54 protein-coding genes, 1 tRNA gene and 2 pseudogenes (2 of these 57 running past the window's edge) are annotated in these 55,585 nt (G+C 65.8%); 23 read left to right on the top strand and 34 right to left on the bottom strand.

Features of this window, described 5'->3' with window-relative positions; translation table 11 throughout:
* A protein-coding gene (locus Q7514_RS14055; protein WP_330133873.1) for a cytochrome P450 crosses the window boundary here: on the bottom strand, nt 1–897 show its 5' portion. The gene continues 315 nt to the left of window position 1, outside the view; the window shows 897 of its 1,212 coding nt (coding positions 1–897); the start codon lies at nt 895–897; its stop codon lies off the left edge, out of view.
* Nucleotides 898–1,059: 162 nt separating this feature from the next.
* On the opposite strand from Q7514_RS14055, the gene Q7514_RS14050 reads away from it, so the two are divergent.
* On the top strand, nt 1,060–1,986 hold the full coding sequence (locus Q7514_RS14050) for an AraC family transcriptional regulator (protein ID WP_330133872.1): 927 nt from the start codon (nt 1,060–1,062) through the stop codon (nt 1,984–1,986).
* A gap of 96 nt (nt 1,987–2,082) precedes the next feature.
* Here Q7514_RS14050 and Q7514_RS14045 read toward each other — a convergent pair whose 3' ends face one another.
* From Q7514_RS14045 to Q7514_RS14035, 3 genes are all read right to left on the bottom strand, one after another.
* Nucleotides 2,083–2,574, bottom strand: a complete 492-nt coding sequence (locus Q7514_RS14045; protein ID WP_330133871.1) for a hypothetical protein — start codon at nt 2,572–2,574, stop codon at nt 2,083–2,085.
* An 89-nt stretch (nt 2,575–2,663) separates the two neighbouring features.
* Nucleotides 2,664–4,277 (bottom strand): 4-hydroxyphenylacetate 3-hydroxylase family protein, encoded by a 1,614-nt coding sequence (locus tag Q7514_RS14040; protein WP_330133870.1) that lies wholly within the window; start codon nt 4,275–4,277, stop codon nt 2,664–2,666.
* A gap of 49 nt (nt 4,278–4,326) precedes the next feature.
* Nucleotides 4,327–4,890 (bottom strand): flavin reductase family protein, encoded by a 564-nt coding sequence (locus Q7514_RS14035; RefSeq protein WP_330133869.1) that lies wholly within the window; start codon nt 4,888–4,890, stop codon nt 4,327–4,329.
* 201 nt (nt 4,891–5,091) lie between these two features.
* On the opposite strand from Q7514_RS14035, the gene Q7514_RS14030 reads away from it, so the two are divergent.
* Nucleotides 5,092–6,027, top strand: a complete 936-nt coding sequence (locus Q7514_RS14030) for an AraC family transcriptional regulator (RefSeq protein WP_330133868.1) — start codon at nt 5,092–5,094, stop codon at nt 6,025–6,027.
* Nucleotides 6,028–6,061: 34 nt separating this feature from the next.
* Here the strand turns inward: Q7514_RS14030 and Q7514_RS14025 are convergent, their stop codons facing one another.
* The gene (locus Q7514_RS14025; RefSeq protein WP_330133867.1) at nt 6,062–6,859 is read right to left on the bottom strand and encodes an IclR family transcriptional regulator domain-containing protein; all 798 of its coding nucleotides are present in this window, start codon (nt 6,857–6,859) and stop codon (nt 6,062–6,064) included.
* A 206-nt stretch (nt 6,860–7,065) separates the two neighbouring features.
* Here Q7514_RS14025 and catA point away from each other — a divergent pair, with 206 nt between their 5' ends.
* From catA to Q7514_RS14000, 5 genes are all read left to right on the top strand, one after another.
* Nucleotides 7,066–7,917, top strand: coding sequence for a catechol 1,2-dioxygenase (gene catA, locus Q7514_RS14020; RefSeq protein WP_330133866.1), 852 nt, complete (start codon nt 7,066–7,068; stop codon nt 7,915–7,917).
* 111 nt (nt 7,918–8,028) lie between these two features.
* The gene (locus Q7514_RS14015) at nt 8,029–9,156 is read left to right on the top strand and encodes a muconate/chloromuconate family cycloisomerase (RefSeq protein ID WP_330133865.1); all 1,128 of its coding nucleotides are present in this window, start codon (nt 8,029–8,031) and stop codon (nt 9,154–9,156) included.
* A 40-nt stretch (nt 9,157–9,196) separates the two neighbouring features.
* Nucleotides 9,197–9,478 carry a muconolactone Delta-isomerase gene (gene catC, locus Q7514_RS14010; protein ID WP_054805083.1) on the top strand — a complete coding sequence of 94 codons (282 nt, stop codon included), beginning with the start codon at nt 9,197–9,199 and terminating at the stop codon, nt 9,476–9,478.
* 133 nt (nt 9,479–9,611) lie between these two features.
* On the top strand, nt 9,612–10,748 hold the full coding sequence (locus Q7514_RS14005) for an alkaline phosphatase family protein (RefSeq protein WP_330133864.1): 1,137 nt from the start codon (nt 9,612–9,614) through the stop codon (nt 10,746–10,748).
* 106 nt (nt 10,749–10,854) lie between these two features.
* Nucleotides 10,855–11,838 carry an alpha/beta hydrolase gene (locus Q7514_RS14000; protein ID WP_330133863.1) on the top strand — a complete coding sequence of 328 codons (984 nt, stop codon included), beginning with the start codon at nt 10,855–10,857 and terminating at the stop codon, nt 11,836–11,838.
* 4 nt (nt 11,839–11,842) lie between these two features.
* Here the strand turns inward: Q7514_RS14000 and ygiD are convergent, their stop codons facing one another.
* Both ygiD and Q7514_RS13990 read right to left on the bottom strand, forming a co-directional pair.
* Entirely contained in the window at nt 11,843–12,688 is an 846-nt protein-coding gene (gene ygiD / locus Q7514_RS13995; RefSeq protein ID WP_330133939.1) for a 4,5-DOPA-extradiol-dioxygenase, read from the bottom strand.
* 22 nt (nt 12,689–12,710) lie between these two features.
* Nucleotides 12,711–13,559 carry an alpha/beta hydrolase gene (locus tag Q7514_RS13990; protein WP_330133862.1) on the bottom strand — a complete coding sequence of 283 codons (849 nt, stop codon included), beginning with the start codon at nt 13,557–13,559 and terminating at the stop codon, nt 12,711–12,713.
* Nucleotides 13,560–13,687: 128 nt separating this feature from the next.
* On the opposite strand from Q7514_RS13990, the gene Q7514_RS13985 reads away from it, so the two are divergent.
* Both Q7514_RS13985 and Q7514_RS13980 read left to right on the top strand, forming a co-directional pair.
* A complete protein-coding gene (locus Q7514_RS13985; protein ID WP_330133861.1) occupies nt 13,688–14,437 on the top strand; it encodes an oxygen-binding di-iron domain-containing protein in 750 nt (249 codons plus the stop codon).
* A gap of 191 nt (nt 14,438–14,628) precedes the next feature.
* Nucleotides 14,629–16,266, top strand: coding sequence for an ABC-F family ATP-binding cassette domain-containing protein (locus Q7514_RS13980; RefSeq protein WP_330133860.1), 1,638 nt, complete (start codon nt 14,629–14,631; stop codon nt 16,264–16,266).
* 105 nt (nt 16,267–16,371) lie between these two features.
* On the opposite strand, the gene Q7514_RS13975 is transcribed toward Q7514_RS13980, so the two are convergent.
* Nucleotides 16,372–17,532, bottom strand: a complete 1,161-nt coding sequence (locus tag Q7514_RS13975; RefSeq protein ID WP_330133859.1) for an iron-containing alcohol dehydrogenase — start codon at nt 17,530–17,532, stop codon at nt 16,372–16,374.
* A 137-nt stretch (nt 17,533–17,669) separates the two neighbouring features.
* Between Q7514_RS13975 and Q7514_RS13970 the strand changes: the two genes are divergently transcribed.
* Nucleotides 17,670–18,269: a hypothetical protein gene (locus Q7514_RS13970; protein ID WP_330133858.1), complete on the top strand. Its 600-nt coding sequence runs from the start codon at nt 17,670–17,672 to the stop codon at nt 18,267–18,269.
* A gap of 73 nt (nt 18,270–18,342) precedes the next feature.
* Here the strand turns inward: Q7514_RS13970 and Q7514_RS13965 are convergent, their stop codons facing one another.
* Genes Q7514_RS13965 through Q7514_RS13955 form a run of 3 tightly spaced genes read right to left on the bottom strand, consistent with a single transcriptional unit; the run spans nt 18,343 to nt 21,810 of the window.
* The gene (locus tag Q7514_RS13965) at nt 18,343–19,686 is read right to left on the bottom strand and encodes an MFS transporter (RefSeq protein ID WP_330133857.1); all 1,344 of its coding nucleotides are present in this window, start codon (nt 19,684–19,686) and stop codon (nt 18,343–18,345) included.
* Nucleotides 19,687–19,703: 17 nt separating this feature from the next.
* A complete protein-coding gene (locus Q7514_RS13960; RefSeq protein WP_330133856.1) occupies nt 19,704–20,693 on the bottom strand; it encodes a PDR/VanB family oxidoreductase in 990 nt (329 codons plus the stop codon).
* 1 nt (nt 20,694) lies between these two features.
* Entirely contained in the window at nt 20,695–21,810 is a 1,116-nt protein-coding gene (locus tag Q7514_RS13955) for an aromatic ring-hydroxylating dioxygenase subunit alpha (protein ID WP_330133855.1), read from the bottom strand.
* Nucleotides 21,811–21,938: 128 nt separating this feature from the next.
* Here Q7514_RS13955 and Q7514_RS13950 point away from each other — a divergent pair, with 128 nt between their 5' ends.
* Nucleotides 21,939–22,529, top strand: coding sequence for a PadR family transcriptional regulator (locus Q7514_RS13950; RefSeq protein WP_330133854.1), 591 nt, complete (start codon nt 21,939–21,941; stop codon nt 22,527–22,529).
* Between the two features lie 21 nt (nt 22,530–22,550).
* Here Q7514_RS13950 and Q7514_RS13945 read toward each other — a convergent pair whose 3' ends face one another.
* Nucleotides 22,551–23,285: a TetR/AcrR family transcriptional regulator gene (locus Q7514_RS13945; RefSeq protein WP_330133853.1), complete on the bottom strand. Its 735-nt coding sequence runs from the start codon at nt 23,283–23,285 to the stop codon at nt 22,551–22,553.
* Here Q7514_RS13945 and Q7514_RS13940 point away from each other — a divergent pair.
* A pseudogene (locus tag Q7514_RS13940) lies at nt 23,198–26,671 on the top strand (ABC transporter ATP-binding protein); the annotation flags it as partial. The gene Q7514_RS13945 and the pseudogene Q7514_RS13940 overlap by 88 nt on opposite strands.
* A 30-nt stretch (nt 26,672–26,701) precedes the next feature.
* Here Q7514_RS13940 and Q7514_RS13935 read toward each other — a convergent pair.
* From Q7514_RS13935 to Q7514_RS13925, 3 genes are all read right to left on the bottom strand, one after another.
* A complete protein-coding gene (locus Q7514_RS13935; protein WP_330133852.1) occupies nt 26,702–27,760 on the bottom strand; it encodes a CPBP family intramembrane glutamic endopeptidase in 1,059 nt (352 codons plus the stop codon).
* An 89-nt stretch (nt 27,761–27,849) separates the two neighbouring features.
* Entirely contained in the window at nt 27,850–28,518 is a 669-nt protein-coding gene (locus Q7514_RS13930) for a response regulator (RefSeq protein WP_408016084.1), read from the bottom strand.
* 10 nt (nt 28,519–28,528) lie between these two features.
* On the bottom strand, nt 28,529–29,698 hold the full coding sequence (locus Q7514_RS13925; protein WP_330133851.1) for a sensor histidine kinase: 1,170 nt from the start codon (nt 29,696–29,698) through the stop codon (nt 28,529–28,531).
* A gap of 150 nt (nt 29,699–29,848) precedes the next feature.
* Between Q7514_RS13925 and Q7514_RS13920 the strand changes: the two genes are divergently transcribed.
* Nucleotides 29,849–29,977, top strand: a complete 129-nt coding sequence (locus tag Q7514_RS13920; protein ID WP_330133850.1) for a hypothetical protein — start codon at nt 29,849–29,851, stop codon at nt 29,975–29,977.
* Nucleotides 29,978–30,010: 33 nt separating this feature from the next.
* Here Q7514_RS13920 and Q7514_RS13915 read toward each other — a convergent pair whose 3' ends face one another.
* Nucleotides 30,011–30,895, bottom strand: coding sequence for an RNA-guided endonuclease TnpB family protein (locus Q7514_RS13915; protein ID WP_330133849.1), 885 nt, complete (start codon nt 30,893–30,895; stop codon nt 30,011–30,013).
* 226 nt (nt 30,896–31,121) lie between these two features.
* On the opposite strand from Q7514_RS13915, the gene Q7514_RS13910 reads away from it, so the two are divergent.
* Complete coding sequence (locus tag Q7514_RS13910) at nt 31,122–31,898, top strand: alpha/beta fold hydrolase (protein ID WP_330133848.1); 777 nt, start codon at nt 31,122–31,124, stop codon at nt 31,896–31,898.
* Between the two features lies 1 nt (nt 31,899).
* Here the strand turns inward: Q7514_RS13910 and Q7514_RS13905 are convergent, their stop codons facing one another.
* A complete protein-coding gene (locus Q7514_RS13905; RefSeq protein ID WP_330133937.1) occupies nt 31,900–32,817 on the bottom strand; it encodes a LysR family transcriptional regulator in 918 nt (305 codons plus the stop codon).
* A 124-nt stretch (nt 32,818–32,941) separates the two neighbouring features.
* Here Q7514_RS13905 and Q7514_RS13900 point away from each other — a divergent pair, with 124 nt between their 5' ends.
* From Q7514_RS13900 to Q7514_RS13885, 4 genes are all read left to right on the top strand, one after another.
* On the top strand, nt 32,942–34,393 hold the full coding sequence (locus tag Q7514_RS13900) for an NAD(P)/FAD-dependent oxidoreductase (protein WP_330133847.1): 1,452 nt from the start codon (nt 32,942–32,944) through the stop codon (nt 34,391–34,393).
* Between the two features lie 285 nt (nt 34,394–34,678).
* A complete protein-coding gene (locus tag Q7514_RS13895; protein WP_408016083.1) occupies nt 34,679–34,969 on the top strand; it encodes a type II toxin-antitoxin system Phd/YefM family antitoxin in 291 nt (96 codons plus the stop codon).
* 32 nt (nt 34,970–35,001) lie between these two features.
* Nucleotides 35,002–35,250, top strand: coding sequence for a type II toxin-antitoxin system RelE family toxin (locus Q7514_RS13890; RefSeq protein ID WP_330133845.1), 249 nt, complete (start codon nt 35,002–35,004; stop codon nt 35,248–35,250).
* 388 nt (nt 35,251–35,638) lie between these two features.
* Entirely contained in the window at nt 35,639–36,676 is a 1,038-nt protein-coding gene (locus tag Q7514_RS13885; RefSeq protein WP_330133844.1) for an NADP-dependent oxidoreductase, read from the top strand.
* A 4-nt stretch (nt 36,677–36,680) separates the two neighbouring features.
* Here the strand turns inward: Q7514_RS13885 and Q7514_RS13880 are convergent, their stop codons facing one another.
* From Q7514_RS13880 to pcaD, 4 genes and pseudogenes are all read right to left on the bottom strand, one after another.
* Complete coding sequence (locus Q7514_RS13880; RefSeq protein WP_330133843.1) at nt 36,681–37,097, bottom strand: DoxX family protein; 417 nt, start codon at nt 37,095–37,097, stop codon at nt 36,681–36,683.
* Nucleotides 37,098–37,171: 74 nt separating this feature from the next.
* Nucleotides 37,172–38,383, bottom strand: a complete 1,212-nt coding sequence (locus Q7514_RS13875; protein ID WP_330133842.1) for an acetyl-CoA C-acetyltransferase — start codon at nt 38,381–38,383, stop codon at nt 37,172–37,174.
* A gap of 13 nt (nt 38,384–38,396) precedes the next feature.
* Entirely contained in the window at nt 38,397–39,215 is an 819-nt protein-coding gene (locus Q7514_RS13870) for an IclR family transcriptional regulator (RefSeq protein ID WP_330133841.1), read from the bottom strand.
* A gap of 14 nt (nt 39,216–39,229) precedes the next feature.
* Nucleotides 39,230–39,985: pseudogene (gene pcaD, locus Q7514_RS13865) on the bottom strand (3-oxoadipate enol-lactonase); the annotation flags it as partial.
* Between the two features lie 151 nt (nt 39,986–40,136).
* Here pcaD and Q7514_RS13860 point away from each other — a divergent pair.
* Complete coding sequence (locus tag Q7514_RS13860; protein WP_330133840.1) at nt 40,137–40,883, top strand: CoA transferase subunit A; 747 nt, start codon at nt 40,137–40,139, stop codon at nt 40,881–40,883.
* A complete protein-coding gene (locus Q7514_RS13855; RefSeq protein ID WP_330133839.1) occupies nt 40,880–41,524 on the top strand; it encodes a CoA transferase subunit B in 645 nt (214 codons plus the stop codon). The genes Q7514_RS13860 and Q7514_RS13855 overlap by 4 nt, the downstream gene beginning before the upstream one ends.
* 71 nt (nt 41,525–41,595) lie before the next feature.
* Here the strand turns inward: Q7514_RS13855 and Q7514_RS13850 are convergent, their stop codons facing one another.
* From Q7514_RS13850 to Q7514_RS13820, 7 genes are all read right to left on the bottom strand, one after another.
* Nucleotides 41,596–42,720: an AI-2E family transporter gene (locus Q7514_RS13850; RefSeq protein ID WP_330133838.1), complete on the bottom strand. Its 1,125-nt coding sequence runs from the start codon at nt 42,718–42,720 to the stop codon at nt 41,596–41,598.
* A 35-nt stretch (nt 42,721–42,755) separates the two neighbouring features.
* Nucleotides 42,756–43,661 carry an alpha/beta fold hydrolase gene (locus tag Q7514_RS13845; RefSeq protein WP_330133837.1) on the bottom strand — a complete coding sequence of 302 codons (906 nt, stop codon included), beginning with the start codon at nt 43,659–43,661 and terminating at the stop codon, nt 42,756–42,758.
* 8 nt (nt 43,662–43,669) lie between these two features.
* Entirely contained in the window at nt 43,670–44,752 is a 1,083-nt protein-coding gene (locus Q7514_RS13840; protein ID WP_330133836.1) for a PDR/VanB family oxidoreductase, read from the bottom strand.
* Entirely contained in the window at nt 44,749–45,642 is an 894-nt protein-coding gene (locus Q7514_RS13835) for a metal-dependent hydrolase (RefSeq protein WP_330133835.1), read from the bottom strand. Before Q7514_RS13835 ends, Q7514_RS13840 begins: the two co-directional genes overlap by 4 nt.
* Before the next feature lie 191 nt (nt 45,643–45,833).
* A tRNA-Met gene (locus Q7514_RS13830) sits at nt 45,834–45,907 on the bottom strand.
* Between the two features lie 51 nt (nt 45,908–45,958).
* Nucleotides 45,959–46,672: a FadR/GntR family transcriptional regulator gene (locus tag Q7514_RS13825; protein WP_330133834.1), complete on the bottom strand. Its 714-nt coding sequence runs from the start codon at nt 46,670–46,672 to the stop codon at nt 45,959–45,961.
* A gap of 28 nt (nt 46,673–46,700) precedes the next feature.
* The gene (locus Q7514_RS13820; protein ID WP_330133833.1) at nt 46,701–48,368 is read right to left on the bottom strand and encodes an L-lactate permease; all 1,668 of its coding nucleotides are present in this window, start codon (nt 48,366–48,368) and stop codon (nt 46,701–46,703) included.
* Nucleotides 48,369–48,575: 207 nt separating this feature from the next.
* On the opposite strand from Q7514_RS13820, the gene Q7514_RS13815 reads away from it, so the two are divergent.
* The 3 genes from Q7514_RS13815 to Q7514_RS13805 are packed head-to-tail and all read left to right on the top strand — an operon-like array spanning nt 48,576 to nt 51,477.
* Nucleotides 48,576–49,328 (top strand): (Fe-S)-binding protein, encoded by a 753-nt coding sequence (locus Q7514_RS13815; protein WP_330133832.1) that lies wholly within the window; start codon nt 48,576–48,578, stop codon nt 49,326–49,328.
* Complete coding sequence (locus Q7514_RS13810) at nt 49,325–50,860, top strand: LutB/LldF family L-lactate oxidation iron-sulfur protein (RefSeq protein ID WP_330133831.1); 1,536 nt, start codon at nt 49,325–49,327, stop codon at nt 50,858–50,860. The genes Q7514_RS13815 and Q7514_RS13810 overlap by 4 nt, the downstream gene beginning before the upstream one ends.
* Entirely contained in the window at nt 50,857–51,477 is a 621-nt protein-coding gene (locus Q7514_RS13805) for a LutC/YkgG family protein (protein ID WP_330133830.1), read from the top strand. Before Q7514_RS13810 ends, Q7514_RS13805 begins: the two co-directional genes overlap by 4 nt.
* Before the next feature lie 97 nt (nt 51,478–51,574).
* Here the strand turns inward: Q7514_RS13805 and Q7514_RS13800 are convergent, their stop codons facing one another.
* From Q7514_RS13800 to Q7514_RS13775, 6 genes are all read right to left on the bottom strand, one after another.
* Entirely contained in the window at nt 51,575–52,192 is a 618-nt protein-coding gene (locus Q7514_RS13800; RefSeq protein WP_330133829.1) for an LON peptidase substrate-binding domain-containing protein, read from the bottom strand.
* Nucleotides 52,192–52,665: a DUF309 domain-containing protein gene (locus Q7514_RS13795; protein ID WP_330133828.1), complete on the bottom strand. Its 474-nt coding sequence runs from the start codon at nt 52,663–52,665 to the stop codon at nt 52,192–52,194. The genes Q7514_RS13800 and Q7514_RS13795 overlap by 1 nt, the downstream gene beginning before the upstream one ends.
* Nucleotides 52,666–52,752: 87 nt before the next feature.
* Nucleotides 52,753–53,733, bottom strand: coding sequence for an NAD(P)H-dependent flavin oxidoreductase (locus Q7514_RS13790; RefSeq protein ID WP_330133827.1), 981 nt, complete (start codon nt 53,731–53,733; stop codon nt 52,753–52,755).
* A 26-nt stretch (nt 53,734–53,759) separates the two neighbouring features.
* Nucleotides 53,760–54,104: a DUF202 domain-containing protein gene (locus tag Q7514_RS13785; RefSeq protein ID WP_330133826.1), complete on the bottom strand. Its 345-nt coding sequence runs from the start codon at nt 54,102–54,104 to the stop codon at nt 53,760–53,762.
* Nucleotides 54,101–54,505 carry a YidH family protein gene (locus Q7514_RS13780; protein WP_330133825.1) on the bottom strand — a complete coding sequence of 135 codons (405 nt, stop codon included), beginning with the start codon at nt 54,503–54,505 and terminating at the stop codon, nt 54,101–54,103. The genes Q7514_RS13785 and Q7514_RS13780 overlap by 4 nt, the downstream gene beginning before the upstream one ends.
* Nucleotides 54,502–55,585: the 3' portion of a thiolase family protein gene (locus Q7514_RS13775; protein WP_330133824.1), read on the bottom strand. Its footprint extends 80 nt past the window's final position; 1,084 of the gene's 1,164 nt are visible here — the last part of the coding sequence; its start codon lies off the right edge, out of view — the gene reads right to left on this strand; the stop codon is at nt 54,502–54,504. Before Q7514_RS13775 ends, Q7514_RS13780 begins: the two co-directional genes overlap by 4 nt.

Raw genomic sequence — 55,585 nt, 5'->3', positions numbered from 1 at the left:
GTCGCGCTTGGCGATTCGGGCGGTTCCCGACCAGATCGGCGAGGTCCAGCGCATTCCCTCGGCGATGGCACGGGGGATCAGATCGGGTTCGTCGACGACGGCCTCGAACTGCTCGGGGCGAGTGAACAGGCCGGCCAGTGTCGACGACATGGCGTGCCCAGGTTCCTGCATGGCGCCGAGGAGGAACACGTAGAGCGTCGGGTAGATGTAGTCGCGGTCGCGGGTTTTCCCCTCGGGCATGCCGTCGTGCAGCCAATGTGAGATGGCGCTGTCGTCCGGATGCTCGATCCAATGGTCGATCAGCGGATCGACGATCGACTGGATCTCGGCCTTGGCGGCGTCACCCTCGTCGAATCGTTTCTGGTCGGTGAAGTTGCCGTCGGCATCGACTGCGGCATTCGTGAACGAGTCGGACAGCTTGTGGAACCATTCGCGAAGTGTGTCCGAGCCGACGTCCTCGAGGCCGAGGAGGTCTCCGAGGGCCCGGACGCTCAGTGGCTCGCAGTACTGCGTGACCAGGTCGGCCCTACCGGTGGCGTCGAATGCTTCGAGGTAGCGGCGGGCGATCGGTCGGACGAGTTTCTCGACCCACCGGTCCACTTCGCTCGGCTGCAGCGCCGGTTCGACCATCGACCGCAGATCCTTGTGGATATCGCCGTTGACACCGATGATCGCCGGATGCCCGAATGTGCGGCCACCGGCCGGGGTGATGATCCCTTCGAAGTCGTCACTGTTCGCGATCGTGCGGCACGCTTCCGTTGTCGACGCGACGAATGCCCCCAGCACAGGCACGAATGCGATGGGTGCTTCGGTCCGCAGTCGCTCGTAGACCGGGTACGGGTTGCGTTCGAGTTCGGCCATGGTGACTTCGTCGATCCAGGAGAGAGTGCTCGTCATGGGATGCTCCTCGGGGTGGGTCGTGGGCCCTGTCTCGCGGGGCCTTCCGTACGCTGTGATGAGGACCATATGATCCAGGTCACTCGGAGTTCTACGCCGATTGCGCGGAGTCGATACGCATCGCGCGGAAATGTTGCCGAGCAGGAGCCGGGAGGTGCGCAGGTGGCAGAGTTCGAGGACTGGGAGGACGCCTCCCGGGTGGTCGCCGACGTGTACTTCCCGCACGAGTTGACCATCATGTCCGGTGCCGAGCGACCCGAATTGCAGTTGTCGTCGGTGGATTTCGGCCCGGTGATGATCGGCAGGCTCGCGTGGGGCGTCGATGTGGCGATCGAGTGCGAGTATCCCGGAGCGTACGAGATCAACATTCCGCTCACGGGCACCCTGGAATCCCGGGGCGACGGCGGTGAGGTCGTCTCCGGGCCGGGGCAGGCCACCGTGTTCAGTGCGGACACTCCGAATCGGATCACGCGTTGGGATGCAAAATGTTCCGTCCTGGGCGTCAAGTTCGATCGCGATCATCTCGAGCGAGAGGCCGACCGCATTCTGGGTGCCCCGTTGCGGTCCCGGCTCGTGCTGCCTGATCAGATCGATCTGACCGGCTCGGCCGGTGATTGGCGCCGCCTGGTTGCCTCATTGTCGGATCAGCTCTCCGAAGGCGCGGGTTCGCTTGCCAACCCCCTCGTGTCGCAGCAGCTTGCGGGTGCCGTCACGACCGCGTTCGTGTTGGCGGTGGCACCTCCGAGCGAAGATGCTGCCCCGGCGGCAAGACCGGGGATGGTCCGGCGCGTCCTCGATGCGTTGCACGACGATCCATCACGTCCGTGGACCGCGGCCGATATGGCCGAGATTGCAGGCACCAGCGTGCGACGGATGCAGGAGACGTTTGCAGATTACGTCGGAAACAGTCCTTCCGCAGTACTTCTCGATATCAGGCTGGATCGCGCCCGCACCGAACTCGCGGCAGGCGACTCCGGTCTCACGGTGGCCGAGGTCGCGTTCCGGTGGGGCTTCAGCAGCCCCGGCCGATTCGCGGCGGCGTTCAAGAAGCGGTATGGGACGATGCCCTCGAGAATGTTGCGGCATTGAATACGGAGCTTCAGCGACAAGAGAATTGGGCAGATGCACACCGTTTGACAACTTCCGTTTGACGGTGTGCATCTGCCCAATAGGTGTGTATCTCCGCTACCCGACCCACATGGCCGGGATCGGACGGTCGAAAGACAACTCGGGATAGTCGTCGTCGGCCACCGTTGTTCGCAGCCGCCGCTCGACGAAGTCGTGGCCGTGCGCACGCATGTACCCGATGCACGACACCGTGTAGCCGAGGGAATCGGTGCGATCGGTGCCGGCCGGGCGGAACAGGTTGGGGAATCCGTGCGCTGTCACGGAGGTGGGATCGATACCGCCCGTTTCGCGACCTTGCAGGTGGATCTTCCCGTCGTCGTCGATCACGAACTTCGTCCGGGCGATGACGATCCGACCTACGCGGATCTCCCAGCGATTGTTGATGTCGTCGTACGTGGCTGCCGTTGCGTCGACCATCTCGAGGACGGACAGATGCAGGTCGTCGCGGAGCCGGGTCGCTGCACGCTTCGAAGCGAAGGAGCACCCGAGAACGACGGCATCGAACTCCGGGATGGTGGCAGGGGCACCAGAATTCGACGCGGCAGACATTTCGGGTACTCCTTCGCGGGTGGGTGGATCAGGAACCGCGCGCGGGCGGGTAAGGGTGGGGGTCGTCCGCCCGCGCGCGGTGGCAGGTGTTATTTCTTGTAGAAGGCGCTCACGTCGGCGTTGCCGATGAGGTCGGGCACCGTCCAGCCGTCGAGGTCGTACTCGCTCATGAACTGCTCGGCGAAGCCCTTCATGGAGGCCACGTCACCGCGGGTCTCGGCTGCGAACAGCAGTTCGGCCTTGACGTTCTCGTGGTTGCCGGCGTAGTTCCGCTCGTACAGCTCGTGGCGGCCACCGAATTCGGATCCGATCGAATCCCACAGTGCCTTCATGACCTTGACACGGTCGACGGCCTGGATGCCGTCGGATCCGCGAACGTACTTGTCCAGGTAGGGGCGTACCTCGGGGTTCTTGAAGTCGGCGGCGGACGACGGCAGGTAGATCAGGCCCGAGGCGACGTCCTGCTCGATGATCTCCTTGATGCGTGGGTAGCCCTGCATCGCGAACATCCGGTACGTCAGGCCGTATTCGAGCTTCGGGATGACGGTGTCGCCGATCCACGGTTCGGGATTGTTGACCATGGAGTCGGTCAGCGACCAGAACAGGTTGCGCCAGCCGATGACCTCACCGACGCGGGTCTGTACTCCTCGGAATCCACCGGCGCCGGTGGCGTCGAGGGCCTTCATGAGCAGGCCGGCGATGAAGTCGAGCTTCACGGCGAGGCGGGTGCAGCCCTGCAACGTGAAGCGCTGCAGGAAACCGGAACCCGGCAGGAACTGGTTGATCTTGTCGACGTCCCCGTACATGAAGACGTTCTCCCACGGGACGAGGACCTTGTCGAAGATGAAGATGGCGTCGTTCTCGTCCATCCGGCTCGACAGCGGGTAGTCGAACGGTGAGCCGACGATGTTGGCGTTCTCCGAGTAGGAGGCGCGGGAGATCAGCTTGATGCCGGGTGCGTCCATCGGCACCGTGCAGATCAGCGCGAATTCCTTCTTCTTGATCGGCAGGCCGTAGTGAGCGATGAAGTTGTAGTTGGTGATGGCCGAGCCGGTCGCGACGACCTTCGCGCCGGAGACGATGAGGCCGGCGTCGGTCTCTTTCTCCACCTTCATGAACACGTCGCCGACCTGGTCCGGGGGCAGCTGGCGGTCGACAGGCGGGTTGATGATCGCGTGGTTCCAGTACAGGACCTTCTCCTGCGATTCCCGGTACCAGCGCTTCGCGTTGTCCTGGAACGGGTTGTAGAACTCGTCGTTTGCGCCGAGGGTGCCGAGGAAGGAGGCCTTGTAGTCGGGGGAGCGGCCCATCCAACCGTAGGTCAGGCGTGCCCAGGTGGCGATGGCATCGCGGTCCTTGACCAGGTCGGCCGAGGATTTCGGGGTGCGGAAGAACGGCATCGTGACGCCGCCGTTGCCGGTGTCGGTCGGTGTGGTGAGTGCGTCGACGTGCTCACCGGTGTGCAGCGCGTCGTAGAGGCGCGCGGTCATCCGGATGGAATTGCGGAACGCCGGGTGGTTCGTGAAATCCTTGACCTTCTCGCCGTGCAGGAAGATCTCGCGGCCGTCGTCGATCGAGGCGATGTACTCGTCGCCGGTCATGGGGCGGGTCGCGAAGTTCTTCGTCTGGTTCGCTTCGCACTCGGCGGCGACGTTGACCTTGGAGCGGTCGAGAGTGTCGGAGCGCGGTTCGGTGGTGGTCATGGAATTTCTCCTAGTCCGGTGGGGCAGGGATTCGCTGTGTCAGGGGTTGTCAGGCCGGGGATGTGGCCAGGTGAAGCGGGGTGAACTTGGTCTGGGCGTCGAACCATCCGCTGTGCGGATCGTCCAAGCTGCCGTTCCATGCCGCGGACGCGCTGGGGGCGCCGAGGTCGTGGAAGGTGCTGCGGAAGAAGAGGAGGGGATCCACCTCACGGCTCGAGGCATCGACGATCTCGCCGATGTAGATGACGTGGTCACCGCCGTCGTATTCGCGCCACGGGATGCACGAGATCGTCGCGGCGGTGCCGGCGAGGACCGGGGCGGTGGGGCCGTCCTCCCAGGTCGGCTCGGGCGACTGCGGCCTGCCCGCGAAGTGCATCGCTGTGTCGACCTGGTCGGAGGCGAGGACGTTCACGGCGAACGGTGCGCCCGACAGGAATCCGCACGCCTTCGAGGTGCGGGTCAAGGTGACCTGGCACAGTCGCGGTTCGAGCGACACTGCGGTGAACGCGGTGACGGTGGCGCCGTGCGGTTCGCCGTCCCGGTTGGCGCAGGTGATGACGGTAACGCCACTTGCGAACTGTCCGAAGATGTTTCGCAGGTCTCGCTGTTCCATGTCTGCGTCCTCCCTGTCCGGTTCGATCTGGTGTGACACAGACCATATGGACACCGGAAGAGATGTGCGATCCAGTGAGCGCGGTCACTATCCACCTAGCGCGGCGGGTAGGTATAAAGTCCTTGTTTGCCAGGGGACGTGTCCCTGATCACACTGGAATCAAGGTCCCCGGTATCCGAAAAGACGAGGGTGGATCACAGAATGGCAGAGGATTCGACTCGACACCCGTCCGACTGGGACGAGGTGGAAGAGGTGGTGTCGCATGCGTACTTCTCGCATGACCTCACTCCCCTCGAGAAGGTCGAACCTCGCCTGAACCTGCGCACATTGCCTTTGGGGCCGATCCGGTTGGCCCGGATCGGTTGGGGTGCCGAGGCGTCGGTGCACAGTTCGCACCCGGGAGCCTATGCCGTGAACATTCCCTTGTCGGGCACGATCGAGTCGATCGCCAGTGGCGTCGAGACCGAGTCCGGGGTGGGACAGGCAACCGTGTTCGAGCCGGACATCGACGCGACGATCCGTCGGTGGAGTGGCGACTGCGAGATCGTCGGGGTCAAGCTCGAACGTGATTACCTGCACCGGGAGATGGCCCGCATCCTCGGGCGCCCCGACCTGCACCTTCCCCCTCAGGTCGACCTGTCGACCGACGCGGGGCAGAGCTGGATGGCGTTACTGCGTTCGGTCATCGAGCAGCTCAAATCCGACGAATCCCTCTGGCACAACCCACTGGTTGCCGATCAGCTCTCCGGTGCCCTGACCTCGTCGTTCATTCTCGCGGTGATGCCCGACGACGCCGATCCGACGGGAGGCGCCCGGCCTCGGATCATCAAGCGGGTCCTCGACCGAGTGCACGACGATCCGTCGTTGCCCTGGACGTCGGCGGACATGGCCGAGGTGGCCGGGGTGAGCGTGCGTCGTCTGCAGGAGGGCTTCCGGGAGTATCTCGGTGTCTGCCCTCGCGACTACCTGCTGGACCTGCGGTTGTCGCGCATCCACGAGGAACTCTCTGCGGGATCCGGTAGGAATCTGTCGGTGACGGATGTGGCGTTGAAATGGGGAATCACACACACCGGGCGGTTCTCGGCGGCGTACAAGCGCAAGTACGGAGTAGCGCCCTCGGCCACGCTGCGTTCCTGAAAGCGATGGGCGCCTGATTCGGTATCGGTACTGGTCAGCGGTGGCGGTAGCCGAGTTCTGCGCTCAATGTCTCAGCGCAGTCCACCACGCGTTTGGCACATAGATCCCGGAACGAATCGAGGGTATGGCGTCCCGTCGACGTCGAACACGCGAGCACGCCCACCGCATGGCCGGCGGGGTCGAACACGGGTGCAGCGAGCGAGATCAATCCGTCTTCGAGCTCGGCGGATGCCATCGCGTAACCCTGGCTGCGGACCTCCGCAAGTTCGACGCGGAAGGCGTCGGCGTTGTCGATAGTGGTGGGGGTGAGTTTCTCGAACCGGGTCTCCGCGATCACGGTGTCGACCTGTTCGCGTGGTGACCAGGCGAGCAAGGCGCGACCCATCGACGTTGCGTACGCGGGTACGCGGGTGCCGACCGAGACGTTGATGCTCATGATCCGTCGCACCGGTACGCGGGCCGCGTACACGACCTCGGTCCCGTCGAGCACGCCGAGCGACGCCGATTCGTGGGTGTGGTCGGCGATCTCGACCAATTTGGGCAGAGCAGAATCCACCAGGGTGTGCGAGGCCGTGTAGTGCTGCCCTATGCTCAGGACTCGCGGAGTCAGTGACCAGCGCGTTCCCGTCGATGTAACGTAACCGAGCCGCTGCAGTGTCAGTAGGATTCGACGCACCGCCGGCCGCGACAGGTCGGTCTTGGTCGCAACTTCGGCCAGCGTCGGTTTCGGATCCTTGTCGTCGAAGGCATGCAATACCGCAAAACCGCGTTCGATGCTCTGAACGAAGTCGCGGTCGTTACTCCGGTTGTTGCCTAGGCCGGTGCTCGGCATCACATCTCCTACCTGCGGGACTTGTCGATGTTGCCTCATCCGGTGTTGACAAGCGATGTGACAACACGCACAGTATGTGGTGTACGCACTGCGATCCACAAGTACGCACAGCGTACTTCCGGTAAGTCCGCAGCCCCGGATCCGACCGGACCAGTGCTTTTGCCAGCCGCTTTCCACACCGTTCTCAGCCCCGACGAGGAGAGTCCATGACCACCACCGAGAACCCCACTGCTCACGGTTCCGGCAACGCCGCCACCGACAAGTTCAAGTCCGAGCGGGCCACCTCCGACACGTCCGTCGAGCGTGCGGCCGCGATCTACAAGGACATGCTCGAGGCTCTCGCCGGCATCGTCCACAAGCACGAGGTGACGTACGACGAGTACCGGGTGCTCAAGCAGTGGATGATCGACGTCGGCGAGTACGGCGAGTGGCCGCTGTGGCTGGACGTCTTCCTCGAGCACGAGATCGAGGAAGTGCACTACAACCGCAAGCACTTCACCGGCACCAAGGGGTCCATCGAAGGCCCCTACTACGTGCCGAACGCCCCGAAGCTGCCGTCGAAGTGCACAATGCCGATGCGCGAGAAGGACAAGGTCGCGCCTCCGCTGATCTTCAAGGGCAAGGTGACCGACCTCGAAGGCAACGGTATCCCCGGCGCCACCGTCGAACTGTGGCACGCGGACGAGGACGGCTTCTACTCGCAGTTCGCCCCCGGCATCCCCGAGTGGAACCTGCGCGGCACCATCGAGGTCGACGAGGACGGCAACTACGAGATCACCACGCTCAAGCCGGCTCCGTACCAGATCCCGAACGACGGCCCGACCGGTTGGTTCATCAAGTCCTACGGTGGACACCCGTGGCGCCCCGCCCACCTGCACCTGCTGGTGTCGGCCCCGGGCAAGCGCGCCGTCACCACTCAGCTCTACTTCAAGGGCGGCGAGTGGGTCGACGACGACGTCGCGACCGCGACCAAGCCGGAGCTGATCCTGGATCCGGAGACGAACTCCGACGGCATCGCAGAGGTGACGTACAACTTCGCTCTCGATCCCGAAGCGTGATCCACATCTGACCTCGAATGCCGGTGTCCCACAGGGGCGCCGGCATTCGCCACGAGTGCACCTGCACAGTATCGACCGTCACACCCAGAACTGATTGTGAGCTGACCGAAGATGTCCGACCCCGACCTGGCGATCGTCTCCGTCGAATCGACGATCGTCGACGTGCCCCTGATTCGTCCGCACAAGTTCGCGACCACGACATCGGAAGTGCAGCCGATCCTGTTCGTCGCCGTCACCACCGCCGGCGGAGTCACCGGCTACGGCGAAGGCGTCGTGCCCGGAGGCCCGTGGTGGGGAGGCGAATCCGTCGAGACGATGAAGCAGATCGTCGATCGGTACATCGGCCCGTACATCATCGGTCGCGGCGTCGACGAGATCAGCGGCGTCATGCTCGATATCGAACGGATCGTCGCGAACGCCCGTTTCGCGAAGGCCGCGGTCGACGTGGCCATGCACGACGCGTGGGGCCGCAGCCTCGGTCTCCCGGTCGCGTCGCTGCTCGGCGGCGCTTTCCGCACCGGAGTCGACGTGCGCTGGGCGCTCGGCGCGGCACCTCTCGAGGAGATCGTCGACGAGGTCACCCACAAGATGGAGCAGCGCCTCAACTTCTCCTTCAAACTCAAGATGGGTGCTCTCGATCCTGTCGTCGATACCGAGCGTGTCGTGAAGATCGTGGAGGCGTTCGACGGCAAGGTCGGTTTCAGCATCGACGTCAACGCCCGCTGGGATCGTTTCACCGCCCTGCGACACGTTCCGCAGCTCGTCGACGGCGGTGTCGAACTCATCGAGCAGCCCACCCCGGCCGACCAGCTCGATGTCCTCGCCGAGATCAACCGCCGCGTCTCCGCGCCGGTCATGGCCGACGAATCCGTCCAGACCCCGCACGACGCATACGAGGTCGCCAAGCTTGCCGCGGCCGACGTCATCGCCCTCAAGACCACCAAATGCGGTGGCCTGCAGCGGAGCAAGGAGGTCGTCGCGGTTGCGAAGGCCGCCGGTCTGCGTTGCCACGGCGCGACGTCCATCGAAGGTCCCATCGGAACCGCCGCGTCCATCCACTTCGCATGCGCCGAGCCCGGGATCAACTACGGCACCGAGCTGTTCGGCCCCCAGCTGTTCGCGGTCGAGTTGCTGAAGAAGCCGCTCGAATACTCCGAAGGACAGGTGCACCTGCCGGAGGGGCCCGGTCTGGGTGTCGAGCTCGACATGGATGTCGTGAAGAAGTACGCCCGCGACTGACGTCGTACCCCATTTTCCGCCACAGCCGAAGGAGAAACCCATGGCACTGTTCCATGTTCGGATGGATGTCAACATTCCGCGCGACCTCGACCCCGAGGTGCGCGCCGAGACCATCGCCAAGGAGAAGGCGTACAGCCAGGAACTCCAGCGGGCCGGAAAGTGGCCCGAGATCTGGCGTATCGTCGGCAAGTACAGCAACATCTCCATCTTCGACGTGGACTCGGCCGATGAGCTGCACGAGATCCTCTTCAACCTGCCGCTGTTCCCGTACATGGACATCGAGGTCATGGCGCTGACGAAGCACGGGTCGGACGTCAAGTAGCGGGCGCGGATTCTGTTCGAGTGTGCAGTTGTTGACGTGTTTCTCACTGGAACCGTCGGAAACTGCACACTCGATCGGGCAACTCGTTGGGCGGACGGGCACGGTCGGGCGCAGTCCGGGTCATACTCGAAGTATGAGCCTGCCGCTGCGCGACGTGTACGACGAACCCACCCTCGCCGACCTCCTGCCGTCGGTGCTCGCCTCTGCGGGTGTTGCCGGCGAGATGAACCGTCTCGGACTTGCAGAGTGCTCTCGGACCGTCGTCCTGCTCGTCGACGGTATGGGGTGGGAACTACTGCAACGGAACAAGAAGGCTGCACCGTTCCTCACCTCGGCCCCCGGACACTCGATCCGCGCCGGCTTCCCCACCACAACGGCGGTGAGCATCGCGTCGCTGGGCACCGGGCTCCCGTCGGGTCGCCACGGGATCACCGGCTACCAGTCGTACGTCGACGAGATCGAAGCACCCGTCAACTGGTTGCGATGGACACTCGCGGGCACCGCCATCGACAAGCGCGACGAACTGGTCCCGGAGGACGTTCAACCGCACCCGACGGCGTTCGAGCGTGGCACTGATGCGGGGATCGCCGTCACCACCGTCGTGCCGAGGCATTTCGACGGCAGTGGCCTGACCCGCGCTGTCCTGCGCGGTGGCACGTTCGTCGGTGTCTCCGCCTACGGTGATCTCCTCGCGCGCGTGGTATCGGCGATCGGAGCCGACGAACGCAGCCTCGTCTACTGCTACCTCGGCGAGGTCGACACGCTCGGCCACGTGTACGGGCCAGAATCGGATGCGTGGCTCGCGCAGCTCACCGTCGTCGACCGGTTCGTCGAGCAGCTCGCCGCGGCGCTGCCCCGCGACGCCCGACTGCTCGTCACCGCAGATCACGGCATGATCGACGCCTCCCGTGGGCGCCGCGTCGACTTCGACCACACTTCGGGACTGGGTGAGGACGTGAGCGTCATCGCCGGTGAACCTCGCTGCCGGCACGTCTACACCGACAGCGTCGACACGGTGCTCGAACGCTGGCGGAACGAACTCGGCGACGACATGTGGGTCGGCACCCGCGACGACGTGCTCGCCGCCGGCTTGTTCGGGCCCGAACCCACGCCGTCGCTCGTCGGACGCATCGGCGACATCGTCGCGATCGGGAGAGGGGAGTCGTCCGTCATCCGTACGGACGGTGAGCGAGTGATGTCGGAATTGCCCGGACAACACGGTGCACTCACCGACGACGAACTATTCGTGCCACTGCTACGTCTTCAGTGACCAGCGGGGGTCTTCAGTGGGAGCCGAGTGTGGTGAACCGCAAAACGGGTCGCGACGTGGGCAACGTCGCGTACCCGCAATCCGATTTGTCACATAGTGTGTGCACATGAGCTTCAGAGCTTCTGTGACCTGGCACGATCGGACGAGTCGGATCGCGCTGATCCTTCTATGGATCGTCCGGATCCTCGTCAAGCCGATTCTGAGCATCTGGCCGAGCAACGACTTCGGTATCGGCCTTCTCGGCAGGCTCTCGTGGGTGGTCGACAAGGTCACCCCCAGGCCGCGGTCGGTGCAGATCGTCGACGCCGATCTCGGTGGAGTGCCCGGCGAGTGCATCATCTCGCCCAAACCCGTCGATGACCCTCTCGAGGACGCCACCATCCTGTACTTCCACGGCGGCGGTTTCATCTTCTGTGGGCCTTCGACGCACCGGCAGCTGTGCGTGCAACTCGCGCTCGATTCGGGGGCGCCCGTGTACTCCATGGACTACCGGCAGGTCCCGGCGGTTCCCATTGCGGGGTCGGTCCACGACGCAATGAATGCGTACACCGCTCTGCTCGAGACTGCCGTCGATCCCACCCGGATCATCGTGGGCGGCGACTCGGCCGGTGGGTATCTCGCCGTAAAGGTCGCGGAGATCGCCGCTCGCCGCGGCCTCCAGCGACCGGCTGCCGTCATCGGCTACTCGCCGCTGTTGAGCCTGGATCTCGACGACTCCGGCCATGATCTCGAGTACATGAAGAAGGATGCCTACCTGCCGATCGAGGCGCTCGAAAAGCTGCGCCCGCGCTGGCTGGCGGGTCAGGAAGCGATCGAGGGTGAGATGAACCCTGTCGACGCCGACCCGGATCTCTTCCCGCCGATGTTCCTGTCTGCAGCCGAATTCGAGCTGACGCGACCCGACGTCGAGGACATGACCGAGCGACTCACCGACGCGGGAAAGACGGTGGAAACGCACCTGTGGCGCGAGCAGATCCACGCGTGGCCGGTCCTCGCGCGAGCACTGCCCGAGGCGATGGAACTCATCGGGCTGAGCACCCGGTTCGCGCGGCGTGCCGTGGTCGCAGTCGACGACGGTCGCGCCGCCTGATCCACTACAGGTTGGTGTTCGACGGATCGGTCGAATCCGAAAGTCCCGCACCGTGGCCGCCGTTCTCGGCACCCGGCGGGCACTGCGCACCCGCCGTATAAGAGGTCATCGACAACGATCCGTAGTCGACCCCGCCGACGAGGGTGTCGGGCTGCTCTCCGGATGCGGCGAGCAGTCCGGCGAAGTGCAGCATCGGCAGGAAATGGTCCGGCGTCGGTACGGCTTTCGCGAAATCGGGATGGTCCTGCAAGGCGGCTGCATCGCCGGGCCGGTCGCGCAGCACTTCGCCGGCTGCCTCGTCGAAACGCTGGGCCCAGTCGAACCCTTCGCTCGGCTTCGACGAATCCATACTGCGGAGATTGTGCACGATGTTGCCGCTGCCGACGATCAGCACACCGGCATCCCGCAGTGACGCGAGCGACGCCCCGAGTTCGACGTGATACTCGAGCGGCTTGTACGCGTTGAGGCTCAACTGCACGACCGGCACATTCGCGTCGGGAAACATGTGGGTGAGCACAGACCACGTGCCGTGGTCGATACCCCACGAATCGACGTCGCCACCCACCCATTTCGGTCGTGCGAGATCCGCGATCTCCTCCGTCAGCTCGGGGAGCCCGGGCGCCGGATACTCGACGTCGAACAACTCCTGCGGGAACCCGAAGAAGTCGTGGATCGTGCGCGGCGACGGCATCGCGGTCACTGCGGTGGCATTGATGAACCAATGCGCCGAGATGGACAGGATCGCGCGCGGTGTCGGCACCGACTCCCCGAACGCGGCCCACGCCTGCGTGTACCGGTTCGATTCGAGTGCATTGAGCGGGCTGCCGTGGCCGATGAATGCGACGGGCATACGTGTGGTCATCGAGCGATACTCACCTTTCCGGGGCGATGCGAGGGCGCAACCAGTCGACGAGATCGCCCAGAACCCTGTCGTTCTCGGGTTCGTTGAACACCTCGTGGAACAACCCGTCGTACAGCTTCAGGGTCAGATCCTCCGAGCCCGCGCGGCCGACGATCAGCTGAGCGCCCGCGGGATCGGCGAGAGCATCGGCGGTGCCGTGCTGCACCAGCACCGGCAGTGTGAGGGACGGCAAACGCCGCGCCAGGCTCTGCTCGTTGTCGATCATTACGCGTGCGATCCCAGCGGGAACCAGCCCGTGGTGGACCAATGGGTCGGCCTGGTACGCCGCGACGACCGCCGGATCTCGCGATACCGCGTTGCTGTCGAGTTTCTGTATCGGAAGGTCGGGCAGGAAACGGCCGATCACCTTGCCGATTTCCACAACCGGACCGGGCGTTCCGGAGGTGACCACCACTGCGGGCCCGGACAGTGCGAGCGCCGTCAGACGGTCCTGGTGGTCGAGCGCATACGCCAGCGCGATCGCGCCACCCATCGAATGCCCGAGCAGGAAGACCGGTAGACCCGGATAGGCCTGCGTCGCGATATCGAACAGCCGGTCGAGGTCGTCGGTGAACTCCGACATCTCGCGCGCGTGCAGGCGTTTGCCGCCGGAACGGCCGTGACCGTGATGGTCGAGCGCGAACACGACCAGGCCCAGTGAACCCAGGCGCTCAGCGACGTGGTCGTAGCGTCGCGCATGTTCGCCGAGTCCGTGCGCCAACACCACCACCCCGGTTACCTCACCGTTGTCGGGCGACCACACGTCGTACACGATTCGAGTGCTGTTGCCCCCGGTGAACGAGGACTCGGTGCGCTGCATGGGCATCTCCTACCGGGTGGTCACATGGCCGTCCTCCGCATCTTTCCACGGGGGCACCCTCCGAGCTTGTGGACTCGACGAGACCGGAGGAACCTCGGAAAGGGGACCTCATAGCGAGAGGGATCGTGATGGACACAGTGATCACCGAAATTGCTCCCGATGTCTACCGGCTGTCCACGTTCGTCGACGAGGCGAACCTGACGATGAACCAATTCCTGATAGGTGGCGACGAGCCGCTGTTGTTCCACACCGGGTATCGGTCGTTGTTCCCTTCCGTCTCCGACGCGGTCGCACGACTGATCCCGCTGAATCGGTTGCGGTGGATTACATTCGGTCACGTCGAGGCGGACGAATGCGGCTCGATGAACTCGTGGCTCGCCGTAGCGCCGGCTGCCGAAGTCGCGCACGGCGCAATGGCGTGCTTCGTTCAGGTCAACGACCTCGCCGACCGGCCGCCACGGCCCTTGCAGGACGGCGAAGTGCTGGACACAGGTCTGCGCCGAGTCCGCCACATCGACACGCCCCATGTGCCACACGGGTGGGACGCCGGACTGATGTTCGAGGAGACCACGTCGACGCTGCTGTGCGGCGACCTGTTCACAGCATTCGGCAGCTATCCGGCGCAGACGGACAGCGAGATAGTAGGCCCCGCATTGGCAGCGGAAGATATGGGACACGCGACGTGCCTGACACCGGAATTGGCCCCGACCATCCGTGCGCTCGCAGACTTACAGCCGCGCATGCTCGCACCGATGCATGCACCTGCGTACGAGGGTGACTGCCACGCGGCTCTCGGCGACCTCGCCGCGGCCTACGAAGAGCGATTCACCGCTGCACTCGAAAGTGTCCGCCCCGACGACGTGAACAAATGCGATTGACGTCGTCGCGGGGATCGGTATCCTGGACGACGTGATTCAAGCGCTTCTCTTCAACTGACGACACCGATCCGTACCTCGTGACGTAGCCGAGGCGACGGGTCGAGCTGTGTCCACCGGCCTGTTCTCATGGCCGTTCGTCAGAAGCGCATGCCCCATCTGTCGTGGGCCGAGTGCGCCTCCCCGGAGGAACAATGACCACCATTACCCTGCCCCAACGCGCTCGAGCCCAACTCGGTGCTCACGACGTACACATTGCTCGCGGCGGTCGTCCCGTCCTGCAGGGTGTCGATCTTGCGGTGACACCCGGTTCGCGTATCGGGGTCGTCGGGGACAACGGCCGCGGCAAGTCCACGCTGGTGGATGTCCTCGCCGGGCATCTCGAGCCCGATCGAGGCGAGGTGCGATGCTTAGGCTCGCTCGGTGTCGCCGAGCAGGAGATGGCCGTCACCGAAGGACGCACCGTCGGTGACCTCATCGATATCGAACTCGTCCATGTCCGTGAGGTGTTGCGCCTGCTCGATGAGACCGCGCAGGCCCTTGCAGACGACCGACCCGGCGCGGCGGACGCGTATGCCGAAGCCTTGGATGCTGCCGAACTACTCCACGCGTGGGATGCCGACCGGCGCGTCGATACCGCACTGGAAGCGCTGGGCGCGGTGACCGACCGGTCGCGTCTCCTTGCCGAGATGTCGGTGGGGCAGCGCTACCGCGTCCGATTGGCGGGTATCCTCGGCGCAGAGCACGATTTCCTGCTGCTCGACGAGCCGACCAACCACCTGGACGCGTCGGGGCTCGAATATCTGACCGAACGGCTGCAGCAGACGCGCAGCGGTGTCGTCCTCGTCAGCCACGATCGTGCGCTGCTCACCGATGTGGCGACGTCGATCCTCGATCTCGATCCCAGCGTGGACGGCCGCCCCCGCCTGTACGGCGGCGGCTACGCCGGATACCGCAAGGGACGTGTCGCGGAGTACGAGCGGTGGGTCGCCGAGTACGCACGCCAACAAGCAGAGCATGCGCGTCTTGCGGTGGACCTCGAGGCAGCCCAGGATCGGCTCGTCACAGGGTGGCGGCCCGACAAGGGCACCGGCAAGCATCAGCGAGCGACCCGCGCCCCGGCGCTGGTGCAGTCGGTGCACCGGCGACAGGACGCGCTCGACGAGCATGCGGTGACCACTCCACCACCGCCGCTGCGGTTCTCGATGCCCGCACTCGGCGCCGAGCTCGACGGGATCGCTCCCGACGTTCCGCTGATCCGAGCGGAGGACGTTACCGTATCAGGACGGCTCACCACCCCCGTCTCGCTGTCCCTCGGTGCGCGCGCACGACTCGCCGTGACCGGGCCCAACGGGGCCGGGAAGTCGTCGTTCCTCGCCGTGCTTGCCGGCGAACTGACACCCACGTCCGGAGACCTGGACATTGCGGAGCTCGTGCGGGTCGGACGCCTTGCCCAGGAATCGCCCGCGCCCTCAGCGGCCCGTGTCCGGGAAGTCTACGAGCGGCATGTCGGTGCGCTCGAATCTGCAGGCATCGTCCCGGGTGAGGAACTGGTGGCACTCGAGCATCTGGGTCTGTTCACCGAACATGATCTCGGTCAACGAGTCCGGGATCTGTCGATGGGGCAGCAACGCAGGCTCGACCTCGCTATGGTGCTCGCAACCCGACCGCACGTGCTGCTGCTCGACGAGCCGACCAACCACCTGTCGATCACGCTGGTCGACGAGCTGACCGACGCGCTCGGTGTGACCGACGCGGTCGTCGTGCTCGCGACACACGACCGGCAGCTGCGACGAGACATCGCCGAGTGGCCGCATCTGGCGTTGACGTAAGCGATCACCCCGGTGTGAGCGAATGTATCGTCGGCTCGATTGATCAAGCCCGATGATCCATTCGCTCAGAACACGGTGGTAAGCCACGCCACCGGTTGACCGTGGTCAGCCGTATACCTGCGCGTAGAGATCTCGGATCTCTGCGTCGCTCGGGACCAGCGGATTGTTGTTCGGCGAGCCGGACGCCAAAGCCTGCTCGGCCATGAGCGGAATCAGTTCGTCCCACTGAGTCTTGTCGATGCCGTAGGCCTTGGGCGTCGGGACCTGAACGTCGCGGCACAGTTCGCGTAGTGCTTCGACGAGGTGGTTCGCGGCGGCGGTGTCATCGTCGCCGGATGTCGCGACCCCGAGCGCGCGGGCGCAGTCGGCGTAGCGGGCTTCGGCGGCGCCCACGGAGAAGGCGGTGACCGCCGGAAAGAGCATCGCGTTGGACAACCCGTGGGCGACGTGGAAGTGCGCGCCGATCGGGCGGCTCATGCCGTGCACGAGTGCGACCGACGAGTTGGAGAACGCGATGCCTGCCTGGGTGGCTGCGAGCATCATCTGCTCACGGGCCTCGGCGTCGTTGCCGTCGGCATATGCCCGTCGCAGTACCTTTCCGATCGTGCCGATGGCGATGAGAGCGAGGCTGTCGGAGAACGGATTCGCTTTGCGGCTGACGTACGCCTCGATGGCGTGGGTGAGCGCGTCGACGCCGGTGTCGGCGGTCAGTCGAGGCGGCATCGACAGCGTCAGTTCGTAGTCGATCACCGCTGCGACCGGAAGGAACGCCAGGCCGGGGCAGAGCATCTTCTCGTCGTTGGTGCTGTCGGTGATGACGGTGAACTGGGTTGCTTCCGAACCGCTTCCGGCTGTGGTGGGTACGGCGATGATCGGGAGGGCGGGCCCGATGTTGTTGCGCGGGGCCTTGTACTCGCGCATCTGCCCGCCCTGCCGGCCGAGGATGCCGAGTGCCTTGGCGGTGTCCATCGGGCTGCCGCCGCCGAACCCGATGACGGAATCGGCGTCGTGTTCGGCGAGTGCGGCGACACCCGCTTCGAGGGAGTCGGTGGTGGGGTCGGGCACGGTGTCTGCGAACAGGCGCGCGGTGGCGCCGGCGGCGTCGAGGTTGTCGAGCATCTTCTCGGCCGCGCCGGTGCCGACCTGGAACGAATCGGTGACCACGAGTGGGCGGGACAGGCCGAGGCTCGCGACGACGTCGCCGATCTCGCGGACGGCTCCGCCGCCGATGCGCATGATGCGCGGCAGCGCGATGGGTGCAGTCATGCTCGGATCATGTCACCCGAGGCGGTCGAGTGTGCACTGGGACACACCTTGTGCACGGCTGGGACCGCGCCCACGTCGGTGTCAGTAAAATCTGCCCGGATTATCGGAACTGCGTGGATTGGGGCGGTACAGCTGTGATGAAGAGACTTGTTTCCGCGTTGGGTGCGCTGGCGCTGCTGCCCGCGCTCGCTGCGTGCGGATCGTCGGACGGCACTGCCGACGCAGCGGAATCAGCACCCACGAGTGCAGTACAGTCGGATTCCGATCCCTCCGTGTTGACCCTGGACGAAGTGGAGTCGATGCTGGCGGCGTTGGAGGACATGACCGGAGCTTCGAGAAACGAGATTCGCATCTCGGCGATCTCGTACTCACCGGCCGGAAGCCTCGCTGTCGATGCGCTCGACCCCGCTGCGCCGACCGAGTTCAACCAGTACATAGCGAACATCTACACCGACCGTCGCGAGATTCGGCCCTACGACTACGGCGGGGCAGACAAGTACGAGGCCCTCGAGGCAACGTTGTTCCCGGCAGGCGAGGCGACACCCGAGATTGTTCACCGGGCGTGGGAAGACTCGTTCACGCGGGTGGAAGGTGATCCTGCGGACCTCGATGCCTCCGGTCCGAGAGTGTCCCGGGACCGTTCGGGCGTCGTCGAGATTGCAGTCGTCAACGGACCCGAACGCGACCGTCAGTCGGTGTACTACGACGCGCAAGGGAACTTCGTCGAAGTGTCCTGAATCCGTGGAATCACAGAACAGCGGGGGCCGCATCCGAATCCGGATGCGGCCCCCGCTGGCGTGTATGTAGTTCCTACGGTGCGTCGGCCCGTGCCGGCTCGGCAGTAGGAACAGTGGATTCGGCCCGAGCAGGTCTCATGGCGAGCAGCGCCACTGCGGCGAGCACGACGACTCCCGCGACCGCGAAGTACAACTGCTCCGGCGTCCACCCCGAGTCGAGAAGCACGCCGACCGCGGTGGGAGCGAGAATCGCTCCGGCCCGGCCGACGCCGATGGCCGCGCCGACGCCTGTGGTGCGCACTGTCGGTGCGTACAGCGACGGAGCCAGAGTGTAGAGCCCGGCGATGCAGCCGTTGATGAGGCCACCGATCACGATGCCGAGCGCGAACGCCACGGTCAATGTCGAGATGGAGACGATGAAAATGGCCATCGCCAGCGCAGAGGACAGCGTGAAGGTGATCAGGACGGCTCGGGTGGTCCACCGGCTTGCGAGCAACCCGAAGAGAATGGATCCGACGGTGCCGCCGAGTGTGAGCATCATTCCGGCGGTGGCGCTCTGGTCCTTCGTGAGTCCTGCGGTCTCGAGCAGAGACGGGGTCCACGAGTTGACGAAGTAGAAGCCGAACATCGTGGCGAAGAATGCTGCCCACAGCAGCATCGTGGGGCGCATATTGCTGCCGGAGAAAAGATCCGAGATGCGCCCTGCCTTTGCGGGGACGGTCCCGGCAGGTGCGTCGAGTGACTCGACGGGTTCCTGGCCGATCCGCCGCGCGATGAGGTTGACGCGGTCCAGGTCCGCCGCGCGCCCCCGGCTGGTCAGGAAGTCGAGCGACTCCGGCAGTAGGAGAGCGAGGATCGCCAGGACCACGCCGGTGAGGATCGCACCGACGACGAAGACGGAGCGCCAACCGTATTCGGCCTGCAGGCTCACTGCAGCAATGCCACCGAGGGTGGCCCCGACGCCGTAACCGGCTGTGTAGATGCTGATCGCAAGGCCGCGCCAGCGGGCCGACGAGTACTCGCTGGCGATCACGGTGGTGCAGGCGAGGATGCCGCCGATGCCCAGGCCGGTGATGACCCGCCAGGTGCCGAGTTCCCACGCGGATCCGGCGGTGGCGGACAAGGCCATTCCGAGGGTGGCCATGGCCACCGAAGTCAGGATGAGTGGGCGGCGGCCGATCCGGTCGGCGATCGGTGCGAGGGTCAGAGCGCCGACGGCCATTCCGATCAGACCTGCGCTGAGGAGAATTCCGATCTCGGCGCCGCCGAGAGCGAACTCGGCACCGATGCTCTTGGCGGTGAACGCCAATGCCATCACGTCGAATCCATCGAGAATGTTGAGGACGACACACAGGCCGACGATCAACCATTGGTAGGGGCGCATCGGGGAGGCGTCGATACGGGTACGAAGGTCCATGCGATTCCTTCTGAGGGTCAGGGGGTATCGAGGGTGATGACACCAGGCGCGGAGCGCGCGCCGGGATCGGAAGGGCGGTGTGCAACGCGCGATACGCACGCGCACATCTTGGTGGAATCGGTCTTCTGCGCTTCGCTGAAGAACACGTCGCGGTGATCGACCTGGCCGTCCACCGAGGCGATACCGACCTGGCACAGGCCGCATTCGCCCTTGCGGCAGTCGAACATCATGTCGACCCCGGCACGTTCGAGGGCATCGAGCATCGATTCGCCGGTACCGACCGTGGTCGTGAGACCGAGGCCGGGGACGGCGACGACGAATTCTTCGGCGTCGAACCATCCGCTGTTCCCGAAGGTTTCGTATCGCAGGTTCGGTGTGGGCAGCGTGTGATCGCTCCATGCCCGGCGCACGGCATCCATCAGGCGGATCGGCCCGCACATGTACAGCTCGGTTCGGGTATCGACGTGCTCGACCAGGGTGGTCACGTCGAGACCGGTTCCTTCGTCATCGATATGGATCTCGAGGCAATCACCGTGCAGTTCCTCGAGTTCGGGCAGGAACGCCATCGCCGAGCGGGTGCGGCCCACGTAGACGAACCGGTAGTCGGAGCCCATGCGGCGCAGGACAGCGCCCATCGCGCTCACCGCGGTGATGCCGATTCCTCCGGCAAGCAGGACGTAGCTCGGCGCACCGACCCGCAGCGGGAAATTCTGCAGCGGGGCGGTGATGTCGAGTTCGTCGCCCGGGCGCAGCGAATGCATGTATGTGGAGCCGCCGCGCGACGTGGGGGACAGGTGGACACCGAGGGTGATACTGCCCCCGTCGGCGCCACCGGACACCACAGAGTACGAGCGCACGTCCCCGGACGGGAGACGCACGTCGACATGAGAGCCGGGTTCGGGGCGTACGGGGGTGTCGGTGACGATGGTGATCTTCGCGATCGAATCGGCGACCGCGTCGACGGCCGTGACGCGGCCACGCTGCCACATGATCTGCACAGTGCTCATGTCAGTGCACCTGCTCCGGGGTCGCCGAATTCGCGGCCAGGGTGCGTTCGGCTTCGATCATGCGCTGGATGAGTCGTCGGACCCACATGCCGCCGGCATCGATGTTGAGGTTGTAGAACTCGTGGCCGGGGTTCGCGTCGATCGCTTTCTGCTGCGCAATGAGCATTTCCTCGTCTTCCTCGAAGACGCCGTGCACACCGTCGCGCAACTGCGTGGTGATGAGCTGACTGTCTACTCGGTAATTGCGCATGAAGGCCCAGAAGTACAACGCGGTGCGTTCGTCGATCGGCGAGATCGTGTTCATGACAAAGCCGTTGACGCCCCGGCTCCGGTCGCCGTCGGGTGCTCCGGTACCTGCTTCGGCGACGCCGACGTCGATGCGGATCGTCGACGGTGCCTGGAACTCGATGATCTGCCACCGGTCGACCTTGCCCTCGAAGCCGGGGAATTTGTCGCGCATGTTCTTCAGCCAGAACGGTGGTGCATCGATGTCGTGCATCCAGCGCGTCACGGTGACGGTGCGGTCGTCGTGCGTGACGACGAAGTCGGATTCGCTCAGTTCGTCCTGCCCGATCGACGACGAATGCACGAACTCCTCATGCGTGAGATCCATGAGGTTGTCGAGTACCAGCTGGTAGTTGGCCTGCACATCGATGGTGCGGCCGTCGCCGGCCCATTCGGGCGAGTCCATCTGGAACATGTCGGGGATCGTGTCGGGGTCCGCGAGCAGTGGGTCGCCCGGCCAGACCCAGACGAACCGGTGTCGTTCCACGACGGGGTACGACGCGACCATCGCCGACGGGTTGATCGTCTGCTGCGCAGGCATGTGGGTGCATCGACCGGCCGAGTTGTACTGCAGGCCGTGGTACGGGCACTGGATGCCGTCGACGCCGACGAGGGTGCCCATGGACAGCGGGGCGAGTCGGTGCCAGCAAGCGTCGGCGAGGGCGACGGGACGTCCCTCTTCGGTGCGGTAGAGCGCCAGCGGTGTGCCGGCGATGGTGCGGGAGAGGATCTCGCGTCGGCCTACTTCGTGATCCCACGCCGCGACGTACCAGGTGTCGAGTGGGTAGGCCATGTTCTTTGCGGTTGCGCCGCCGGGTCCGAGGTCGGTCATCTGGGGTCCTTCGATCACTGGCTGAACTATCTATCTACATAGGTAGTTGGTGAGCTGGCGCACACACTATCTATGGATATAGTGGTTTGGCAAGAGTGGAATACTCCCCGCAAGGAAGGTGGTGGCCTATGAGTCTGCGTTACGCCCTGCTCGCCCTGCTCACGGCCGAGCCGCTGACCGGTTACGACGCTGCGAAACGTTTCGGTGGGTCGGTCGGGCATGTCTGGCATGCTCCCGACTCGCAGATCTATCCGGAACTCCGCCGCATGGAAAAAGAAGGGCTCATCGAAGGCGAACAGGTGCGCTGGGGGCCGAAGAGCACCAAGACCCGCTACTCGATAACCGACTCGGGTGTTCTGGCATTCCGCGAGTGGATGGATTCACCACTCGACTACGCACCGGTTCGCGACGCCGCGCATATGCGAGCCGCGTACTTCGAATGGGCCGACCCTGACAGCGCCCGCGACTGCCTGCGCCGCCACATCGATCACTATGCCGACCAGATTGCGTGCTGGACCGTGGTGCGCGCTGCGATCGTCGATGCCACCAACGCCACCATCGCGGTCCGGTTGCGGAAGTATCCCGCCGAGGAGCACGAACGGATCGTCGCATTCAAGGCCTTCGCGTACGACGGGCTCATCGCGCGCGGTGAGGTCGAAATCGAATGGGCACGGAAGGGGCTCGAACTCCTCGACAAGGTGTCTCCCGAGAAATACTGACACGCACGGTTTCTCGGTGGTCTACCGCTCAGGTGTCGTGGTCCGAAGGCTCTCGATCATGATGATCGCGCGGTCGGCCATCCGCTCGAACAGTTCGTCGCTCGTCCAGTCGGGAAGAAGTGTGGCGCTACGAGATACCGGCGCCTCGATATCCGGATGTGCGTCGAGCCACTCCTTGGGGACGGGATCCTGCATGGCGCGCCGTGTTCTCTCGTCGGAGCGGTCGTAGCGGTAGTCGATCAGGAGCGCGTAGCCGAACACATCGATGAGGAATTGGGCGTGCCACGCCAGGGCATCCTCGATGGCGAGGCCGAGATCGGTGAGGAAGGCGAGCAGCTGTTCCGAGCGGAGGATGCGGTGCGGATGCAATTCGGACGGGGTCACGGTCTCGGCGAGTGGAAACAGCAGCGCTCGACCTATTCTCCGGTACTGCTCACGTGTGTTCCGGTAAAGCCCACGAACTGATGTACGCCAGTCGCCGACGTCGAGATCGTGCTCGGATTGGAGCTCCATCATGAGTGCCGCGAGCAGGTCGATGACGTCCTGCCGATCCGTCACGTGGTTGTAGAGCGCGCGGACGGTGACCCCGAGACGAGAGGCGAGGTTGCGCATCGTCAGCGCGGAGAATCCCTCGTCGGCGACCAGGTCGAGTGCGGTCTCGGCGATGAGTGCGCGGGTCAGCGGCGGTGTCGCGCTGTCTCGGCGAGGCCGGCCGCGCGAGCGGCCGGGGGTGCGGTCGTCGTCGGCGCTGGGCATGGACGTCACGCTACCGCTTCGAAGATTTAATACACGCACTGTTGAGTTATTGCATACGGAGGCCTACCGTTCGTGAGGTGACCCTTACCTCACCGGAAACGCTGGGCTCGATCGTCGCCCGCCACCGCGTCGGCCTCGCCTTTTCCGCGCTGTGTGCGATCGTCGCCGGTGCGTGTTCGCTCGCACCGTACGTGGCGGTGTACGCAGTGACGGTGGCGCTGTTCGACCCGTCCGGCGCGGGCTCCTCGGCACTCGGCTGGATTGCGGCTGCTACCGCAGTCGCGATCGTCGTCCGCGCGGTGTGCTCCGGACTCTCCACCCACGTCGGGCACGTCGCCGCCTACCGGATTCTGGCCGACCTGCGGCGCGCGATCGCGCGGAAGCTGCAACACCTTCCGCTGGGGCGCGTGCAGGCGCGCTCTGCGGGGGAGATGAAGAAACTCCTGCACGACGACGTCGAGCAGATGGAAGAGGCACTCGCGCACGGTGTTCCGGACATCGCCGCTGCTGCAGCCGTCCCGATCGCGACCACCATCGTTCTGTTCGTCGTCGACTGGAGGCTCGCGCTCGTCGCGTTGGGTGCCCTCGTACTGCTGGTGGTCGTTTCCGGTGCCGGGATGGCGCTCGCGTCGAAGAACAACGTCGCCCTCGCCGAGCACACCGTTGTCCTCAACCGCTCGGTACTCGGATATCTGCAAGGAATCAAGGTTATTCGCGGATTTCTGCGCCCCGACTCCGGCTACGACCAGGCGCGCGACGCGATCGTGACGGGCGAAGCGCTCCAGATCAGGGTGACGGCCGGGCCGCTCCGATGGGTCGTCGCGGTGATGACGGTGGCTACCGGTTTCGCGGTGGCGCTGCTGATCCCGATCGCGGGCACATCGTTCGCGAACGGCGGGATCGGACTCGCCACGCTCGCCTTGTTCCTGCTCCTCGGACTCGGCTATCTCACCCCGATCATCGGGTTGGTAGGCACTGTTGCGACGATCATGGCCCGCATCGAGTTCTCCGCGGGTGCGATCAGGGAGATCCTCGCGGAAGAGCCGCTGCCCGAGCCGGAAACGACGACCGTGCCGGTCCGTTTCGACATCGACTTCGACGGCGTGTCCTTCGCCTACTCCGACGACACCGCGCCGGTCCTGACCGGCCTCGATCTGCATATCGCGCAGGGCACCCGGTTCGCGATGGTGGGCCCCACCGGTGCGGGGAAGTCGACGATCGCCCGACTCGTCGCACGCTTCTGGGATACCACGGCGGGCACAGTGTCGATCGGCGGCGTCGATGTCCGCGACATTCCGCAGTCAGATTTGACGCGACTCGTGGCGTTCGTGCAGCAGGACGAATACCTCTTCGCGGCGACTCTGCGCGAGAACATCCGTGTTGCCCGGCCCGACGCCACCGACGCCGACGTGGAAGCTGCAGGACGCGCCGCGCAGTTGGACGCGTTCGTCGCCGATCTTCCGGATGGGTGGGATACGGAACTCCCGCCGGGAGGTGGGACCCTCTCCGGTGGTCAACGGCAACGTGTTTCGGTTGCACGCGCCCTGCTCAAGGATGCGCCCGTGATCGTGCTCGACGAAGCCACCGCGTCACTCGATGCGCACACCGAACAGGAAGCGCTCCGCGCAGTCCACGCACTGACGGAGGGTCGCACGGTGATCGCAATCGCGCACCGGCTGAGCACGATCCGCGACAGCGATCGCATCGCCTACCTCGAGAACGGGGCGGTGGCTGCGGAAGGCACCCACGACGACCTGATCGAGCGCAGCGACGGCTACCGCACGCTGTGGGATTCCTACACCCGAGCAGCAGGGTGGCATCTCGACCGGGATGACACACGCCCTCCTCTTCCTCCCGTCGCCCACACCACGACCCGCGCGACGGACGACAAAGACGCCGCGACCCGCGCGGTCGTCACACCCGGTATCGGGCAATTCGGTTTCATCCGCCAATGGGTGCACCTGCTCGGTAGGGGTAGGTCCGTCCTGCTGCGACGCGGTCTCCCGAAGCTTCTGCTCGAGGGGCTGGTACGCGGAATCCCGCTCTTGGCTGTGTTTCTCGTTCTCGACGCAGCGATCGACAGTGCAGCGGACGGGACCGCGCTCGATACCGGATTCGTCTGGCAGATCACCGCGATCCTGGGAGTCGGGCTCGTCGTGAGGCTCCTGGTGGGGCAGTGGGCCAACGGCACCGTATGGACCGTTGCCGCGAACAGCAAGGCCGACCTGCAGATGTCCGTCGTCGAGCGATTGCGGCGCGTACCACTCGGGTTCTTCTCCCGGATAGACAACGGCCGCATCACCACTCTCATCGCCAACGACATCCCGATGCTGGACTTCCAGAACGTGCCGCAGCAGATCGTCGGCGCCCTGATCCAACCTGTCTATGTCACCGTCATCCTCCTGATCGTGGATTGGCGACTCGCTCTGGCCGCTCTGATCGGGCTACCGGTGTTCTGGCTGCTGACCGTGTGGAGCGATCGCATCTACCATCGCGTGTTCGTGGACGTTCACGCCGCACGACGCGACGCGACGATGATCCTCGTCGAACAGGCCAAGGGCGCTTCGGTGCTGCGCGGCAATCCCGGCTCGTTCATCGCAACCCGATTCGACACCGCCGTCGACCGGCTGCGGCAGGCGTCGATCGACATGTCGGTGCGCGCGACTCCCGCGATCGGTCTCGGGTCGATCGCCGTCGAATCCGGACTCGTCGCGCTCATCGCGATCGGCGGCGCGCTCTACACCTCGGGTGCGGTGCCCGCGACCACACTGCTGGTGTTCCTGCTGCTCTCACTCACGCTCTACCAGCCGATCCAAGAACTCAACGCACTCGCCGGCTATCGACACAATCAGCAGCAGATCGCGGCGAAGATCGCCGAGGTGTGGGACGCACCCGTACTGCCGGAGCCCGAGAACCGCGCGGTTCCCGTCGACACGTCGATCGAGTTCCGCGATGTGGGGTTCTCGTACGACTCTGATGACAACGCTGCGCGTGCGGTACTGGCGGGGGTGTCGTTCACTGCGGCCCCAGGCACCATCACGGCGCTGGTCGGGCCGTCGGGTGCGGGCAAGTCGACGATCGCGAACCTCGCCGCGCGGCTCTGGGACGTCGACACCGGATCGGTCCTGATCGGCGGGCAGGATGTGCGCGACCTCGGCTCCGACACCGTGATGCGGATGGTCACCACCGTCTACCAGGAGGTATATCTGTTCAACGACACCGTGCGCTACAACGTCGCTCTCGGCAGGCCCGACGCCACCGATGATGAGATCTGGGCGGCCTTGGAAGCGGCACAGGCCGACGACGTCGTCCGGGCGCTACCCGACGGCCTCGACACCGTCGTCGACGACGGGGGCGTGAGCCTGTCCGGTGGTCAACGTCAGCGATTGTCGATTGCTCGTGCGTTGCTGAAGGATTCACCGATCCTCATCCTCGACGAAGCTGTGGCCTCCGTCGATCCCGACACCGAGGCCCGCATTCAGGACGCCATCGGACGGCTCGCCTCGGGCCGCACGGTGCTGGTGATCGCTCACCGGCTCGACACGGTCCGCGACGTCGATCAGGTGATCGAAGTGAGCGGTGGGACGGCCGTCGGCGTTGCGAGGGCGGTCTGACCACCGTCTCAGGCTCCGACCTGCGCGCGACACACATGCGAGGGCAACAGCTGCGAGCACGGTCCAATTGATCGCTTGCAGTGCCCAGTACGCGCCGGTGTCGAGCTCTGTGGACGGTGTGACGAGATTCGACGCCGCGAACACCAGTGTCGTGTTCATCAGTGCGTGCGCCCACGCGGCAGGCCACATCGACCCCGACAGGAGTCGAGCCCCGGAGAGGATGCATCCGGCGATGACGAGGTTGATGCTCGTCGCGACGACCTCCCGCATGGACAGTCCCCCACCCGAAGCGAAGCCGAGTGTGAGCGGCAGGTGCCAGAGCGACCACGCGAGGGCGATGACGATGCTTGCCTTCCATCGCCCGAGGGGCGTGAGCGCTGTCTGCAGCGCGCCGCGCCATCCGATCTCCTCGCCTGTCGTCATGAACATTGCGATGAGGGCGTACGGCAGCACCAACGGCACCAGGCCGAATGACTCCGGTGTCGGCTGCCATACGACGATTCCGACAGTCACCGCAATGGTTGTCGTCACGGCGGGTACCGCCACGAAGATCGCAAGCATCAGCCCTGCAGTGCGCAGGGCTCGTCCCGTCCGGAACGGACGAAGCGCGGCCCACTGTGTGAAGGGAACTTGCCGGCCGCCTGCGAACCATGCCGCGACAGCTGCCAGCGCCGGCGCCCACGACATCACGGGGACAACGGCATTGAACGTGTCGGGGGACGCACCCGTCAGCCACAACGGCGCCATGACGACAGTGGTGATACCGGCCAGCACGAGCGAGAACCACAGCACTGTGCGTCGGATCGTCGGATCTGGGGCAACGGCCGCCTGCTCGGCGTGGACCGGAATCGGCGAGTCCATCAGCGTCTCCTCTGGTGGGCCCCTCGGCCCTCACCCTGACTCTCGCTCCTCGACCCCCGCCGCCGGATCCCCCGACCGGATGTCCTGCCTCACCCGGAAGGATGAGACCCGGCGAGTCCGTGCTCGTAGGCGAAGATGACGGCGTGCACGCGGTCCCGCAGACACAGTTTCCCGAGCACAGCGCGAACATGTGTCTTGACGGTGTTCTCCGTCAGATGCAACTCCCGACCGATCTCGACATTCGAACGTCCGGCGGCGAGTTGCGTGAACACGTCCGTTTCTCGCGCGGTCAACACCGCGATCGCTGACCGGTCGGGTACCGGTGCTCGCCGCAGATACTCGAGGACGGATCCGGTGACCCCCGGTGCGAGCGCGGAGCTTCCTGCCGCGACGTCGCAGATCGCCTCGATGAGACGGCCCGGCGGGGTGTCCTTCGTGAGATAGCCGCTGGCGCCTGCCCTGACGGCACCGAGCACGAACTCGTCGAGATCGAATGTCGTCAGGATCAGTACCCGTGTGTCCGGCGCCATCAGCACGATCTGCTCAGTGGCCCGGATACCGTCCAGTCCCGGCATCCGAATATCCATGAGGGCCACGTCGATACGATGCGCACGTACAGCTTCCACCGCAGCGGCACCATCTCCGACACCTGCGATCACCTCGATGCGCGGATCTGCTCCGAGCACCGTCGCAAGGGAATCACGCAACAGCACTTGGTCGTCGACGAGCAGAACCCGAACGGGGTGGGCGATTGTCACAGGGTTTCCTCTACGGGGAATCGAGTACCGGGAATTGGGCGGTCAGGGTCCAGGAGCTCTCGGTGGCGATGTCGAAACTGCCGCCGGCCGCCGCGACCCGTTCGGAGATGCCGGTCAGGCCGGTACCCGGCGGCCCGGTCCGGAGCGGGCCTCGCCCGCCGTCGTCGCTGACCTGGACCGCGACGTGATCGAGGTGCCAGTCGACGGTCACCTCGACGGACACCGGGGCCTCCAGGTGGCGGAAGGCATTGGTGATGCCCTCCTGTGTGAGTCGGACCAGGGCGACCTCGGCGTCGGCGGCGAGTGGCTGTCGGGTGCCGTTCTCGGTGAGGGACACTCGATGCAGCGGTGTGCCGGCCGTGGCGACCAGGTCGTCGAGGGCATCGATGCCGGGCACCACATCGGACGCGTCCGGTGGGCTCGCGTCGAGAACTCGCAGCATGCCGCGCAATCCTCGCAGTGCGCTGCGCCCCGACTCGGCGAGTTGTGCAAGTGACTCGTCGGTATGAGCTTCACCGGTGCCGACACGCGCAGCTTCTGCTTGCGCAACCATGAGCGTGATCGAATGCGCGATGACGTCGTGCAGGTCGCGGCGGATGTGTGCGCGCTCCGTCCGGCGCGCACGATCGAGTGCGGCCTGCGCGTCGGCTGCCGCACGTTCGTTCTGCATCCGTGCAGTCCATGCGACGCCCCAGGTCACCGCCGCCACCGTGACGAGCAGTGTGGCCTCGAGAGTCTGCATCCACGGTGGCAGGTCACCGTCGGCTCGCGACGCCCCGATCGCCTCTGCCACCGCGATCCCGGTCAATGCCACCGCCAACGCGATCCACGGCCACGGTGTCGGCGCATCGAAGACGACCCGCCACAGGACCAGCAGGAAGCACAGCGCGGACGGCAGCAGGATTCCGCTCGACCAACCCGGTACCGGCACGAATGCCAGGACCAACATGGCCGTGGAGGCGACAGCGAATGCGGCGACCGCGGATCGAGCGGTGAGGAACACTGCACAGTGCAGGCCGAGCGCGGCGGCGCCGATCACCGCGAGGTCGAGCAGGCTCGAACCTGCCGCGTTCATCGCGACCATCAGCAACACGGTGGCGGGTGCGAGGACGACGGCGGAGAGCAGCACCAGAAGTCTCCACTGCCGCGTGCCATCGAGGTCGAACGTGGCAATGCGCACGGTTGACGAGTCTAGTGGGCGTCGCGAGCCGGGTGACGACCGAAGCTCGATCGTGCCTCCTCACACGGTACGTCGTCGAACGAAGGCCTTGACCGGTCGGTGAGGCGAACTTACGTTTGCGTTCGGTGGCGTCGACTGAGGGAGCACGCGGTGGCAACGACCGATTCGGAGGCGACGGGCGCTGGCCGGTCGCACACTCTGGGCACCGCGGAGTGGGTCGAGACCCGCGACGGGCGACGGCTCTTCAGCATGGTGCACACGGCCGTTGCCTTGCGGTGAGCAAACGTGAGCACGCCCCTGTTTGCTTCGCCATCAGGCAGCCTCACCTTCCGATGAGACAGTCCCGGTCTGACCGACAGTATCGTCGTGCCGGGTTGACGCTTCACAGCCTGCTGCGTTGACCACTCGCGTAGTCGCGGACTCCTGCGTGGCTCCACGTCCGTCCCCACCCGAATCGGTGGCGGCCGGGCTACTCCCGGTACCGGTCCCCGTTCCACCCGTGCACTGGGTCTCGCCGAGGCGGGCGAGGTTGATCGCGGCATTACGATCACGATCGACCGTCACACCGCAGTGCTCACCCACATACGTCCGGTCCGCGAGGGTCAGGTTTGGTTTCCGCCTGCCACACCACGAACACAACTTACTCGAAGGGAAAAAGCGGCCGGCCTCCACCAGCACTGAGCCGTACCAGCAGGTTTTGTAGCCGAGCATCCGCCGAATCTGCGCCAACGCCGCGTCCGCGAGCGCCAGGTTCAGGCCCTTCTTCCGCGCCCCACCCGCCGAACGCATCCCCGATGCATTCAAAGTCTCCACCACGATCACCCGATGCCGCTGCGCCAACGCGGTGGTCGCCTTGTGCAGCACATGCCGGCGGACCGCCGCAGCGTGGGCATGCGTCCGGCCGATCCGGCGTTGCTGCCGCACCCACCGTTTCGACGGCTGCCGTGTCGTTTTGGTCGACGGGTCGTACGGGCCGACCTGGCGGGCGTGGCGACGTTGCAACGCCCGCAGCCGCCCCTGGGCGGCGGTCAGCGACTTGGGTGCCGGAACCCGCTCGAGCTCGCGTCCGTCCGGCGTCGCAACAACCAGCAGAGCGTCGGCCTTGACCCCGACATCGACACCGACCACCGGATCGCCGAGTCCCACATGCGCGGGCACCTCGACGGCGCGGTGCACGAGGACCTGGAAGTGGGCCATCGGCCACGTCGACTCGGATGGTGTTCGGTGTGGCCGGTGAGCACGCACCAGCATCCAGGTCCTGACGGAAGATCGTAGGAAGGCGTTGGGGTGCACGCGCCGGGTATGCGCCCACGCGAGTGGCGTCACAATGCCTTGTCAATCACATTCGATCACGATTGTTCACGTTTGATCACAGAATGTCGAGCAGTTCGCAACCCCTGACGGGACCGATGCACCGACGGTCGTGTTCGAATCCGGCGCGGCCGCGGACAGGTCGAGTTGGGCACTCGTGCAGCTTCGGGTCGCCCGGTTCGCACGTGCGATCGTGTACGACCGATCCGGACTCGGACGCTCACCCGTGGACCCGGCAGGTCGCACCACCGATCGGATGGCCGATGACCTGGGCGACCTGCTCGACCACTTCGGTCCCCGACCGTTCATTCTGGTCGGTTCCAGTGCCGGCGGGCCCATCATCAGGCTGGCCGCGTCGCGGCGCCCGGAGCGGATCGCCGGACTCGTGCTCGTCGACCCGTCCGACGAAGCCTCCGACATCCTGCTGGGTAAGGGTTTCCGGACGATCGAGAAGATCTCGATCCCGATACTGATCGGACTCGCCCGGTTGCGCATGCTGAAGTACATGTTCGGTTTCCTCCTCAACGCATGCCCGGCGGATGTCCGCGCCGACATGGAGCGAGAAGCGTTCGAACCCAGGGTATTCCGTACTCAACGAGCGCAGGAACGCACCTTCCTCGACGAGATCTCCGCGTGGCGCGACAACCCACTCACACTCGGCGAGATTCCCGTCACCGCGATTTCCGGAGGACTCACCGGCGACGGCATGAACGCCGCGGCACGCGCATCCGCGAACGCGTCGCATGCCCATCGCGCCGCGCAGTCACCGCACGGCAGGCATGTGGTCGCAGAGAAGTCGAGCCACTACGTACCGATCACCGAACCCGAGATCATCGTCGACGAGATCGAGCGGCTGGGGCGGAACACCCCGGTGCGTGGATTCGGCTGAGTCAACTACCAGAACCACGCACCGGGGGCGCGTTGTCGGTCGCCGGAACGATCGAGTGCGCGAGGGCCTGAACGAGGAACTCGAGCTCGGGTGTCGGGACCGTGCCGGTGCGCACCACCCCGCACACGGGCACCCGCAGCAGGTGCCGTTTTTCGCGCATGAACTTGAGCCCCTTGCTCGGAGTCTCGGCGGCGGTGCTGGCGTAGAGCACCGTCCATGCGCGCGGGTTGGTGAGGACTTCGAGGGTTGCCGTGTGATCGCTCGCGATCGACGGACCGAAGCGTGCACGTCTGCCCACCTCGACGAACGCATCCTCGATGACACGGTGCAACAGAACCTGGCTGCTGCGAGGGGGGAGCAGCAGAGGATAGTGGGCCAGCTCGCCCAGGTCGACGGTCGAGAACGCCGACAGTGGATGCTGGCTCGAGGTGACCACCACCAGATCCTCGATTCCGAGCCGCATGGTTTCGAGCCCTGGCCGGTCCACCTCCCCACGGATGAGGGCGAGGTCGGCTTCGCCGGAGGCGACCGCGTTGACTCGGTCGGTGAAGTCCTTGATGACGAACTCGACGTCGATGTGGGGGTATCGCTCGCGGACCTGCGAGATCGCGTCGAGGCTCTGCGTCGCGAAGCTCATGTTCGCGGTGATCCGGATGCTGTCGCGGGGTTCGGTGGCCACCTCGAAGGCGCGCGCTTCGAGGCCGAGCACCTCCGACGCGATCGGCATCAGCCGCAGGCCTGCGGCGGTGAGCTTGACCGATCGCGTGGACCGGTCGAACAAGCTCGTGCCCAGCTCATGCTCAAGTTTCGCGATCTGGTGGCTGATCGCGGACTGCGAGATGAAGCACCGCTGCGCTGCGCGGGAGAAGCTGGACTCCTCGCCGACCGCGAGGAAGTAGCGTAATTGTCGGAAGTCCATCAAACCCCATTTATGAGCGAAACAGATAACAGTTTTTCGAATATCCCAGGTTACTGGATTCCAAGGGATGTAGATACCTAGGTTTGAAGTCATACAAGAACTTCAATGTGGAGGTATCGGCAGCATGGGTGGTGCAGACAAGGGAGAGACGACCGTCGTCGACCGGACCGAGGTAGTGATCGTCGGTTCCGGATTCGGAGCTCTTGCCGTGGCGAAGAAGCTGGGCAAGGCAGGCACGCCGTTCGTCCTCATCTCGGAAACCACCGAGCACCTGTTCCAGCCGTTGCTGTACCAAGTGGCGACGGGTGTCATCTCGCCCGGCGAGATCGCTCCCTCCGTTCGCGCCATCCTCGCGAAGTACCCGAACGCCGACGTGCGACTGGGCCGCGTTGTCGACGTGAACCCCGACGACAACACCGTCGTGTACGAGGCGGCAGGCCAGCGCCACACCCTCGGCTACGAGCACCTGGTCGCTGCGACCGGCGCCCGGCAGGCCTACTTCGGCCGCGACGAGTTCGCCGACCTGACCTTCGCTCTCAAGACGGTCAACGACGCCGAGCGCCTCCGTCGCCAGATCATCCGCTGCTTCGAGGAAGCGCACATCACTGCCGATCCCGAGCTCCGCAAGAACCTGCTCAGCTTCGTCGTCGTAGGCGCAGGCCCGACGGGTGTCGAGCTGGCCGGGCAGATCAAGGAACTTGCCCAGCGCTACTTCGCGGAGTCGATCGGCAACATCAAGGGTGAGGACGTCACCGTCACGCTCGTCGAAGGCGCCGACAAGGTGCTCCCGCCGTTCGGTGGCAAGCTCAGCGAGTACTCGAAGGTGTCTCTCGAGAAGGCCGGCGTCGACGTCGTTGTCGGCACCATGGTCACCGACATCGACGAGCACGGCGCCACCTTGAAGACGGCGAGCACCGGCGAGACCCGTCGCCTCACGGCCGAGACGATCATCTGGTCGGCCGGAATCCAGGCCAACGATTTCGCCGACGTGCTCGCCGAGCGCACGGGCTGCGAGACCGTCCGGAGCGGTCGACTTCTCGTCGACAACGACTTCACCGTCGGACGCGCCGACAACATCTACGCCATCGGCGACATGGTCACGCTCGACAACCTGCCGGCGCAGTCGCCGTTCGCGATGCAAGGTGGACGGCACGTCGCGAAGATGATCCTCGGCAAGGTGCCCGCGGGAACTGCGTTCCAGTACCGCGACAAGGGCAGCATGGCGATCATCAACCGCTTCCGCGCGATCACCCGCGTCGGCAAGATCGAACTCACCGGATTCATCGCGTGGGTCCTGTGGCTTGCCGTGCACCTGGTGTACCTCGTCGGATTCCGCAACCGGTACATCGCGGTGATGTCGTGGTGCGGTTCGTTCCTCGGCCACCGTCGTCCGCACTTCTACTACGCACAGGAACTCGAACCGGCAGCCCCTGCCGAAGCGGAGAAGCCGGCCGATGCGCCGAAGGCGGATGCATCGAAGGCCGATGCGTCCAAGACGGACGCGACCAAGCACCCGAGCAAGCGGGCGAAGAGGAAGGCCGCGGCGGCCGCACGCGTGCCTGTCCCGGTCTCATAGGAGCCCGGTGCCTCAACGAAAGTTCCACGGACGAGGCCCGATCGCAGGTAGTTGAAGGGTCAACGCAACTCTGCTGTTGGTCGGTGGTGATCAGATCGCGCAGACGCTCGGCTGGGTATCCCAGCCGAGCGTTTTGTGTCCTCGGATCGGCACCAGGTGGTGAATGCCTGACCGGGCGCCGAGCTTTTTGACTTCGCCGTCGAGTGGGCGCCCTCTGTGACGACGACGAGCATGTGCTTCCAACGTTCGGCTCGACGTCGCGCCGCAGCGAGTTGGGCTAGAATTATGTACATGACGACTCTTCCTGTTGCCGACGCCCGGGCACAGCTGTCGCGCCTGGTCGATGCGGCCGAACACACCCATGAGCGATTCGAGATCACCCGCAATGGACACCGTGCCGCGGTCCTGCTGGGCGCCGACGACTACGACGCGTTACGGGAGACGATCGCGGTCTTGTCCGATACGGATCTGCTGGCGGCGCATCTCACCGGGCGGGCCGAAGTCGAGACCGGGGACGTTGTCGATGCTCAGGAACTGTCCCGGATGATGCGCGATGCTCGGTCGTCGGGAGAGTGAAGACGCCGCCCGGTGACCGGTATCGGCTGGTGATGGCTCGCTCCGCTGCGCGAGCGCTGGCGACGTCGTTGCCGGAGAAGGTCGCAACTGCCGTGTACGAGTTTGTGACAGGTCCGCTACTGGAGAATCCGAGGCGAGTGGGAAAGCCTCTGGATCCGCCGCTTGCACCCGCATACAGTGCCCGCCGGGGTGCGTACCGGGTGCTGTATCTGATCAACGACGCGGACGCCACGGTCGAGGTCACCGCGATTTCCCACCGCGCCGATGCCTATCGCACGTGAATCCATGTGAGGTCGTGAGTGCCTCGGGATGCGTCAGTCTTCGGAGTGCTTCGACATCGTGTGTCGCGCGGGACTGATGGGTGCGCGCCACGACTCGACCGGGTATATGTATGCGAAGGGGGGCGCACACCAGGTCACGCACGGTGTTCGGTGGTCAGCACTCTCCTCCGTTCATCCGAGAGGAGTCGATGTGTCGATCCGATCCACGTCCGGTAGCGCGGCCAGGTCTCAGACCCAGCAACCGCGGCCGCGTCGCACTGTCGAGCACGAGGGGCCCTCGTTCACCGAGGCCATCCATTCCCGCCTGTTCTCGAATTACGAGCCGCCGCGTGGGGATCGTCCCGGAGCTGCCTGACGTCGGCCGAGCAGTAGGGCAGACTTCCGGAGTATGAGTGCATCGTCGAAGGTTCAGAGCACACGTATCGTTCTGGCGTCTCGCCCTACGGGCACGCCCACACCCGACAATTTCCGTACTGAGGTCGTCGACCTTCCAGGCCTGTCGGATGGCCAGGTCCTGCTGCGGACCGTCTACCTCTCGCTCGATCCCTACATGCGGGGGCGTATGAGTACCGCGAAGTCGTATGCGCAGCATGTGGAACTGGGCGACGTCATGGTCGGCGGCACGGTCGGGCAGGTCGTCGAATCGCGACATTCGGGCCTCACTGTCGGCGACTATGTCCTCGCGGGTACAGGCTGGCAGTCGCATGCAGTCATCAACGGTGATGAGGTACGCAAGCTCGACCCCGACGCAGCGCCGCTGTCCACGGCGCTCGGCGTGCTGGGGATGCCGGGGTTCACGGCCTACTCGGGACTGTTGAAGATCGGGCAGCCCAAGGAAGGCGAGACCGTCGTCGTCGCGGCTGCGACCGGGCCTGTCGGATCCGCGGTCGGTCAGATCGCGAAACTGAAGGGTGCTCGCGCAGTGGGTATCGCGGGCGGGCCGGAGAAATGCAGAGCCCTGATCGACGAATTCGGGTTCGACGCCGCTGTCGATCACCGCGACCCCGAGTTCGCGCAGAAGCTTGCCGACGCGGTACCCGACGGTATCGATGTGTACTTCGAGAACGTCGGCGGGCATGTCGCCGACGCGGTGATGCCGCTGCTGAATCTCTATGCGCGGATACCGGTGTGCGGGCTGGTTGCCCAGTACAACGGCGCCGACCTCGAGCGCCGCGACCGGCTGCCCGGATTCTTCTCGCTCGTGCTCGTCAAGAGCCTCACGATCCGGGGATTCATCCAATCGGAGTTCGTGTCCGAGATGTACCGCGACTTCCTGCGCGACGCGTCGGGTTGGGTGCGTAGCGGCGAACTGAAATACCGCGAGGACATCGTCGACGGTCTGGAGAATGCCCCCGAGGCGTTCATCGGTCTACTCGAGGGGAAGAACTTCGGGAAGCTGCTGGTACAGGTCGCGCCGGAGCGGTGATGGGTCAGCGCCGTGGTGTGGCAGTCGACCACAGCGCCCACAGAATCAGAACGGGCTGGAAGAACAGTCGGATGAGCCGCTTGCGGTCGGTGTCGAGCCCGAACGCGCTACGGCGGAGGCGATACTGTGCGAGATTGCCGGGGAAGACCGCGACGAAGAACAATGCGGCGATCCTGCCCACGCGAACGCGGTCGCGATCGAGAACCGCGAGGCCGGCTCCGAGCATGATCTCGACGCCTCCCGAAGCCATCACCACGCCGTCCTTGTCCATCGGAACCCAGTCCGGAACCTGTGCCTGGAAGTCCCTGCGAGCCCAGAAGAGGTGACTCATACCGGCGAAGATGAGGGCAGCAGCGAGGAGATATCGAGCAATCGCCCTCGGACGAGTGGTGGGTGGCGTTTCTGTGTGCTGATCACTCATATCGCGATCGTACGGACCGGACGGCCCCCGCAGCGGGTTCTCGACATCTTCGCGGCGGGGACCGGTCGGACGGGTCAGGCGATGCGCTCGAATACCGCAGCGAGGCCCTGTCCGCCGCCGATGCACATCGTCTCCAGTCCGTAACGTCCTTCGCGACGGTCCAATTCGCGCAGCAGCGTCGCGAGGATACGGCCGCCGGTCGCGCCGACGGGGTGACCGAGGGAAATGCCGGAACCGTTGGGATTGAGGCGGGCATCGTCCGCGTCGATGCCCCACGTGCGGATCACGGCGAGCGCCTGCGCTGCGAACGCTTCGTTGAGTTCGATGACGTCCAGGTCGGCGAGAGTCAGGCCGAGACGGCCGAGCGCCTTCTCCGTGGCGGGGACCGGGCCGATTCCCATGGTGCGCGGCGGAACTCCGGCCACTGCCCAGCTCGCGAGCCGGGCGAGGGGACGAAGCCCGAGCTTCGCGGCCTTGTCCGCGGTGGTGACGATGCTCAGGGCAGCGCCGTCGTTCTGGCCGCTCGCGTTTCCGGCGGTCACGGTGGACTCGGGGTCGACCTTGCCGCGGATCGGACGCAGCTTTGCAAGTGTCTCGAGGGTGGTGTCGGCGCGGGGATGCTCGTCGGTGTCGACGACCAGCGCCTCACCCTTGCGCTGCGGCACCGTCACGGGCACGATCTCCTGCGCGAACACACCGTTCTTCTGTGCGGCGACGGCACGCTGGTGCGACTGCACGGCGAGCGCGTCCTGGTCCTCGCGGCTGATGGAGAATTCGGCGCGCAGGTTCTCGGCGGTCTCGATCATGCCGCCGGGGACGGGGAAGTCGCGGCCGCCGGCGGTGACACGGGCACGCGCGAGCCGGTCGTTGAGTGCGACGGCTTCGCCCTTGATGCCCCAGCGCATTCCGGTCGCGTAGAACTCTGCCTGGCTCATGGACTCTGCGCCGCCGGCGAGGATCAGGTCGCTGCCGCCGGTCTGCACCTGCATGACGGCCTGCAGGATGGCCTGGAGGCCGGAGCCGCAGCGTCGATCCACCTGGATGCCCGGAACCTCGACGCCGAGACCGGCACCCAGTGCGGCGATGCGTCCGATCGCCGGGTTCTCACCGCTCGGGGATGCCTGTCCGAGGATGACGTCGTCGACGTCGGAGCCCGAGATACCGGTGCGCGACACGATCTCGCGGATGACGGTGGCGGCAAGGTCTTCCGGTGCGATGTCTTTCAGAACACCGCCGAAGCGGCCCACCGGGGTGCGAAGCGGTTCGCAGATCACTACGTCGGTCATTCATTCTCTCCGATCAATTGGTCTGGGTGCGGGCGTAATCCGACGAGATCTCGTCCGCGGCGGAAACGAGGGCGGGTGCCAGCCGGTCGCGGAGGATTTCGATGGGGTAGCGGGCGGCGTGGGTGGAGATGTTCACCGCGGCGACAACAGTGCCGGATGCGTCGCGGATCGGTGCGGCCAGCGACCGCAATCCCTCTTCGAGTTCCTGGTCGACGATGCAGAATCCGTCGCGTCGCACTTTGTCGAGCTCGGCGCGCAACGTATCGCGGGTCTGCACGGTGGTACCGGTGATGGGAGCCAGGTCGGCGCGAGCGAGGTAGTCGTCGAGTTCGCCTTCGGGCAGACCGGCGAGCAGGACGCGACCCATCGACGTCGCATAGGCGGGGAACCGCGTGCCGAGCGTGATCGTGACGGTCATGATGCGATTGACCGGAACGCGGGCGACGTAGACGACGTCGTCGTGATCCAGTACCGACACCGACGTCGACTCGTGGATCTTCTGGGCCAGCGCCTCGAGATGTGGACGCGCGACCTCGGGCAGCGACAGCGCCGACAGATAGCTGTATCCCAGTTCGAGGACCCGTGGGGTGAGCCAGAATTGGGATCCGTCGGTGCGCACGTAGCCGAGCTCGGTCAACGTGAGCAGGAAGCGGCGCGCGGTAGCGCGGGTGAGGCCGGTCGCGCGCGCGACGTCGGACAGGGTGCGACGCGGGTTCTCCGCACCGAACGCCTTGATGACGGACAGTCCGCGGGCGAGTGATTGGACGTAGTCGGGGGAGGCGTCCTTGGCGGGGGCGTCCTTCACTGCCGGGTCCGTCTCGGTGTCGGTCACAGCCGGTTCTTCCTCAGGTGGTCGGCGATCAGCTGCGTGACCTCGTCGGCCTGTTCGACGTTCGCCAGGTGCGCGCCGGGCGCGACGACGTGGAACTCGGAGGTGGCGATGCCCTCGGCCAGGGTCTGCATCGCTGCGGGTGGGGTGGCGGGGTCTTCGTCGCCGGCGATCACGAGGGTGGGGGCGGTGATGCGGGCGAGATCGTCGCGTCCGTCCCAGGTCGAGAGGGCCTCGCAGGATGCGGCGTAGCCCTCGTCGCTGGTGCTCTTCACCATCGCAATGTGCCGGTCGACGAGGTCCCGATCGCTGTCGAGGCGACCGGGGCTGAACCAGCGCGACACGATGGATTCGGCGATGGAGGCCAATCCCTCGGTGCGCACGGTCTGGGCACGATCGAGCCATGGCTGCGCGGGCAGGAACGCCGACGACGTGCACAGCAGCGTCAGTGAGCGGATGCGGTCGGGGTGGTTGGCTGCGAGCCACTGCCCGACGGCGCCGCCGAGGGAGAGCCCGACGTAGTGCGCGGTCTGCACTTTCAGGGAATCGAGCAGCGTGATGATGTCGGCGCCCAGTTCGCTCATCGTGTAGGGGCCCTGCGGCGTGGGCGAAGAGCCGTGTCCGCGGTGGTCGACGGCGATGACGTGCCAATTCGCGGACAGTGCATCGATCTGTGGCTGCCACATCGACAGGTCGGATCCGAGCGAACCGAGGAAGAGAACCGCCGGTGCCGACGGGTCTCCGTGCTGTTCGTAGTGCAGCGTGACAGTCAATTCATGCTCCATTTGTTCGCAATGAGGACGGATGGACGCTATGCGGACAAGGCTAGAGCGGACCGGCGCGTGAGGCAACGGTTCGGCCCGGATTTGTTCGCATTGCGGACGAGGGTTCACATTACGTACTCCGCCGGTTATTCTGGCATGCATGGACAAAGTCGTTGCCTCCGCCGCCGAGGCAGTAGCCGACATTCCCGACGGTGTGACCATCGCCGTCGGCGGATTCGGCCTGGTCGGCATCCCCGAGATCCTCATCAACGCGCTTCTCGAGCAGGGCGCGACCGACCTGGAGACTGTCAGCAACAACTGCGGTACCGACGGGTTCGGTCTCGGCCTGCTCCTCGAGAAGGGCCGAATTCGGCGCACCATCTCGTCGTACGTCGGTGCCAACAAGGAGTTCGCCCGCCAGTACCTCTCGGGTGAACTCGAAGTAGAGCTCACGCCGCAGGGCACACTCGCCGAGCGGATGCGCGCCGGCGGCGCTGGTATCCCCGCGTTCTTCACCCCCGCGGGTGTCGGCACCGCCGTCGAAGAGGGCGGCCTGCCGCTACGCTACGACGGACACGGCGGCATCAAGCTCGCGTCGCAGCCGAAGGAAACCCGTGAGTTCGACGGCCAGACCTACGTGATGGAACGCGGCATCGCCGCCGACTACGCACTCGTGCACGCTTGGAAGGGCGACCGGCACGGCAACCTCGTCTATCGGGCATCGGCCCGCAACTTCAACCCGCCCGCGGCGGCCTCGGGCCGGATCACGATCGCGCAGGTCGAGTATCTCGTCGAGCCGGGCGAACTGGACCCCAACGAGATCCACACCCCCGGTATTCATGTGCAGCGGGTCGTGCCCGTGGGCAAGGTCGAGGTCGGAATCGAGAATCGGACGGTGCGCTCATGACACAGACGGCCAAGGGTATGACTCGCGAAGAGATGGCCGCACGCGTCGCCAAGGAACTGCGCGACGGCCAGTACGTCAACCTCGGCATCGGGATGCCGACGTTGGTCCCGAACTTCATCGAGCCCGGTATCGAGGTCATCCTGCACGCAGAGAACGGTGTGCTCGGTGTCGGCCCGTACCCCACCGAGGACGAGCTCGATCCCGAGCTCATCAACGCGGGTAAGGAGACGATCACCGCGATCCCCGGCGCCTCGTTCTTCGATTCGTCGCAGTCGTTCGGCATGATCCGCGGTGGCCAGATCGACGTCGCAGTGCTCGGCGCTATGCAGGTCTCGGCCAAGGGCGACATCGCCAACTGGATGATTCCCGGTGCCATGGTCAAGGGCATGGGCGGCGCGATGGACCTCGTGCACGGCGCCAAACGCGTCATCGTGATGATGGATCACGTCACCAAGAAAGGCGAGCCCAAGATCTTCGAGGAGTGCGCACTTCCCCTGACCGGCAAGCAGTGCGTGCAGCGGATCATCACTGATCTCGCCGTCATCGATGTCACCGACGAGGGGCTGAAGCTCGTCGAGACCGCGCCGGGCGTCACCACCGAAGAAGTGGTGGCCGCAACGGCTGCGAAACTCATCGTCTGACCCGACCCCTGACCCCTCCAGTGAGCGAATGAATCACTCAGTCGATCTGATCGAGTGAGTGGCACATTCGCTCACTCAGGGTGGGTGGACTCGTCCTCGTCGGAGTCGGGTGGCTCCTCCGCCGACGTCGAATGCTCGACGAGTTGGTAGCGCGTTCCATAGGATTCGACGAGCGCCTGCAGAATTGCCACCACCGGGACGGACACGAGCGCTCCGATCGGTCCGAACAGCGTCGCGCCGACGATCACCGATCCGAAGGCCACGGCAGGATGGATCGCGACAGTACGCGCTGTGATGCGCGGGTGCAGCACATAGTTCTCCACCTGTTGGTAGAGGGTGCCGAACACGATCACCCACACCCCGTCCAACGGTTGCGCTGCGGCAGCGATGATCGCGGGTAGTGCGATGGCCAGATACGTACCCAGTGTGGGGATGAACTGCGAGACGACGCCGGTCCAGATCGCGAGTGGCAACCAATACGGCACACCGATGATCAGCAGGAAGATGCCTGTGAAGAAGGTGCTGAACGCGGCGAGAATGAGCCGTGAGACCACGTAGCCGCCGGCTTTGTCCACCGACGTCTCCCATACCTCCGTAATCACCTTCTGCTGCCTCGCGGGAAACCAGCTCGAGATCGTCCGCCGCATCTGCGGTCCTTGCGCGGACATGTAGAAGACGAACAGAAGTATCGTCAGCAGCTGGAAGAGCGCGCCGACCAGGGTGCTGACGACGCCGAGCACACCCGGTGTGAATCGCTGCGCGAGATCGCGGACCGTGTCGGGCGTGATGTGGAGCAGATCGTCGCCGGTCTTGAAGTTGGTATCGAACGTCCGGTTCGCCCAGTCCGTCACGCGGGACAAGGCGTCCGGAAGCGTGGTGAGCAGCTGCGCCACCTGTTCGGCGAGCAGCGCACCGAACAGCGCAAAGAACCCGACCACGAGGATGAAGAGGCTGACCAGCACGATCCCGGTGCCCGCACCTCGTCGTAGGCCGCGCCGTTCGAGCAGGTCGACGATCGGTTCGATCGTGACGCTGAAGAGCCATGCCAGGAACAGCAGGCCGAGAAAGCCTTTCAAGTTGTGGAACAGCCACCCCGACATCTGGTAGAACGCGACTGCGAGGAGCACCGCGATGATCGTCGGGCGCACCCAGCGGGGCGCACGCGGACGATCGGTCGCGGTCACGTCGTTGCTCATCGCACCTCCCCGGGCGATCGGCTATGACGCGGAATCTACCCGGTGGTCACCCGCGGCGCGGCGGTACCGACCTCGGTGGCCCGAATGAACCGAGCTGTGAGAGCGGCCAGTTCATCGGCGTGCGACCGCGGCGACCAATGCCCGGCGTCGAGAGGCGCGCGATGAAGATCGGACACCCACCGGTCGGTGTCCTCGTAACCGACGGGACGGACCGCCAGATCGCGGAGATTCTGGACAAGCTGCACGGGAACATCGGTCCGGCGTACCCGCGGCCGGAACAGATGCCTCCGGATGTTCGCCCGGTACAGCTTCATGCCGTTCACCATGTCGTCGGCCACTGTCGGTGAGAGCGGGCCGATCACCGACGGATCGGTCCGGTCGAAGACGCCGACGAAGCCCGGCCAGTGCCTGGCGAACCACCACCGCAGCGCGGGGACCGGGAGACCCGGGATCTGGAAGAGGACGGTGTACGCCGAGGCCAACGCCTGCTCGAGCGGCCCCAGCGGACGCACCTCCCGGAGACGTCGCCGCATCCACGTTCCGAGATGGTCGAGATTGGGCCCCGACACCGAGGTGTACGACGCGATCCGTCCGGCGGCGTTCGGCTCACACACGGCTTCCCAGCACAGCACCGCACCCCAGTCGTGCCCGAGCAGGTGCACGGGGGCGTCGGGGCGCACTGCGTCGATCACCGCGAACAGGTCGGACGCGAGATGTGCCAGCCGGTAGTCCGCGACGCTGCGGGGCACGGTAGACGCACCTGCTCCGCGATTGTCGAATCGGATGATGCGGAACTCGCCGGCCAGGTGGGGCACCACTCGGTCCCACAGGGCGTGGGTGTCGGGCCAGCCGTGCACGAGGATCAGGGTGGGGCCGTCGGGGTTTCCTTCCTCGACGGTGTGGAGGCGGATCTGTCCGTTGGTCACGGTACGTGTGCGCATGTGCTTCCTCAGAGGTCGAGTACGAGGCGGCCGTCGGCGCGGGAGACGCAGACAAGTATCTCCTCGCTGCGTTCGTCGTCGGTGAGCCGGTTCTCGCGGTGGTCGGGGTTGCCGGACAGGACGCGTGTGCGGCACGTGCCGCAGAAACCTTGACGGCACGAGTACGCGACATCGGGACGGTGTCGGCGGATCACGTCGAGTGCCGACTCGTCGGCGGACACCGCGAGGACCTCCCCGGTGCTCGCCAGCTGCACCTCGAACGGGCGACCGTCCACGATGGGGGGTGCACCGAACCGTTCGAAGTGCAGCGCGTGAGCGTCTGTGTGGTCGAACCCGGTTCGCACGGACTCGAGCATCGGTGTGGGACCGCAGCAGTAGACGGCGCCCCCGATGGGTGCGGCGGCCAGGAGGTCGGCGGCGGTGGGGAGTCCGTATTCGTCATCGGGGCGGATGAAAACCCGAGCGCCGTAGCGCTGTTCGAGCTCGCGGACGAACGGCATCGCGCTGCGACTCCGGCCCGTGTACACCAGGAGCCAGTCGGTTCCGGCGAGTTCGGCAGCGCGTGTCATCGCGAGGATCGGGGTGATCCCGATACCGCCCGCGACGAAGAGCGCCGGCCCATCGGCGACGAACGGAAATCCGTTGCGAGGTCCGCGCACCGACACCGTGTCACCGGGTTCGAGCGCGTGCATTTCGAGTGAGCCGCCACCGCCGTCGGGCACACGGCGCACCGCCACGACGTACCTGTCTGCGTCTGCGGGATCTCCGCACAGCGAGTACTGCCGGCGCCGCCCGGATTCCAGGTGCACGTCGATGTGCGCGCCCGGGTGCCACGACGGCAGCACGGTGCCGTCCGGCGCCTGCAGCGTCAACCGGACCACATCGTCGTCGGCAGCCACGACCTCCTTGCGCGACACGGTGAGCCGCATCTCCGGGTCGGGCCGTGCGACGTTCTCGGTCCCGGTGCCCAGCGGGGTGACCACGCCGACGTACCGGTCGACGAGCACCTTCAGCACGCCCATCCCGCGGTCGGGGCGGCTGCGTCCGCGGAGGTCGCGCGGACGGTCGCGGCGATCCAGGAGGCTCATCATCTTTTTGCTCCCCGGGCGGCGGGGGAGGTTGCGAGGTAGCGGACGGCCTGAGCGGTCGACCCCTCCTGGCTCGGGGCGTACGTGCGGTGGAAGTACCGCGACAGTCGCTTGGCGAGGTCGAGCGGCCCGGGCATGGTGCCGCGTCGGCTTGCAGCGAGCCAGTCGGAGACGTGCGGCGTGCGCGTACGCGCGGCACCGTCGGCGAGTCGAGGATCGTTTGCCATGAGGAACCGGGTGCCGCGAATCCACAACCAGATGAGAATCGGGGCGACGATGATCTGCGTCCGGAGGCGTCGTGCTTCGCCGGGGTCGAAATAGCGCATCACGTCGTACGCGACGCTGCGGTGTTCGACTTCTTCCGCGCCGTGCCAACGCAGCAGATCGAGCATCGTGGGATCCGTTCCCGCTGCGTCGAGCCCGTTCGCGTTGAGTACCCAGTCGCCGAGAAACGCCGTGACGTGCTCGATCGCCGCGATGATGGCGAGACGCTCGACGAGGTAGTTCTGTGCGCGCAGACCGGTCAGGGGGCGTGGTCCGAGGAGCCGCCCGAACATCCATTGGATCTGGTCGGTGAACGGCGCGGGGTCGAGTCCCCGAGCGTGGAGGTGCTCGAGCACACCCCGGTGTGCGTTGGCGTGGACCGCTTCCTGCCCGATGAATCCGAGGACGTCCTCGCGGAGTTCCTCGTCGTGGATGTGGGGGAGCGCTTCTTCGAAGGTCTCGACGAACCACTCCTCCCCGGCCGGGAGGAGCAGATGCAGCACGTTGAGCACGTGGGTGCTGAACGGATCACCGGGGACCCAATGCGCGGGCAGCGCACTCCAGTCGAAATGGACGTCGCGGGCGTGAAGGAGTACGCGATCGGGCGCGGTGGACATCACAGTGCTCACGGGCGAAGCAGGGCCGTGTGCGTGGCTGCAAGTGTTCATGTGAGCGAAGGTTACCGTAACTGACGGTAATATGTAATGGGGTGTCGACGTGATCGGCCGGAACGGTATTCCGTGTGGTGGAGACGAAGAGGGAGTGGACGCCGAAAAGACTTCAGGCCCGGCTTCCGAGGAAGCCGGGCCTGAAGTTCTCGTAGCGGGGACAGGATTTGAACCTGCGACCTCTGGGTTATGAGCCCAGCGAGCTACCGAGCTGCTCCACCCCGCGTTGCCTGACCTACAGTACACGATGTTTCGGGGTGCAATTACCAGGGCTCGTCTACGCGTCGAAAGCGCCGATCGTTTCGGAGTAGTACCCACGGATGTGGCCCTCGATCCGCCGGCGCGCGAGTTCGGCATCTCCCGCACGCACTGCCTCGACCAGACCACGATGCTCGTGCCGCAGCCGCCCGCACGTCGTGGGCCAGATCGCGAGCGGTGCCCCGGCCAGGACGTATCCCTCGATGGATTCGCGCAGCCCCGCCATCATGGCCGCGATCACCTGGTTGCCTGCGGCGTCTGCCATAGCGATGTGGAACTGCGAGTCGAGTACCAGGAACTCGTTCGCTTCCAGTGCGGTGTCGTCCATCGCGTCGAGCAGCTCCTCCGCGTTGCCCAGATCCGGTGTGGGACTGCGAGTAGCGAGCAACTGCATCACCTCGGTTTCGAGGACGAGGCGCGTCTGTACGACGTCGGCGACCGGGAAATTCTGGGCAGCGACCTGCATCCGCATGAGCATCGTCATCCCGCCCGTGGGCCGCGACACGATCATCGCACCGGAGGTGGGCCCCGACCCGGTCTGCGACTTGAGCAGGCCCAGCGCTTCCATCACGCGCAGCGCCTCCCGGACCGACGACCGCCCGACACCGAGCTCGGCGGCGAGTACACGTTCACCGGGCAGACGCTGGCCCGGGGAGAGCTCCCCGGATACCAGCATCTGCTCGAGGTGGTTCAGCACGTGTTCCCACGCGCGTGGCTCGGACTGTGGCGACATGACTCGACAGCCTATGTGTCGGGGCAGGTCAGGGCAGCATCCAGGACAGCACCGGTGTCGACTGCAGGTACACCAGCACACACAGGACCGCGAGCATGCCGATGCTGTACCAGACCACCTTGCGCAACAGTTCCGGCTCACTACCGGGCCGGTCGACGGCGGTGGCCGCGATGGTGAGGTTCTGCGGACTGATCAACTTGCCGACCACACCACCGGAGGTGTTCGCTGCAACCAATAGCGTCGGATCGATACCGGCGGTCTGGCCCGCAGCTTGCTGCAGGCGAGCGAACAGCGCATTGGCCGAGGTGTCGGATCCGGTGACGGCGGTGCCCAGCCAGCCGAGAATCGGTGAGAACAGTGCGAAGATCGCCCCGGTTCCCGCGAGCCATGTGCCGATCGCGACGGTCTGCCCGGACTGGTTCATCACGTACGACAAGCCCAGCACCGTCGCGACGGTGGCGATGGCGAGGCGCATCTTCCATGCGGTGCTCCCCAGGGTGACCACGGCCAGACGACCGGTCATCGGGAACTTTCCGGCGTGGTTCCATATCGCGTAGACGACGGTGACGATGGCGCCCGAGATGAGCAGGAGCGTGCCCGGAGTGGACAGCCACGGCAGCGTGTAGATCGCGCCCGTCGAGGCGGACCCGTCCTCGTTGAGGAGACTTCCGTACAGGCCGGGCCACTCGATCTTGATGTCGGTGGAGGCCAGCCACTTCGGGATGTCGACTCCGAGGGTCCACAGCTTGGCGATGCCGAACACCACGATGACCAGCAGGTACGGGAAGAGGGCGAACATCGTGCGGCTGGGGCCGATGGCTTCGGCCGACGCCTGTGAGAGCTGGTCGTCGGGGGTGCGGGGAGCCCAGAAACGCAGCATGATCACCGCGGCGGCCAGGCCCACCAGCGAGGCGACGACGTCGGTCAGTTCGTACGAGAAGTGGCTCGAGCACCAGAACTGGGCAAGCGCGAACGCGGCGCCGGTGACCAGTGCGATCGGCCATACCTGGCGGAAGCCGCGGCGACCGTCCACGAGGAACAGCAGCAGCATCGGCACGAACAGCGCCAGCACCGGGGTCTGCCGTCCGACGACCGCGGCGATCTCGGTGGCGGGGATACCGGTGAGGTTGCCGGCGGTGGTGATCGGAATTGCCATGGCGCCGAAGGCGACCGGTGCGGTATTCGCGACCAGGACGGTGACGGCGGCGCGGATGGGGGGCATTCCGATCGCAATGAGCATGGCGCCGGTGATCGCCACGGGAGCACCGAAACCGGCGAGGGCCTCGAGCATTCCGCCGAAGCAGAACGCGATGAGCATCGCCTGCACACGCATGTCGCCGCGGCCGACCGAGTTGAACACCTGCCGGAGGTCTTCGAACCGGCCGCTGACGACGGTGAGTTCGTAGAACCAGATCGCGGTGACCACGATCCACATCACGGGGAACAGGCCGAACGCGACGCCTTGCAGGGCGGACAGTCCGGCGAGCGGTGCGGGCATTCCGAACCCGAGCACCGCGATGATCAGTGCAACCGCGAGCGCGCCGAGCCCGGAATACCAGGCCTTGAGTTTGAATCCGGCGAGCAGGACGAAAAATGTCAGCAGCGGCACCAGGCCGAGCAGTGCGGAGGCGGTGAGGCTGCCGGCGACGGCGGTCGTCGACGGTGTGAAGGTCACCGCGAGCAGGTCGGTTTCCACAAGGGGGCTCCTGAGATCGCGGCCGCAGTGTGCGGCGACTGGCTATGTGGTCGGACCACGTGGTCAGACCACAGGGGAAGCTACACCATGATGCGGGTCACAATCGAGTCCCCGGTGCGAAATCGAGAAATTCAGAAATCTCGTGACGGGTCCCACGGTCATCCGCTAGGGTGTGGTCAGACCACACAAGCCGATGCGGAGTTCCCCATGCGAGTCGCGCTGTTCGCCACGTGTCTGGGCGACACGTTGTTTCCCAATGCAGTCAAAGCCACAGCCCTCCTGCTGACCAGGCTCGGGCACGAGGTCGTCTTCCCCGACTCCCAGACGTGCTGCGGCCAGATGCACATCAACACCGGTTACCAGCCCGATGCGCTCCCCCTGGTCGAGAACTACGCGGGCACTTTCGGGGACACGTCCATCGATGCAGTCGTCGCGCCGTCCGGCTCCTGCGTCGGATCGGTGCGACACCAGCACGAGATCGTCGCGTCGCGATACGGCAGCGCGAGCCTCTGCGGTCGTGTGGACACCGTCAAAGCCAAGACGTACGAACTGTCGGAGTTCCTCGTCGATGTTCTCGGCGTCACCGATGTCGGTGCCTACTTCCCACATCGCGTGACGTACCACCCCACGTGTCACTCGCTGCGGATGCTGCGTGTCGGCGACAAGCCTCTCCAGCTCCTGCGCGACGTTCGGGAAATCGACCTCGTCGAACTTCCCGAAGCCGACTCGTGCTGCGGCTTCGGTGGCACGTTTGCGATCAAGAACGCGGAGACCTCCACCGCAATGCTGGCCGACAAGATTCGCAACGTCTCGACCACGGGCGCCGAGTTCTGCAGCGCCGGCGATTCGTCCTGCCTGATGCACATCGGCGGTGGCATGTCGCGATTACAGACAGGAACCCGGACCATCCATCTCGCCGAGATACTCTGCGCCACCGAGTCGAAGGTGGTGCCGGTATGACAGCGTCCCGATCCACCCACTCGACCCGCCCGACCGCACTCGGACTCCCCTCGATCCCACCGCGCGGGTTCGGTAATCTGCGCGGAACCGAAACGTTTCCGGCCGCGGCGCATCACGAGCTCGCGAACGGGCAGCTGCGGCGCAACATAGGCAAAGCGACACACACCATCCGCGCCAAGCGACTCAACGTCACCGGCGAGATACCCGACTGGGAACAGTTGCGCGACGCCGGTGCAGCCGTGAAAACCGATGTACTGAACCGGCTTCCCGAGTTGCTCGAGCAACTCGAAGCTGCGGTGATCGCGCGCGGCGGGGTCGTGCACTGGGCCACGGACGCCGCCGAAGCCAACGCCATCGTGACGCGGCTGGTCCGCGAGACCGGTTCCGACGAGGTCATCAAGGTCAAGTCGATGGCCACGCAGGAAATCGGCCTCAACGAGCACCTCGAGGACGAGGGAATCCACGCATACGAGACCGACCTCGCCGAACTCATCGTCCAGCTCGGACACGACAAGCCGTCGCACATCCTTGTGCCTGCCATCCACCGGAACCGCACCGAGATCCGCGAGATATTTCTGCGCGAGATGGCCGGCGTGGACCCGGATCTCGACGACAATCCCGCACATCTTGCCGAGGCGGCACGCAAGTTCCTCCGCCGGAAGTTCATGACCGTCCCGGTCGCCGTGTCCGGAGCGAACTTCGGGGTCGCGGAGACAGGCACGCTCGCTGTCGTGGAGTCCGAAGGCAACGGCCGCATGTGCCTGACCCTGCCCGACACACTGATCACCGTGATGGGTATCGAAAAGCTGCTGCCCACGTATCGCGATCTCGAAGTGTTCCTGCAGTTGCTGCCCCGGTCGTCCACGGGCGAGCGGATGAATCCCTACACCTCCATGTGGACGGGGGTCACCCCCGGCGACGGACCGCAGAACTTCCACCTCGTGCTCCTCGACAACGGCCGCACCGCGGTGCTCGCCGACCGCGTGGGACGCGAAGCACTGCACTGCATCCGGTGCTCGGCGTGTCTGAACGTGTGCCCCGTGTACGAGCGCACCGGCGGACATGCCTACGGATCGACTTACCCCGGCCCGATCGGTGCGGTCCTCAGCCCCCAATTGGCCGGCATGAGCGAACCCGGCGACCCGAACGCGACCCTGCCGTTCGCCTCGAGCCTGTGCGGCGCGTGCTACGACGCCTGTCCGGTGAAGATCGACATCCCGTCGCTCCTGGTCGAACTGCGGCACCAAAAGGTCGAACATGCGAAGTTCGGTCCTGAGGCCGCGCTGATGAAGGCCGCTTCGGTGGCGATGTCGTCATCTGCGCGCTGGACCGCGGCACAGAAGGCCGCCGGAGCGTTGCGGATCGTTGCAGGCAAGAAGGGCAAGATCTCCAACCTCCCAGGCCCACTCGCGGGATGGACTGCGGCTCGCGACATCCCGGCTCCTCCGAAACAGACCTTCCGGCAATGGTGGCAGTCCGACGAGGGCGCCGCGGCGATCACACAGGCGCGCCAGAACGGAGAGACACAATGACGTCGCGCGACACGATCCTGGGACGTATCCGCGACGCCGGGGTGCTGGCGCCACCGACGCCCGTGGACATTCCACGCGAGTACCGCACCGGCCGAGTGCTTCCCGACGACGAACGCTACGAATTGTTCGTCGATCGGCTTGTCGACTACAAGGCCCATGTGCATCGCAGCACGGTCGAGGAACTCCCCGCCACGATCGCACGTGTGCTGACCGAACGAGGCGTCCGCCGTGTGGGGATACCTGCGGGACTGGATGCTTCGTGGTTGTCCGAGTTCGACGGTGAGATCGTCGTCGACAGCCCCGACGTTCCGGCGCCGGAACTGGGGAATCTCGACGGTGTCGTGACCGCGTCGACGGTGTCGTGCGCCGAGACCGGCACGATCTTCCTCGACGGCAATCCCGATCAGGGTCGCCGGGCTCTGACACTGGTACCCGACCTGCACGTGTGCGTGGTACCGATGAGCAGCGTCGAGGTGGGGGTACCGGAGGCACTGGCAAGGTTGGTTCCGGAGCGGCCCACCACCATGATCAGCGGGCCGTCGGCGACATCCGACATCGAACTCGAACGTGTCGAGGGGGTGCACGGCCCCCGGACCCTCGATGTGGTGATCGTCTGAACACCTCGGCGATACCGCCGCGTACCTGACGGACAGATACACGACGTCGGCGGGGCGTATCTGTCCGTAACGTTCGCGGTTGTCAGGTGGGCACCGTTCAGTCGTTCTTCAGCCGCCACTCCGCGAGGTCGATTGCGCTGGAGATGGATTCGATGAGCAAGGCGAGTCTCTCCTCAGGGCCTGGCGCGCTGAGTATCGCGTACCGGTCGGCCTCGCCCATCGGGATGTGCCGAGCAAGAGCGAAGAGCCGGGCGCCGGGATCGGTCGGAAGATCGTCCGGCGGGGGCGCCGCGCGCCCCTCGGTGAGCCTGTCGAGCAGACCGTAGAGCCTGCCCAGATGCACGGTGAGTTCGCTCAGATCCACGGCGGCGGAGTCGGTGTCGGGCCATGCCTCGACCTCCGCGCGCGGATAGGGATCGTCGGGAAGCCAGTCGAGGATGCGAATACGTTCTTCGGCAATGCATTCCAGTGTGTGCCGTCCGCCGCCGAGATCGTTGTCGACCAGGATGCGGGCCACGGTGCCGATGTCGGTGCGCTGGTCGCCGCCACCGACTTCGTGCCCGCGGGCGATCAGCACGACCCCGAAGCGTGGGCCGTCGGGTGCGGCCACGCAGTCGCGCACCAGTTCTTGATACCTCGGCTCGAACACCCGAAGGGGAAGGTGGTCTCCGGGAAGCAGCGCTGTACCCAGCGGAAACATGGGGAGAATCGGCATCAGGGCATCCTCAACCGTGGTGTCGGAGGTTCGGGGATCGGCCCGCCGCGTTCGATCTCGGTGAGCAGATGGTCGGCCCACGCGGAGAGTCCGTCGATGTCGAGACCGTGTGGTGGTTCGTCCTCGTAGTGACGTATTCGTGCCTGCCCCTGCTTCAGCACCGACGTGGCGCCCTTCACGTTGCCACGAAGCAGATGGGTGAGCCCGACAGAGAGCTGTGCCAGACCCTGCCACAGGGGGCGCTCCTCGGGCTCGCAGGACTTCCAGACCGACTCGAACACCTCGTGGGCGTGGAACGGGTACCCGTGGTCGAGGAGGCGTTGACCTTCGGTGATCGCCTCGTCGGGGTCGAATTGCGCGTCTTCGGGAATCCCCTCGACACCCTCTTCGCCGTAGGGCAGAGGGCGACCCAATGCGTCGCGAGGTCGTGCGTTCTGCGGTTTCCCGTCCGAGGTCCGGTCCCGATCCGACATGAATCCAGGTTAGTCCACCGTGAGTGTCCTGCGTTGTCGTGGCGCCCGCGCCACCTTGACCAACCCTGGCCTGTTCCCCGGTGAAACTCAGCAGAGCTCGCGAATCTGCCGATGCGCGTCGCTGTACTCCCGATCCAGCCGCTCGACGAGATCCGCCGCCGAGACGATTGCATCCAGGGCGCCGACGCCGTGGCCGGCCCCCCAGATGTCGCGCCAAGCCTCGGCGGTCGATGCGGAGTCGCTCTTCTCTCCGGTGTCGAAGTTCATCGCGGACGGGTCGGAGAGAGCGAGGTTGTCGGGGTCGAGGCCGGCTGCGGCGATGCTGCCGCGCAGGTAGTTTCCGTGGACGCCGGTGAACAGGTTGGAGTAGACGATATCGTCGGCGTGTGAGTCGACGATCATCTGCTTGTAGTCGTCGACGGCGTTGGCTTCGGTGGTGGCAATGAACGCAGATCCGATGTAGGCGAGGTCTGCGCCGGCGGCCTGTGCCGCGAGGATGGAGCGACCGTGCGCGATCGACCCCGACAGCAGCAGCGGCCCGTCGAACCATTGCCGGATCTCTTGGACCAGCGCGAACGGGGACTGGGTGCCGGCGTGTCCGCCGGCGCCGGCGGAGACAGCGATGAGACCGTCGGCGCCCTTGTCGATGGCCTTGCGGGCGTAGCGGTTGTTGATGATGTCGTGCAGGACGATGCCGCCGTAGGAGCGGATGGCGTCGTTGACGTCGGCGCGGGCCCCGAGTGAGGTGATGACAATCGGGACCTGGAAATCGACGACGGTCGCGAGGTCCTCCTCGAGCCGGTCGTTGGACTTGTGCACGATCAGGTTGACCGCGAACGGCGCGGACGGCGTGTCGGGGTTGTTGGCGTCGTACTTGGCCAACGCCTCGGTTATCTGTGTCAGCCATTCGCGCAGTTGCGCCTGCGGCCGCGCGTTCAGCGTCGGGAACGAGCCGACGATGCCGGCCGTGCACTGGGCGATGACGAGGTCGGGGCCGGACACGATGAACATCGGCGACGCCACGACGGGCAGCCGCAGCCGTTGCGTCAGAATTGGGGGAAGTGCCATGGAGTTCTCCTTGTGTGCTTGGAGGTTCATCCGAGTCGGGCCACGGTGCGGATCACCGCGACGGTCGCAGGCAGTGCCACCGCACCCGACACGAGGGCAAGGTATGGGCCCGCGGACACGTGGGCCCGGTGCGGCAGCCGTCTGCGGCGTTGGAATCCCACGACCGCGATCGTCACCGCGCACACGGTGAGGGCCGCGACGGCGAGACCGCTTCCGCTTTCCCTATCGGTGACGGCGTGATGGACGCCGAGAGCCGTGGCAGCGGCCGCCGTGGCGACGGTGCGATACCAGGACAGGACGGTGCGCTGGACCTGCAGACCCGGATCACCCGCGGCCTCCTCGCGCACCGGCAGTGGTGGCGGTACCGTCACGGCCCCACCGTCGCCCACAGCCCGAGCCCGGTGGCGACAACCACACCACCGGCGAGGATCGGCATGAGCGGGGATCGTGGGAGCGGCCGGTTACGCCTGATCGCGGTCTGCACCCTGGACCACTGCAGGTAGGCGCACCCGGCGACGAGGAGAGCGGTGGCCAAGCATGTCAGCGCCAGTACGGGCCGCAGGATCTGCGGTTCGATGCTGTCGATCAGTTCACGCGCCGCGAACCCACCGGCGACGAGTGCGAGGGCCGTCCGCATCCAGGCCAGGAACGTGCGTTCGTTGGCGAGCGTGAACCGGTAGTCGGGTTCCCGGTTCTCCTCGGCGGCGTCCGGGCCTTCCCTCGACTCCGAGATCCCGGTTCTCCTCCCGGCCTGGTGCGGACGGACGGTCATCGCGGGGTGCGCAGGTTCTCGAAGATGGTGGCGTTTGCCATGCCACCGCCCTCGCACATCGTCTGCAGGCCGTACCGCATGCCCTCCGTGTCGAGGTGGTGCAGCAGGGTCGTCGCGATCCGGGCACCCGACCCGCCCAGCGGGTGGCCCAAAGCGATGGCACCGCCGTTCGGGTTCACCCGCGACGGGTCGGCGCCGGTTTCCGCGAGCCATGCGCCGACCACACTCGCGAATGCCTCGTTGACCTCGAACGTGTCGATGTCCTCGAGCGCGAGCCCGGCGAGTGCGAGTGCCTTGGCAGTGGCCGGGATCGGACCGGCCAGCATGGTGATCGGGTCGTCGCCGACCACGGTGGCGGTGTGCACCCGTGCGAGCGGTTCGAGCCCGAGGCTGCGTGCCCGCTCACTGGTGGTGATCAACAGGGCGGCGGCGCCGTCCGAGATCTGGGAGGCATTGCCCGCGGTGATCCGCCCGTCCGGCTCGAACGCCGGCTCGAGCGCGCCCAGCGCCTCGAGCGTGGACTGGCGGCGCACGCCCTCGTCGACGGAAAGCACTCCGCCGTCGGGAAGTTCGACCGGGGCGATCTGCTTGACGAACCGGCCGTCGTCGATGGCCTGCGCGGCGCGGCTATGCGACTCGATGCTGTACTCGTCGAGTCGGGTGCGGCTCAGGTCGTAGCGCCGGGCCAGGATTTCCGCGCCGGTGCCCTGGTTGAAGGCGAAGTCGTCGTAGCGCCGGGCGACCTCCGGCCCGAAGGGCACTCCCGGCCCGGCCTTCTTCGCCGAGCCCATCGGGACGCGGGACATCGACTCGACCCCTCCCGCGACGACGATGTCCGCATGGCCCGCGATCACCGAGGCCGCGGCGAACGAGATGGCCTGCTGGCTGGACCCGCACTGCCGGTCGACGGTGGTGCCGGGAACCTTCTCCGCCCATCTGGCGGCCAGTACGGCGCTGCGGGCGACGTTCGCCGACTGCTCACCGACCTGGTTCACACAGCCCCACACCACATCGTCGACGAGGTCGGGGTCGAGTCCGGCCCGGTCGGCGAGCGCACGGAGGACGACGGCGGACAGATCG

Origin of the sequence: Rhodococcus artemisiae (assembly GCF_036327795.1) — a bacterium.
GTDB classification, from domain to species: Bacteria; Actinomycetota; Actinomycetes; order Mycobacteriales; family Mycobacteriaceae; genus Rhodococcus; species Rhodococcus artemisiae.
The sequence above is the reverse complement of the archived record's forward strand: the minus strand, read 5'-3'. Positions and strand labels throughout refer to the sequence as shown.

What these genes read in the sequence shown, in the direction of transcription:
- Q7514_RS13790 (WP_330133827.1), bottom strand. Translation starts at nt 53,733, where the DNA reads ATGGCACTTCCCCCAATTCTGACGCAACGGCTGCGGCTGCCCGTCGTG.
- Q7514_RS14030 (WP_330133868.1), top strand. Translation starts at nt 5,092, where the DNA reads ATGGCAGAGGATTCGACTCGACACCCGTCCGACTGGGACGAGGTGGAA.
- Q7514_RS13855 (WP_330133839.1), top strand. Translation starts at nt 40,880, where the DNA reads ATGACACAGACGGCCAAGGGTATGACTCGCGAAGAGATGGCCGCACGC.
- ygiD (WP_330133939.1), bottom strand. Translation starts at nt 12,688, where the DNA reads ATGCCCGTCGCATTCATCGGCCACGGCAGCCCGCTCAATGCACTCGAA.
- Q7514_RS13780 (WP_330133825.1), bottom strand. Translation starts at nt 54,505, where the DNA reads ATGACCGTCCGTCCGCACCAGGCCGGGAGGAGAACCGGGATCTCGGAG.
- Q7514_RS13990 (WP_330133862.1), bottom strand. Translation starts at nt 13,559, where the DNA reads ATGCAGCGCACCGAGTCCTCGTTCACCGGGGGCAACAGCACTCGAATC.
- Q7514_RS13805 (WP_330133830.1), top strand. Translation starts at nt 50,857, where the DNA reads ATGACGTCGCGCGACACGATCCTGGGACGTATCCGCGACGCCGGGGTG.
- Q7514_RS13965 (WP_330133857.1), bottom strand. Translation starts at nt 19,686, where the DNA reads ATGGACCTTCGTACCCGTATCGACGCCTCCCCGATGCGCCCCTACCAA.
- Q7514_RS14005 (WP_330133864.1), top strand. Translation starts at nt 9,612, where the DNA reads ATGAGCCTGCCGCTGCGCGACGTGTACGACGAACCCACCCTCGCCGAC.
- Q7514_RS13885 (WP_330133844.1), top strand. Translation starts at nt 35,639, where the DNA reads ATGAGTGCATCGTCGAAGGTTCAGAGCACACGTATCGTTCTGGCGTCT.
- Q7514_RS13970 (WP_330133858.1), top strand. Translation starts at nt 17,670, where the DNA reads ATGAAGAGACTTGTTTCCGCGTTGGGTGCGCTGGCGCTGCTGCCCGCG.
- Q7514_RS14015 (WP_330133865.1), top strand. Translation starts at nt 8,029, where the DNA reads ATGTCCGACCCCGACCTGGCGATCGTCTCCGTCGAATCGACGATCGTC.
- Q7514_RS13795 (WP_330133828.1), bottom strand. Translation starts at nt 52,665, where the DNA reads ATGTCGGATCGGGACCGGACCTCGGACGGGAAACCGCAGAACGCACGA.
- Q7514_RS14000 (WP_330133863.1), top strand. Translation starts at nt 10,855, where the DNA reads ATGAGCTTCAGAGCTTCTGTGACCTGGCACGATCGGACGAGTCGGATC.
- Q7514_RS13815 (WP_330133832.1), top strand. Translation starts at nt 48,576, where the DNA reads ATGCGAGTCGCGCTGTTCGCCACGTGTCTGGGCGACACGTTGTTTCCC.
- Q7514_RS13905 (WP_330133937.1), bottom strand. Translation starts at nt 32,817, where the DNA reads ATGGACTTCCGACAATTACGCTACTTCCTCGCGGTCGGCGAGGAGTCC.
- Q7514_RS13800 (WP_330133829.1), bottom strand. Translation starts at nt 52,192, where the DNA reads ATGCCGATTCTCCCCATGTTTCCGCTGGGTACAGCGCTGCTTCCCGGA.
- Q7514_RS13880 (WP_330133843.1), bottom strand. Translation starts at nt 37,097, where the DNA reads ATGAGTGATCAGCACACAGAAACGCCACCCACCACTCGTCCGAGGGCG.
- catA (WP_330133866.1), top strand. Translation starts at nt 7,066, where the DNA reads ATGACCACCACCGAGAACCCCACTGCTCACGGTTCCGGCAACGCCGCC.
- Q7514_RS13845 (WP_330133837.1), bottom strand. Translation starts at nt 43,661, where the DNA reads ATGCGCACACGTACCGTGACCAACGGACAGATCCGCCTCCACACCGTC.
- Q7514_RS13810 (WP_330133831.1), top strand. Translation starts at nt 49,325, where the DNA reads ATGACAGCGTCCCGATCCACCCACTCGACCCGCCCGACCGCACTCGGA.
- Q7514_RS13945 (WP_330133853.1), bottom strand. Translation starts at nt 23,285, where the DNA reads ATGCCCAGCGCCGACGACGACCGCACCCCCGGCCGCTCGCGCGGCCGG.
- Q7514_RS13900 (WP_330133847.1), top strand. Translation starts at nt 32,942, where the DNA reads ATGGGTGGTGCAGACAAGGGAGAGACGACCGTCGTCGACCGGACCGAG.
- Q7514_RS13950 (WP_330133854.1), top strand. Translation starts at nt 21,939, where the DNA reads ATGAGTCTGCGTTACGCCCTGCTCGCCCTGCTCACGGCCGAGCCGCTG.
- Q7514_RS13890 (WP_330133845.1), top strand. Translation starts at nt 35,002, where the DNA reads ATGGCTCGCTCCGCTGCGCGAGCGCTGGCGACGTCGTTGCCGGAGAAG.
- Q7514_RS13935 (WP_330133852.1), bottom strand. Translation starts at nt 27,760, where the DNA reads ATGGACTCGCCGATTCCGGTCCACGCCGAGCAGGCGGCCGTTGCCCCA.
- Q7514_RS13825 (WP_330133834.1), bottom strand. Translation starts at nt 46,672, where the DNA reads ATGTCGCCACAGTCCGAGCCACGCGCGTGGGAACACGTGCTGAACCAC.
- Q7514_RS14040 (WP_330133870.1), bottom strand. Translation starts at nt 4,277, where the DNA reads ATGACCACCACCGAACCGCGCTCCGACACTCTCGACCGCTCCAAGGTC.
- Q7514_RS14045 (WP_330133871.1), bottom strand. Translation starts at nt 2,574, where the DNA reads ATGTCTGCCGCGTCGAATTCTGGTGCCCCTGCCACCATCCCGGAGTTC.
- Q7514_RS13955 (WP_330133855.1), bottom strand. Translation starts at nt 21,810, where the DNA reads ATGACCGACCTCGGACCCGGCGGCGCAACCGCAAAGAACATGGCCTAC.
- Q7514_RS14035 (WP_330133869.1), bottom strand. Translation starts at nt 4,890, where the DNA reads ATGGAACAGCGAGACCTGCGAAACATCTTCGGACAGTTCGCAAGTGGC.
- Q7514_RS13985 (WP_330133861.1), top strand. Translation starts at nt 13,688, where the DNA reads ATGGACACAGTGATCACCGAAATTGCTCCCGATGTCTACCGGCTGTCC.
- Q7514_RS13840 (WP_330133836.1), bottom strand. Translation starts at nt 44,752, where the DNA reads ATGATGAGCCTCCTGGATCGCCGCGACCGTCCGCGCGACCTCCGCGGA.
- catC (WP_054805083.1), top strand. Translation starts at nt 9,197, where the DNA reads ATGGCACTGTTCCATGTTCGGATGGATGTCAACATTCCGCGCGACCTC.
- Q7514_RS13960 (WP_330133856.1), bottom strand. Translation starts at nt 20,693, where the DNA reads ATGAGCACTGTGCAGATCATGTGGCAGCGTGGCCGCGTCACGGCCGTC.
- Q7514_RS13895 (WP_408016083.1), top strand. Translation starts at nt 34,679, where the DNA reads ATGTACATGACGACTCTTCCTGTTGCCGACGCCCGGGCACAGCTGTCG.
- Q7514_RS13980 (WP_330133860.1), top strand. Translation starts at nt 14,629, where the DNA reads ATGACCACCATTACCCTGCCCCAACGCGCTCGAGCCCAACTCGGTGCT.
- Q7514_RS13875 (WP_330133842.1), bottom strand. Translation starts at nt 38,383, where the DNA reads ATGACCGACGTAGTGATCTGCGAACCGCTTCGCACCCCGGTGGGCCGC.
- Q7514_RS13860 (WP_330133840.1), top strand. Translation starts at nt 40,137, where the DNA reads ATGGACAAAGTCGTTGCCTCCGCCGCCGAGGCAGTAGCCGACATTCCC.
- Q7514_RS13915 (WP_330133849.1), bottom strand. Translation starts at nt 30,895, where the DNA reads ATGGCCCACTTCCAGGTCCTCGTGCACCGCGCCGTCGAGGTGCCCGCG.
- Q7514_RS13975 (WP_330133859.1), bottom strand. Translation starts at nt 17,532, where the DNA reads ATGACTGCACCCATCGCGCTGCCGCGCATCATGCGCATCGGCGGCGGA.
- Q7514_RS14025 (WP_330133867.1), bottom strand. Translation starts at nt 6,859, where the DNA reads ATGCCGAGCACCGGCCTAGGCAACAACCGGAGTAACGACCGCGACTTC.
- Q7514_RS13850 (WP_330133838.1), bottom strand. Translation starts at nt 42,720, where the DNA reads ATGAGCAACGACGTGACCGCGACCGATCGTCCGCGTGCGCCCCGCTGG.